Consider the following 57,177-nt stretch of genomic DNA (forward strand, 5'->3'; position numbering starts at 1 on the left):
CCCGGGTGACAAGCACCCGGGGCCGGGCCCACCGACGTAGGAACCCCGAGGCTTACGCCTCGAAGACCTCGCGCAGAAGCTGTTCCTGCTCCTGCTCGTGACGCTTCTTCGAGCCGACCGCCGGGGACGAGCCGTGCGGCCGCGAGATGCGGCGCAGGCGTTCGCCGTGCGGGATGTCCGCGCCGACCGCCAGGTCCAGGTGGTCGATGAGGTTGAGGGCGATGAAGGGCCATGCGCCCTGGTTCGCCGGCTCCTCCTGCGCCCACAGGTACTTCTCGGCGTTCGGGTACTTGGCGATCTCGGCCTGGAGCTCGGCACCCGGCAGCGGGTACAGGCGCTCGATGCGGATGATCGCGGTGTCCGTGACCTCGCGCTTCTTCCGCTCGGCCTCGAGGTCGTAGTACAGCTTGCCGGAGCAGAAGACGACCTTGCGGACCGCCGACGCCTCGACCGAGTCGTCGCCGATGACCGGGCGGAAGCCACCCGTCGTGAACTCCTCCGTCTTCGAGGCAGCCGCCTTGAGGCGCAGCATCGACTTCGGGGTGAAGACCACCAGCGGCTTGTGGTGCGGGTTGTGCACCTGCCACCGCAGGAGGTGGAAGTAGTTCGACGGAAGGGTCGGCATCGCGACCGTCATGTTGTTCTGCGCGCACAGCTGGAGGAAGCGCTCGATGCGGGCGGACGAGTGGTCCGGGCCCTGGCCCTCGTAGCCGTGGGGCAGCAGCAGCGTGACGCCGGAGTGCTGGTTCCACTTCTGCTCGGCGGCCGAGATGTACTCGTCCACCACCGTCTGCGCGCCGTTGACGAAGTCACCGAACTGCGCTTCCCACATCACGAGGGACTCGGGACGGGCCAGCGAGTAGCCGTACTCGAAGCCCATGACCGCGTACTCGGAGAGGAGCGAGTCGTAGACGTTGTAGCGGGCCTGGTCCTCGGAGAGGTACAGGAGCGGGGTGAAGTCCTCGCCCGTCTCGCGGTCGATGAGGACCGCGTGACGCTGGCCGAACGTGCCACGACGCGAGTCCTGGCCCGAGAGGCGGACCGGCGTGCCCTCCAGGAGCAGCGAACCGATGGCGAGGGTCTCGCCCATGCCCCAGTCGATCGTGCCTTCCTCGACCATCGACGCGCGGCGCTGCAGCTGCGGCAGCAGACGCGGGTGGACGGTGACCCGGTCGGGGATGTTGACCTGGGACTCGGCGATCCGCTTGACGACCTCCTGGGTGATGGAGGTGTCGACGTTCACCGGGAACTCGGCCTCGGGGGCCGGGACCTCGGCCTCGGCGGGCTGCGAGATGGCCTCGCGGACCTCCGTGAAGACCTTCTCCAGCTGTCCCTGGAAGTCCTGGAGAGCCTGCTCGGCCTCTTCCAGGGTGATGTCGCCGCGACCGATGAGGGACTCGGTGTAGAGCTTGCGCACCGAGCGCTTCTTGTCGATCAGGTCGTACATCAGCGGCTGCGTGAACGCCGGGTTGTCCGACTCGTTGTGACCGCGGCGGCGGTAGCAGATGAGGTCGATGACCACGTCCTTGTTGAACGCCTGGCGGAACTCGAAGGCGAGGCGCGCGATGCGGACGACGGCCTCGGGGTCGTCGCCGTTCACGTGGAAGATCGGCGCCTCGATCATGCGGGCCACGTCGGTGGCGTACATGGAGGAGCGCGACGACTCCGGGGCGGCGGTGAAGCCGACCTGGTTGTTGATGACGATGTGGACCGTGCCGCCCGTGCGGTAACCGCGCAGCTGCGACATGTTGAGCGTCTCGGCGACCACACCCTGGCCCGCGAAGGCCGCGTCACCGTGCAGGGCGACGGGCAGGACCGTGAAGTCCGTGCCGCCCTTGTTGATGACGTCCTGCTTGGCGCGGGTGATGCCCTCGATGATCGGGTCGACCGTCTCCAGGTGGGACGGGTTCGCCGCGAGCGAGACCTTGATCTGCTCGCCGTCCAGGCCGGTGAAGGTGCCCTCGGCGCCCAGGTGGTACTTCACGTCGCCGGAGCCGTGCATGGACTTGGGGTCCATGTTGCCCTCGAACTCGCGGAAGATCTGGGCGTACGACTTGCCCACGATGTTCGCGAGGACGTTCAGGCGGCCGCGGTGGGCCATGCCGATGACGACCTCGTCCAGGCGCGACTCGGCGGCGCTGTCGATGACGGCGTCGAGCAGCGGGATGACGGACTCGCCGCCCTCCAGGGAGAAGCGCTTCTGGCCGACGTACTTCGTCTGCAGGAACGTCTCGAAGGCCTCGGCGGCGTTCAGCCTGCGCAGGATGCGCAGCTGCTCCTCGCGCTCGGGCTTCGTGGCGTGCGTGCGCTCGATGCGGTCCTGGAGCCACTTGCGCTGCTTCGGGTCCTGGATGTGCATGAACTCGATGCCGGTGGTGCGGCAGTACGAGTCGCGCAGCACGCCGAGGACGTCGCGCAGCTTCATCATCGACTTGCCGGCGAAGCCGCCGACCGCGAACTCCCGCTCCAGGTCCCACAGGGTGAGGCCGTGCTCGGTGATGTCCAGGTCGGGGTGCTTGCGCTGCTTGTACTCCAGCGGGTCCGTGTCGGCCATGACGTGGCCGCGGACGCGGTAGGAGTGGATCAGCTCGAAGACGCGGGCGGCCTTCGTGACGTCGTCGTCGTGCGAGGCGTCGATGTCCTTGAGCCAGCGGACCGGCTCGTAGGGGATGCGCAGCGCCTTGAAGATCTCGTCGTAGAACTCGGACTCGCCGAGCAGCAGGTTCGCGACGATCCGCAGGAACTCGCCGGAGGCGGCGCCCTGGATGACCCGGTGGTCGTAGGTCGACGTGAGCGTCATGACCTTCGAGATGCCGAGCTTGTTCAGGGTGTCCTGGGAGGTGCCCTGGAACTCCGCGGGGTAGTCCATCGAGCCGACGCCCATGATGACCGACTGTCCGGGCATCAGGCGGGGGACCGAGTGGACGGTGCCGAGGCCGCCGGGGTTGGTCAGCGAGACCGTCACACCCGTGAAGTCGTCCATGCCGAGCTTGCCGTCGCGAGCGCGGCGGACGATGTCCTCGTAGGCCTGCCAGAACTCGAAGAAGTTCAGCGTCTCGGCCTTCTTGATGCCCGCGACGACCAGCTGGCGGTCGCCGTTGGGCTTCACGAGGTCGATGGCGAGGCCGAAGTTGATGTGCTCCGGCTTGACCAGCGTCGGCTTGCCGTCCTTCTGCACGAAGGAGTAGTTCATCGACGGCATGGCCTTGATGGCCTGCACCATCGCGTACCCGATGAGGTGCGTGAAGGAGATCTTCCCGCCGCGGGCGCGCTTGAGGTGGTTGTTGATGACGATGCGGTTGTCGAAGAGCAGCTTCACCGGGACCGCGCGGACCGACGTTGCCGTCGGGACCTCCACGGAGGCGTTCATGTTCTTCGCGACCGCGGCGGCGGGGCCGCGCAGCGTCACGTACTCGGGGCCTGCCGGGGCCTCCGTCGCGGGCTCCGCCTTGGCGGCGGGCTTTGCGGCGGCAGGCTTGGCGGCGGCGGGCGCCGGAGCGGCGGCCGCGGGCTTCGCAGCAGGGGCTGCGGGCGCGGCGGACGCGGCGGGCTTCGCGGGGGCCGCCGGAGCGGCCGCGGGTGCGGCAGGAGCTGCGGGGGACGTGGTGGCCGCAGCCCCCGCGGCTGCGTCACCCGCCGGCTTGGCCGGGGTCGCGGCAGGCGACGCGCCCGCTGCTCCTGGCTTGTAGTCGGCGAAGAAGTCCCACCAGGCTCGGTCGACCGAATTCGGGTCCTGGAGGTACTGCTGATAGATCTCGTCGACGAGCCACTCATTGGGACCGAAGGCAGCAGCAGGGTCCTTGCCCTGACCGTCTTGGTCGGTCGAGATGCTCGAGCTACTGGGGGACTGTGACGACACGGCGGTAACCGCCCTCTTCCGCTTCACAAGGTGATGGACAGCGGGAATTAAGGCTACGCCTCCATTGCCGCCAGGTGCAGACCGGCCCCGTGATCCGTCGCGTAAGTCACACTGGAGGGAAGGTTTCGGCGGCATTATTGGCGGGAAACAAGCGAGGTTCCGCAACGCCAGATGGCCGCGCGGGCCTTGCCCTGCGCGGCGGCTTCACCCGAGCGCGCTTCCGATGCGCCCGCGAATCGCTTCCGATTCGAACCCTACGTCAACCTCGCACTTCGGGCAGGCCCGGAAGAGTGACCTGGATGCGGCAGCCGCGAGGGGATTCGGCCACGCCGATGTGCCCGCCGTGCAGATCGACCGCCCAGCGCGCGATGGCGAGCCCGAGCCCGGTTCCGCCGTCGCTGCCTGGTCCCTGCGGAGGGCTGTTCGTGTGGCTGCCGCGGTTGAAGCGCTCGAAGACCCGGTGCCACTCGGACTCCGGGATGCCGGGGCCCTCGTCCAGGACCTCCAGGTCCAGGGACTCGGGATAGAGGCCGCGCCGGGCGCGCACGGTGACGCGGCCGTGCGGCGGGCTGTGCTTGACCGCGTTGTCGATGAGGTTGGCCACGACCTGGTGGAGCCGCTCGGCGTCCGCGTGCGCGGTCAGCTCGGGCGGGGTGACGTCCAGGTGCAGGTGTACGTCGGTGCGCGTGTGGCTGCCGGAGCCCGACGCGATGCCCGCGCGGGCGGAGGCCACCATGTTGGCCTCCTTCAGGACGCCCGACAGGTAGGGCCACACCTCGAAGCGGCGGGCCCGCAGCGGTACGACGCCGTTGTCCAGGCGGGAGAGGTCGAGCAGGGTCTCCACGAGCCGCCCGAGCCGTTCCGTCTGCTTCAGGGCCGTACGCATGGTCTCCGGGTCGGCGGCGGACACACCGTCGACGACGTTCTCCAGGACGGCGCGCAGGCCCGCGATGGGGGTGCGCAGCTCGTGCGAGACGTTGGCGACCAGCTCCTTGCGCTGCTGGTCCTGGGCCTCCAGGTCGTCCGCCATGCGGTTGATCGTGGTGGCCACGTCGCCCAGCTCGTCGCGCCGGTCGGCGCCGCGCACCCGGCGCGTGTAGTCGCCGTGCGAGACGGCGCGCGCGACGGAGTTCATCTCGTCGAGCGGCGCGGTGAGGCTGTGCGCCACGAACTGCGTGATCAGCAGTGTGGCGATCACCGAGAAGACCGTGATGAACCGCAGCTCGGTCTGCGTCTTCATGGCCACCATCAGCAGACCGGTGGTGATGAAGACCGAGACGACGACCAGCATGCCGAGCTTGGTCTTGATGGAGAACGGCCGGAGCCCGCCGAAGGGACCACTCATCGGACGGCCCGCCTCACGGGGTCGGGGTCTCCAGGGCGTAACCGACGCCGTGCACCGTGCGGATCCGCTCGGCGCCGATCTTCCGGCGCAGTGCCTTGATGTGGCTGTCGACGGTCCGGGTGCCCGACGCGTCCGCCCAGTCCCACACCTCGGCGAGCAGCTGCTCGCGGGAAAGGACCGCACGCGGAGTGTTGGCCAGGCAGACCAGGAGGTCGAACTCCGTCGGCGTCAGGTGGACGTCCTCGCTGCGGACCCTGACCCGGCGCTGGGCGTGGTCGATCTCCAGCTCGCCGAGCCGCAGGATCCCGCTGCGCGGCGTGGTCGCGGCGAGCGCGGCCCGCTCGACCCTGCGCAGCAGGACGTGCACGCGGGCCGCCAGCTCCCGCATGGAGAACGGCTTGGTCATGTAGTCGTCGGCGCCGACGCCGAGTCCGACCAGCATGTCCGTCTCGTCGTCGCGGGCCGTCAGCATGAGGACGGGAACCGGACGCTGGGCCTGTACCCGACGGCACACTTCGAGACCGTCGAAGCCCGGCAGCATGATGTCCAGGATCAGCAGATCGGGCTGCCAAGCCTGCGCGGTGTCGACCGCCGAAGGACCGTCCATCGCCGTTTGCACTACGAAACCCTCGGCACGTAGCCGGGCGGCGATGGCGTCGACGATCGTCGGGTCGTCCTCGACCACCAGAACCCGGCGCTGGGCGCCTGGCATCGCCGCCGTCGCACCGTTGTGGGAGGTGTGTGTCTGCTCCATCGCCCGCCCCTGACACTGATCGCTTGTGTTCGGTCAGCAGAGTACGGGTCGCGAAGGCACCTCGGCTACGCAGCCCTTACGCCGAGATGAACCACGTCCGGTACGCCTCGGGCAACGGCGATCTCTTCCGTCCGTACCGCCTGGAATCCGGCATTCCGTAGAGCGTCGTCGAAAGCGGACGAGGGTTTCGCGGACCATACGGCGAGCACTCCGCCGGGATTGAGGCGGACCTGACATGCCGCCAGACCGGCAGCAGAATAGAGGGAGTTGTTGTCCTCCGTCACCGTCCAGTCCGGGCCGTTGTCGATGTCCAGACAGAGTGCGTCGTACGTCTGCGTGGTGCCGGACGCGGAGTCGGCGCCGGACAGATGCGCCAGAAGGTCTGTGTGCAGGATCTCCGTACGCGGATCGGCGAGCGCGGCGCCGGAGAGCCCGGCGAGCGGGGCGTCCGGGCCCGCGCGGTGCCAGTCGATGATGGCCTGCTCCCGCTCCACCACGGAGATGCGGCCCCAGCGCGGGTCGGCGGCCGCGTGGGCCAGCGAGAAGCCGACGCCCAGGCCGCCGATGAGCAGGGCGGGCTCGGGGCGGTCGTCCAGGGCGTCGTACGCCGCGTCGACGAGCAGCCGCTCCGAGCGGCCGTCCGAGGTGTCCATGAGGAAACAGCCGTTGGCGATGATCTGCAGCAGCGCACCGTGGCGCCGCAGTACGACTTCGCCGTACGGCCCCTCGCGCCGGTCGATGACGACGGGGGCGGTGGTCTGGGTGTGCATGGTCGCCAGCGTATGAGTGCGCGGCAGGGGGCGGGGGGAGACTCGGGATATGCGTTCCGCGACCCGTGACGCGTATGTGACCTGTGAGGTTGATGTGATTCGTGTCTCACGTGACTCCGGTCATGGACAGCGCCCGAAAAGTCGGCCGAGGGTGGAGCGAACAGAAGGAGCGCCTCAGCGTGAACCGGAGTGCGTCGGCTGCCCCCGCGGCGCCCGAGGAAACCGCCAGGACCGGCCTCGACGGCATCCCGCGTCAGCGGGAGCGCGGGGAGCCGGCTGCCGCCGGTGCCCGTGAGGCCTGCGCGGCGACCGACGCGGCCGCCGCAAGCCCGGCGAGCCCGAGCCGCCTGCGCCCCTGGCGCCTGCTGCCGACCCCCACGGGCACGCCCTTCACATTCGGCTATGCCGCCGTCCTCGCCCTGACCTCGCTCCTGGCGCAGTACGCGGACCCGGCCCTTGTCTCGGCCCTGCACCGGCACTCCAGCACGGACGTGGCGCACCTGACGCAGGAGCCGTTCCTCGTCCTGGTGGCCAGCGCGCTGTGGATCGCGGGCGGCATCGCGTCGCCGTACGCGATCGGCTTCCTGCTGGTCCTCACGGCCCTGGAGCGCCGCATCGGCCCGCTGCGCACGGCCGGCGTCTTCCTCCTCGGCCATGTCGTGGCCACCCTCGCGACCGAGGTGCCCGTCGGCCTCTCGGTGCTCGCGGGCCATCTGCCCGACAGCTCCCTGCACCGCCTCGACTACGGAATCAGCTTCGGCGTCGCGGCGAGCGTCGGCGCGCTCGCCGGGCTCTTCAGGCCGTGGCTGCGGTGGCTGGTGCTCGCCGGGTTCGGCGGCATGCTGATCGACGACCTCATCGCGTTCACGGACCCGATGACGAACTGGGGCCATCTGCTCGCCCTGACGATCGGTGTCGCCACGTGGCCGCTGCTGCGGCGGCGTCCGTACGCGTTCAAGTGATCCGCCCGGTCTCCGCGTAGCCCCTCATCCAAGCGATCGCTCACAGCGAACATCCCCTGGGGAACATTCATGGACTCACGAGCATTGAGTCCACATAGCTCAACTTGAATGCCGAAGGGGAGATCATGGCTTCTGAGTCCACAGCGTCCACACCACTCACGCTGCCCGTGCTGCCGCTCGACGACGAGGTTGTCCTGCCCGGCATGGTGGTTCCGTTCGACCTGTCCGACACCGACGTACGCGCCGCTGTGGAGGCAGCCCAGGCGGCGGCCCGCTCCCATGGGGGCAGCAAGCCGCAGGTCCTTCTTGTTCCGCGCATCGACGGGACGTACGCCGCGACCGGCGTGCTCGGCACCGTCGAGCAGGTCGGGCGCCTCTCCGACGGAGACCCCGGCGCTCTCATCCGCGGCCGTTCCCGGGTGCGGATCGGTGCCGGGACGACCGGCCCGGGTGCCGCGCTCTGGGTGGAGGGCACCAAGGTCGACGAGACCGTGCCCGACCCTCTGCCCGGTGCCGTCACCGAGCTGGTCAAGGAGTACAAGGCGCTCGCCACCAGCTGGCTGAAGAAGCGCGGCGCCTGGCAGGTCGTCGACCGCGTCACGCAGATCGACGACGTCTCGGCCCTCGCCGACAATTCCGGATACTCGCCCTTCCTCTCCACCGAGCAGAAGATCCAGCTCCTGGAGACCGACGACCCGGCCGCCCGCCTCAAGCTCGCCACCGAGCAGCTGCGCGAGCACCTCGCCGAGCAGGACGTCGCCGAGTCCATCGCCAAGGACGTACAGGAAGGCGTCGACAAGCAGCAGCGCGAGTTCCTGTTGCGGCGCCAGCTCGACGCTGTCCGCAAGGAACTGCGCGAGATCAACGGCGAGCAGGACGGCGAGGAGTCCGACGACTACCGCACCCGCGTCGAGGCCGCCGACCTCCCCGAGAACGTCCGCGAGGCCGCCCTCAAGGAAGTCGACAAGCTGGAGCGTTCCAGTGACCAGTCGCCCGAGGGCTCCTGGATCAGGACCTGGCTGGACACCGTCCTCGAACTGCCCTGGAACGAGCGGACCGAGGACGAGTACGACATCAAGGGCGCCCAGAACATCCTCGACGCCGAGCACGCGGGCCTGGAGGACGTGAAGGAGCGCATCACCGAGTACCTCGCGGTGCGCAAGCGGCGCGCCGACCGCGGCCTCGGGGTCGTCGGCGGCCGTCGCGGTGGCGCAGTGCTGGCCCTGGTCGGCCCTCCTGGCGTCGGCAAGACCTCGCTGGGCGAATCCGTCGCGCACGCCATGGGCCGCAAGTTCGTGCGGGTCGCGCTCGGCGGCGTACGCGACGAGGCGGAGATCCGCGGACACCGTCGTACGTACGTCGGCGCGCTGCCAGGACGCATCGTGCGGGCCATCAAGGAGGCAGGGTCCATGAACCCGGTCGTGCTCCTCGACGAGATCGACAAGGTGGGTTCCGACTTCCGCGGCGACCCGGCCGCGGCCCTGCTCGAAGTCCTCGACCCGGCGCAGAACCACACCTTCCGCGACCACTACCTGGAGGTCGAGCTCGACCTGAGCGACGTGGTGTTCCTGGCCACGGCGAACGTCATCGAGGCCATCCCCGAGGCACTGCTCGACCGCATGGAGCTCGTGCGCCTCGACGGATACACCGAGGACGAGAAGGTCGTCATCGCCCGCGACCACCTGCTCCCGCGCCAGCTGGAGCGGGCGGGTCTCCAGACGGACGAGGTGACCCTGGACGAGAGCGCGCTGCGCAAGCTCGCGGGGGAGTACACCCGGGAAGCGGGCGTACGGAACCTGGAGCGGTCCGTGGCGCGGCTGCTCCGCAAGGTCGCGGCGAAGCACGAACTGGGCGAGCAGGAGTTGCCGTTCACCGTCGGCGAGGACGATCTGCGCGGCCTGATCGGGCGACCGCACCACGTGCCCGAGTCGGCGCAGGACCCGGCCGAGCGGCGCACGGCGGTGCCGGGCGTGGCCACCGGGCTCGCGGTCACCGGCGCGGGAGGCGACGTCCTCTTCGTGGAGGCGTCGCTCGCCGACCCGGAGACGGGAGCCTCCGGGCTCACCCTCACCGGCCAGCTCGGCGACGTCATGAAGGAGTCGGCGCAGATCGCGCTGAGCTTCCTGCGCTCGCACGGCGCGGAACTGGAACTGCCCGTCGCCGATCTCAAGGAGCGCGGCGTGCACGTCCACTTCCCGGCGGGCGCCGTCCCGAAGGACGGGCCGAGCGCGGGCGTCACGCTGACGACCGCCCTCGCGTCGCTGCTCAGCGGCCGTCTCGTCCGTACGGATGTGGCCATGACCGGTGAGGTCTCGCTGACCGGGCGCGTCCTGCCGATCGGCGGCGTCAAGCAGAAGCTGCTCGCCGCGCACCGCGCCGGGATCACCACGGTGATCATCCCGAAGCGGAACGAGGCCGACCTGGACGACGTCCCGGCGGAGATCCTTCAGAAGCTGGACGTGCACCCGGTGACGGACGTCCGCCAGGTGCTCGACCTCGCCCTGACCGAGGCCGAGGTACGGATTCCGGCCGCCGCGTGACGGGGGCGGCCGGGTGAGTGAGGGCCCGGGACCCCGGAGGGGGTTCCGGGCCCTCGTGCGCGGAGGGTGTGCCGCGGGTGCCGCTCAGCCGTTGGCGAGTGCCTTGACCCTGTCGAGTGCGCCGTTGAACTTGTTGTGGTCCCCGACCGTCGGGCCCGTGGAGGTGTACTGCCACATCGTCTGGACGCCCCAGCCGGCCGGCAGCTCGCCCGGAGAGGTGTTGTAACGGGCGATCCAGAGCGGGTTGTTGGCGGCGAAGCCCCCGTAGTTGCCGGTGCACTGCTTCCACCAGCTGGTGGCCGTGTAGATCACCGCGTCGCGTCCGGTGCGCGCCTTGTACTGGTTCAGGAAGTCACGGATCCAGGTGACCATCGCGGACTGGGACTTGCCGAAGCAGGCCGCCCCGTACGGGTTCCACTCGATGTCGAGCGCGCCCGGCAGCGTCTTGCCGTCGCGCGACCAGCCGCCGCCGTTGTCCACGAAGTAGTTGGCCTGGGCGGCGCCGCTCGTCGTGTCGGGCGTCGCGAAGTGGTAGGCGCCGCGGATCATGCCCACGTTGTACGAACCGTTGTACTGCTGGGCGAAGTAGGGGTTCTTGTAGTACGTGCCCTCGGTGGCCTTCACGTAGGACCACTTCACGCCGCTGTTCCAGAGCGTGGCCCAGGCGACGTTGCCCTGGTGGCTGCTGACGTCGACGCCTTCGGTCTGTACGGCTTCACCTCCGGGCGGCAGACTGCCCTGCCCGTCGTGCTCGATGACGCCCTGGCCCATGCGGGCCGTGCCGCGGGCCGGTACGTCGTCACCGCCGGCGGCCTGTGCGGCGCCCGGCAGGGTGAGGAGGAGGGAGAGGGCGGAGAGGACTGAGAGCAGGACTGCGGCCGCTGACCAGCGGGAGCGGCGGGGCGTTCCGGGTCTGTGCACGGGCATGTACGTGCCTCCGTAGGCCTCGGGTGAGCTCGATGGAGCTCGTGGGGGGACCTGTCGACAGGTTCGTGGTGTGAACATGTCACGAACGACGCTACGCACGTAGACCCGTGCCCGGGAAGAGGGTCCGGTGCCTGCCGTTGGTCTACTCCTGCGGCAGCGTCCGCGGAGTGGAGCCACAGGGCGTTACGAAATACTGGTCCAGCTGCGGCGATGGGCCGACGCGGGCCTCTGCCGCCGTGCGGGGCGGGAAAAATTGCCTGATCCGGAAAGAAAGCGTGCCATGGGTGCTGAAGTGCACGAGGGCGAGAACGACGGTGGACCCGACGTGAACAGGGAGGGCGTGCGCGGTGAGGGCGTGGAGCGGCTTGTCGACCGTGAGTTCCTCTCCCTGGAGCGTGAGTTGACGCTGCTCCTGCGCCGGGCGCGGGCCTCGTCCGGGGAGATGGCGCGCCAGGTCCACCCCGAGCTGGAGCCCGCCGCGTACGGACTGCTGGTCTGCCTCGACGACTCGGGTCCGCAGCGGGCCACGGATCTCGCCGCGTTCATCGGCGTCGGCAAGGCGACGATGAGTCGTCAGCTGCGGGCCCTGGAGGAGCTCGGCCTCGTTGCCCGCGAGCCCGATCCCGCGGACGGGCGCGCGTGGCTGGTCCACCTCACGGAGGTGGGCAGGACGCGGTTCCGTACGGTGCGGACGGCTCGGCGGGAGCAGTATGTGCGGAAGCTGGCGGGGTGGGATCGGGCTGAGGTGGCTGAACTCGCCCGCTTGCTGCGGCAGCTGAATGAGTCGCCGGAGTCTTGAGGGGGCTGCTTTGTCTGGGGCGCGTTTCTGGCTGCGGGTGCGCTGTGGTTGCTCGCGCCGTTCCCCGCGCCCCTTGCGGGGCTGACCGCCGTCCGTCGGGTGCGGGTGCGTTGGGGTTGCTCGCGCAGTTCCCCGCGCCCCTTGGGAGGCGTCTGTCGTTCGTCGGGCGCGGGTTGGGTGTGGTTGCTCGCGCCGTTCCTCGCGCCCCCAACGGGCGCCCCGTCAGGGGCGCGGGGAACTGCGCGACCAGCCACAACGCACCCGCAGACAAAGCCCCGTCAAAGCTCGCCGCCGCGCCCCTCACAACTCCGCGTAAACGACAGCCGCGTCGTCATGGCGCTTCCCGCGGGGGTGTGCCGTGCCCTCCGGGTCGGCGCGCTCCAGCTCCCTCACCCGGTCCACCATGCGCTGCGGCCCCTCCTTGCGCAGGAGCGCGAAGCACTCCGTCCAGTCGCCCGCGCGGAAGGTTTCGACCCAGCGGCCGACCCCGTCCGTCAGGGCGGCCAGCGCCAACACCTCGGTACGCGGGGACGTACCGGTTACCGCCCGTGCCGCCGCCGACGGATCCGCCGCCGCCGTGAAGAAGCCGTCCTCCGCGTTCCGGAGGGCCTCGACCGCGGCGCCGTACGCGCGGCCCGCGACCTCGCGTTCGGCGGAGCCCCGGGGCAGCGCCCGCACCGCGTCGCGCATCTCGCCGATCCTCGGCGGCAGCTCCACGAGGCGCTCGTCGAGCACCGGCGTGACCTTGCCGTCCGGGCCCGCGAGGAGAAGCGCGGAGTCGGACAGGACCAGGTGTTCGACCTGTTCGTCGTCCCAACGCACCAGAACCACGGTTGCCTGAGGGGTGCGCGGGTGAGAAAGGTCACAGGACTGGCGGTGGGCGCCGGCGGTGCGTGCGATCGCCGCGGCGAGGACCTCGGAGAGCGTCATATCCCGCCGTGAAACGGACAGTTCCCCCAGTGCGCCCCCGAGTCGCGCGGTGAACCACGGGACGGAATGCGAACAGCCGTCGTCGCCGACGGGCGGAGTCACTCCGTCCAGGAGGACGAGCGATCCGCCCTGTCCGGATGCGGGAAGCATGACCGCCGCGTAGTCCTCGTTGGGGCGAGCGGGGTCTCCGGGCTCGGTGGCGAGTTCGATACGCATGCCGCCAGTCTGCACGAGGCCTTCACAAGGTCGTCCGGAGGCCGCAAAACAGGCGGGGGTTGGCCCGGACCAGCAGGTCAGACGCCGGATTTCAGTCGGAATGATCGCTTCCGGCGGCGTGTGGCGGCGCATCCTGCCAAAGCCTGCGGTCGACGTCCAACCGGCGCCCCGCGGGCGGGACTTTCGGGCCGGGCCGGGACTTGCTCGCCAACTCCCCGCCGATGTTCACTCCTTCGGGTGGCCAGGCATGTGATGCACGACTGCCACCCATCGGCACTGGAAGGGTCTGGAGCCGTACCGGGGGGCTCGTGCGTTGACGGATCGTCACCCGGGCCCATGGGCAGACGAAAAACAAGAATGCGAGCACCGGTGCAGAAGATGCGGCCTGGGCGCAAGGGCAAGCAGACGGCTCCCGAAGGAGCCACGCCGGGCGCGACCACTCCAACAGAGCGCTCGCCCGAGCATGCGGCGACGGCGGCAGAGAGCGCGGCGACAGCGAGCGCGGAGACCGGGAACCCGGCGTCCGGTAGCGCGGCGGGAGAGCACAACGCCCCCGGTGTAACGGCTTCTGACGGTCCGAAGCCTCCGGAGAGCCCCGCCGACGCGGGCCCCACGAAGCCCTCGGCTCCCGCTAAGTCCGTCAACGCCAAGCCCACCGCGCGCGTACGCAATCGGCTGATCGTCGCCGTCGCCGTCGTGGCCGCGGCGATCGCCGGGGCCGGAGCGCCCGCCATCGTGGCCGCCTCCGGGCAGCTGAGCGACGCGCAGCGCCTGGTGACCCTCGCCGAGCGCACCCGGGACGCCGTGTCACTCGGCCACTCGCTGGCCGACGAGCGCGACGAGGTCACCTCCTTCATCGCGGCGGGCCGCCCGCAGGGCCAGGGGCTCTCCGAGAGCCGCAGTGCCCGCGTGGACCGTCAGATCGAGGAGCTGCGCACGGCCGACGCCCCGGCCGGGCTCCGCAAGGACCTCGCCGACATCGGTGCCGTACGCAGAGCGGCGCTCACCGGCAAGAGCAGTGCTCTGGAAGCCCACACGGCGTACTCGGACGTCATCACCGAACTGCACGGCCTCACCCGCGAGCTCGCCGAGAAGACCCCGCCCCGCGCGGGCTCCGGCGCCTACGCACTCTCCGACCTCGACCACGCCGTCGAACAGGCGGCGAGCGCCCGCGGTCTGCTCCTGGCCGCCCTCGCCGTCCCGCGCTCCACGGAGACGAGCACCACCCTCGACCCCGTCACCGGCCTGCCCACCACGGTCGTCGACGAGTCTCCCGCCGCGGGCCGGGCCCGCGACGGCCTCACCGCCGCGGGCCAGCAGGCCCACGTCCGTGGACAGTCCGCCCTCGCCGACTTCCGGGACGCGGCCACGGACGGCGCCCGCAGCGCGTACGACTCGACGGTCACGGGCAGCGAGGTGACGACGGCGGAGAAGTACCTCACCCGTCTCACCGACCAGCCCACGCTCTCCACTGCCGAGCGCGGCTACGACCGCAAGAAGCTCGACACCGCGCTCTCCGCCCGCATCGAGATGATGCGCGGCGCCGAGTCCGCGCTCACCGTGCAGCGCACCAAGGACCTCGCCCAGCTGCGCGACGACGACGTGACGGCCCTCGAGATCCGCGTCGCGCTCATCGGCGTCACGCTGCTCGTGGCGGTCGGCGTCTCGATGGCGATGGCCCGCAGCCTGACCCGTCCGCTCGCCGTCCTGCGCATCGGCTCGGCGCGCCTCGCCACCGAGCCCGCGCCCCAGGAGCCGATCCGCTTCACCGGCCGCGACGACGAGTTCGCCCAGGTCGTACGGTCCGTCAACGCGCTGCACGAGCACGCGGCGGCCCTCACCGAGCGCCTGACCACGCTCGAAGCCGACCGCAAGCACCTCATCGGCAAGCGCCAGGCCATGGCCGACGAACGCGAGAAGCTGCGCGCCGAACTCGCCGAGGCGGCCACCCACCTGGAGCGGGTGCGCCAGTCCATCCACGGCACGTTCGTGAACCTCGCCCTGCGCACCCTCGGCCTGGTGGAGCGGCAGCTCGCCGTCATCGAGAACCTGGAGGAGCGCGAGCAGGACCCCGACCGCCTGGCCACGCTCTTCAAGCTCGACCACTTCGCCACGGTCATGCGCCGCCACAGCGAGAACCTCCTGGTCCTCGCCGGTGCCGAGCACGGCCACCAGCACCCGGGACCGGTTCCGCTGGTCGACGTCGTACGCGCCGCCGTCAGCGAGATCGAGCGGTACGAGCGGGTGCGCATCGCCACGCTGCCGCCGCACGCGCACGTCGCGGGCTTCGCCGCGGACGACATCAGCCACCTGGTCGCCGAGCTCCTGGAGAACGCGACCTCGTTCTCGCCGCCGGACGCCTCCGTCGAGGTCTCCGGCTGGCTCCTGGAGAGCGGCGAGGTCATGCTCTCCGTGCAGGACGAGGGCATAGGTGTCACACCGGACCGCATGGAGGAGCTCAACTCGCGCCTCGCGGAGTTCCGTCCGGACGACGCGTACGACCAGGAGAGCGGGGACGGGCTCGGGCTCGGCCTCTATGTCGTGGCCCGGCTCGCCGCGCGGCACGGGGCGCGGGTTCGGCTGCGCGAGCAGAAGCAGGGTGGCATCGCCGCCGTAGTGGTCCTGCCCAAGTCGATCCTCGCCGCGGCACCCGCGGTGGGGGCGCCGCCGGTCGGTGTCCCGGTCGCCGGCGCGGCGCCCGCGGTGCACCTGCCGGGCTCCGAGGCCGAGGCGAACTCCAATGTGCTGCCGGGCCGGTCGTCGGGCAACGTCGCCGTGACGGCCGGTGGGGACCCGCTGATCGCGGCCGCGGAGCACGCCGTGCGGGAGGCTGACGCGGAGCCGAAGCCTGAGCCGGAGTCGGAGTCGAAGCCGGAGCCGGAGCCGGAGCCGGAGCTTGATCCTGAGCCCGAAGCTTCGCCCGAGACGACCATGGAGCTGACCCCTCCACCGGCCCCGGAGGCCCCGGAGGCCCCGGAGGCCCCGCAGGTCCCCGAGGCCCCGGAAGCGGAAATCCCGGAAGCCGAGCCCGAGCCCGAGCCCGCCCCGGTGTCCGAGCCCGCCCCCAAGTGGGAGCGCGTCACCGACAAGGGCCTGCCCAAGCGCACGCCCAAGATCACCGCGCCCGAGCCCACCGTGCCCAAGGCGCGCGGCGGCTCCGTCGACGCCGAAGCGCTGCGCAAGCGCCTCGGCGGCTTCCACCAGGGAGCCGTCAGCGGTCGCCGAGACGTAGAGGCCGAGCTGAACGAACGCAACGAAAAGACCGCAGAGACCGCAGAGACCGCAGAGACCGCAGTGACCGAAAACAACATGGGGGACACAGTCGAGGAGGCAAGTAGTTGACTGCGCCCATGCGCTCACCCGGTTCTTCCGGCGGAAGCAGTACTTCCACCGCCAATGAGAGAACCGCCGGGTTCGGGCTGAGCAGCGAAGCCCGCAACCTGCACTGGCTGCTCACGAACCTCGTCGAGGAGGTGCCGGGCCTGCTTTCGGTCGCGGTGGTCTCCTCCGACGGACTGCTCCTGCTCTCCTCCGACCCCGCCCGCAACAACGAACAGGCGGTCGACAACAGTTCGGGCCCCAAAGGCTCAAGCGCGGACCTCGCCACCATCGTGTCCGGCCTCGGCTCCCTCTGCATCGGCGCAGGCAAGCTGATGGACGCGGGAGCGGTCAAGCAGACCGTCGTCGCCATGGAGGAGGGCAGCCTCTTCGTGATGTCGATCAGCGACGGCTCGCTGCTCGGCGTGCACGCCACCCCGGACTGCGACATGAGCGTCGTCGCGTACCACATGGCGCTCTTCGTGGGCCGCGCCGGGCATGTCCTCACCCCCGAACTCCGCAGTGAGCTGCGCCAGTCGATGGAGAGCGTCCGATGAGCAGTAAGCCCGGCAAGCTGCCCCAGCGGGGCGGCGACCGCAAACCCGCCCGAGTACGCCCGTACTCGCTCACCGGCGGACGCACCCGCTTCGGCCACGTCCTGCTCGTCGAGACGTTCGTCGCCGCCCTCGAAGCCCCCGAGGAGCGCCGCGAACTGCCGCAGGGCAACGCCACCGCCCGCGTCATGCCGGAGATGCGGGCCATCGTCGAGATCTGCCGCCGTATGCGTACGGTCGCGGAGATCGCCGCGCTTTTGAAGATGCCGCTCGGCGTGGTCCGCGTACTGCTCAGCGACCTCGCAGACCAGGGAAAGATCCGCGTGTACGGAACGGGCCACGGCCCGGGACAGCCGGACCGCGCACTGCTGGAAAGGGTGCTCAGTGGACTCCGCCGTCTCTGACCTCCGTCACCCGGGCCCCGACCCGGACGAGAACCTCCAAGCCTGGCAGACGGACCGTACCCGGGCCCCGATCGCGACGAAGATCGTGGTCGCGGGCGGCTTCGGCGTCGGCAAGACGACCCTGGTCACGGCCGTCTCCGAGATCACGCCCCTCCAGACGGAGGCGCTGATGACGCAGGCGAGCGAGGACACGGACGACCTCACGTCGACCCCGGACAAGACCACGACCACGGTCGCCATGGACTTCGGCCGGATCACGCTCGACGACGACCTCGTGCTCTACCTCTTCGGTACGCCGGGGCAGCAGCGCTTCTGGTTCATGTGGGACGACCTGGTGCGTGGCGCGATCGGCGCCGTCGTCCTCGCCGACACCCGCCGGCTTCCCGACTGCTTCCCCGCGCTCGACTACTTCGAGAGCTGCGGTCTGCCGTACATCGTGGCCGTCAACCACTTCGACGGCACCGAGGAGTTCGATCCCGCCGACGTCCGTGAGGCGCTGACGATCCCGCCGCACATACCGGTGCTGATTATGGACGCGCGGCAGCGGATCTCGGTGATCGAGTCGCTGCTCTCGCTGGTGGGCCACGCCCTCGCAGCAACCCCCGAATAGCCTTTCCCAGTTTTTTCAGTACGTCAGTACGTAGGAGAGTCCGCATGCGGAAGATACTCGTCGTCGGAGCCGGTCAGGCCGGGCTCCAGATAGCTCTCGGACTCCAGTCGCAGGGGTACGAGGTCACCCTGATGTCCAACCGCACGGCGGACGAGGTCCGGTCCGGCCGTGTGATGTCCACGCAGTGCATGTTCCACACGGCGCTGCAGCACGAGCGCGACCTCCAGCTGAACTTCTGGGAGTCGCAGGCCCCCAAGATCGAGGGCGTCGGCGTCTCGGTCGCCGGGCCCGACTCCTCCCGCGTCATCGACTGGGTCGGCAAGCTGGACGGGTTCGCCCAGTCCGTCGACCAGCGCGTGAAGATGGCGGGCTGGATGGAGACGTTCGCGCAGCGGGGCGGCCAGCTGGTCATCCACGGCGCGGCGGTCTCCGACCTCGACTACTTCTCCCGCACGTACGACCTGGTGCTCGTCTCGGCGGGCAAGGGCGAGCTCGTCTCGATGTTCGAGCGGGACGCCTCGCGCTCCCCCTACGACGCGCCCCAGCGTGCGCTCGCCGTCGCGTACGTCCACGGGATGGGAGTGCGGCCCGAGCACCCCGAGTTCGACGCGGTGCGGTGCAACCTGGTGCCGGGTGTGGGCGAGCTCTTCGTCATGCCGACGCTGACGACGTCCGGGCGCGCGGACATCCTGTTCTGGGAGGGCGTGCCGGGCGGTCCGCTCGACGTCTTCCAGGGGGTCAAGGACCCCTCCGAGCACCTGGCGCTGACGCTGGAGCTCATGGAGAAGTACACGCCGTGGGAGTACGCGCGGGCGACCAAGGTCGAGCTGACGGACGCGGGCGGCACGCTGTCCGGCCGTTACGCGCCGACCGTGCGCAATCCGATCGGCCGGCTGCCGGGCGGCGGGGCCGTCCTCGGCGTCGCGGACGTCGTCGTCGCGAACGACCCGATCACGGGGCAGGGCTCCAACTCGGCGTCCAAGTGCGCCGCCGCCTACCTCTCCTCGATCGTCGCGCACGGCGACAAGCCGTTCGACGAGGAGTGGATGCAGTCCACGTTCGACCGGTACTGGGAGACGGCGCAGCACGTCACCAAGTGGACGAACGCGATGCTGTCGCCGCCGCCGGAGCATGTCCTGAACCTGATCGGGGCGGCGGGCCAGCTCCAGCCGGCGGCGGACCGCTTCGCGAACGGCTTCAATGACCCGGCGGACTTCGAGAACTTCTTCTATGAGCCGGAGAAGACTGGGGCGTACCTCACGGGTCTTTCGGGCTAGTTCGTAGCCGGGGCTGGTTCCTGCCGCTTCGCGGCGGGCGCCCCCACCCACCCGCCCGTTCACTCCGCGTTTCCGCCCGCACCGAACAGGCCCTCCCACCCACCCGCCCGTTCACCCCGCGTCTTCACCGCAACGAACGGGCCTTTCCCGCCCACCCACCCATTACCCCGCGGGGCAATCGGGCGGGTGGGCGGGAAATGCCTGTTCAGAGGGCTACTGCTTCGGGGTGAACGGGCGGGCGGGTGGGAGTGCCTGTTCGGTGCGGTGAGGACGCGGGGTAATCGGGTGGTGGGTGGGAAGGCCTGTTCGGTGCGGCTGAGGTTCGGGGTGAACGGGTGGGTGGGTGGGGGAGGTGCCGTTCAGGCCCCGCGCCCAGCGCCCGCTCGGTCGTACCCCGAGTCCTCGCCCTTCCGCGCCCCCCGCGGCAGTTTCGGCGGGACGTAGTTTTTCATCGGCTTGGCTGCCGGGTCCGGGCGTACCGCTCCCAGCAGGGGGTTCGAGGCGATGGGGGAGACCTTCACCCGGGTTCCGGGGCGCGGGGCCTGGATGACCATGCCGTCGCCCAGGTACATCGCCACATGCGTGGCCTTGGGGAAGTAGACGATCAGGTCGCCCGGCCGCAGCTTCCGCAGGGAGACCCGACGCAGCTGCGCCCACTGCTCCTGCGACGTACGGGGGATCTCCTTCCCCGCCTTGGCCCACGCCCGTGACGTGAGCCCCGAGCAGTCGAAGGACTTGGGTCCCTCCGCGCCCCACTTGTACGGCTTCCCGATCTGCTTCACGGCGTAGTCGAGCGCCGAATCGCCCTTCCGGGACGGCGCGCGGGTCGGTGCGGGCCCCGGTGACCCCGCAGCCCCGGCGCCGGCCCCAGCCCCGGCCCCGCTCAGCGAGCCCGAGTCCAGGAACTTTCGCTGCGCGGCGGCCATCCCCTCCTCCTCGGCCCGGGCGAGGTCCGCCAACTGGTCCGTGCTCAGCGAGGCGAGCAGCTCCTCGACCTCCTTCAGCTGCCCCTTGACCGAGTCCCGTGCTTCCTTCTGCTCGGCGGCGAGGCCGACTTGGGTCTCCAGGGCGCTCTTGGCGTCGGCCGCGAGCGTGGCCGCCGTCTGCTCGCCGCCGACGAGACGGTCCAGCGTCGCGGCGCGCTCCGCGGCGACCCGGCCGATCACATGGCCCTGGTCGATGGCCTGCTGCGGGTTGCGTGCGAGGAGGAGGCGTACGTAGGGGGAGATCTCCGTGGTGCCCTGGTACTGCTGGCGTGCGAAGCGGCCCGCCGCGCCCTTGCTGTCGCGCACTGAGGTCCTGGCGCGGGCCAGGCTGCCGTTCAGGCGGGTGACCTCGGCGCGCTGTTCCTTCAGCTTCTCCGCGGTCGCGTTGTACGTCTCCGTGGACTCCTCGGCCTTCCGGTACAGCTCCTGAAGGTCCGTCAGAAGTTCGGCGACCGGGCGCTCGGTGGCGTTGTCGGGCTCCGGGACGGCGTACGCCGGAGACGCCGTCGCAAGCAGCGCACCGACCGCCGTACCCGTACCGACCCACCGCAGCAGCCTGCCTGACATGCCATCACCTCCGGTGCGCGGCGGCACGTCCGCCCCGCACCGCGAGCATCAGCCGCCCCGGTGCGGCCCGCCTCCGGAAGGTGCGCGGGTTGGCGCAATGCGATCACTCGTCCAGGGCCCCACGGCGCGCCGCCCTTGCCCGGAACTGCAGAGGAACCGCAGAGGAACCGCAGAGGAACCGCGGAGGAACCGCAGTGGAACCCGGCCGGACTCAGCCCGCCCCGCCGCCCGGCTTCGACCACGGCCACTTGAGCCCGGACCCGGCCTTGTCGCCCTCGGGGTCGTACTCGTACTTCCAGCCCTGGTGCAGCCCGAGCCGCTTGCCCGCGGCCTTGGCCACCCTGCGGTATACCAGCACGGTCTCCGGACCGCCCGCCTCGTCCGGCACCGGGACCCGGTACACCTTCGGGGGGTGGCCGGTGGGGCCGAGCAGGATGGGCAGTACGCGGCCGTCCAGGGGGCCACCCACGAAGGGGGTGTCTTCGCTCTTCACCGGGCCAGTGTCACAGCAGGCGACTGCCGCACGTCACAGCAGGTGCGCCGCGTCGCTCACCACGGGAAGCACCCGCCGGGCGAGCGAGCCCGCGGGGCCTTCGGCCGTCTCCAGGGCCAGCGCCACCCGTACCGCCTCGGCGGCCTGCGGGTCGCGGCCCGCGGAGGCCACCAGGACCGCCATGAACTGCTCGACCAGCCAGTCCCGCAACTCGTCGAGCGGCGGCTGCTTCTCCTCGTCGAGCCAGATCAGGGACGCCGCCTCGACGGAGGTGATCCACATCCGCACCGTCATCCGCAGCCGCGGGCCCGTGGCGCCGACGACCTCCAGGTGGGCCAGGATGTGATCGGCGGCCGTCCTGCGCACCTCGTCCACGATGGCGGTCGTCCGCGAGGTCTCCACGACGCTGCCGCCCTGCAGGAGCGCGCTGAACCCGGCGTCGTGCTGGTCGACAAAGGCGAGATAGCGGTCGAGGGCGTTCGCGAGGCGCTGGGTGAGCGGCCCCTCGGGCGGCTCGGCGAAGCACTGCTCCAACTCGTCGGCGGCGGAGCGCAGCGCGGCCTCGTACAACTGCTGCTTGCCGCCGGGGAAGTAGCGGTAGACGAGCGGCCGGGAGACACCGGCCGCCTCCGCCACGTCGTCGAGGGAGACCTCGTCGGGTGCGCGCACCGCGAAAAGGGACAGGGCAGCCTCCTTGAGCTGCCGCTGCCGCTCTTCGACACTGAGGCGCCGGTACGCGCGGGTGGGAGCAGGCGAGGTCATGCCTCGAAGCGTATCCGCCCTTTCGAACAAGCGCCCCGGAACCCTGCGTACCCTCTTCGCTACGCCAGAAGTCCCGAGCTCCTCCACAGCCGCCGCCCCGCTCCCCGCAGCACCCCGATGTCGTCCAAGAAGTCAGTCAGGCGCTTGGCTCCCGTCTGCATGATTTCGCGGCGGTGCGCGCTCGCCTTGACCTGGGCCATGGCCTCGCGCTTGTCCAGGCCGACGTTCGTGTAGACCTCGGGGTTGATGAAGGCGACGGAGAAGACGCGGGCGAACTCGCCGGAGGTGAGGCGCGTGAATTCCTGGGACCAGCGGGGTGCCGTCACCATCTGGCGGCGCAGCTCCTCACGGGCGTACCGCACATGGCGCGCCTCCTCCACGACGTGGATGCGCGTGACACCGCGCACCAGGGTCTGGACGCGCTCGTCGGGGAACGTCAGGCGCTGCATCCAGTCGAGGATCTCCTCGCCGAGCAGCGTCGCGGTGAACGAACCGGGCGTCGTCGAGATGGTCTTGAAGAGGCGGCCCAGGTTCCGGTGCACGGTACTGACCGGGTAGTACGGCGTGTCCCCGCGCGTGATCAGGCGCGCGAACATCTTCGAGTGCCGGCACTCGTCCTCGATCTCGGTCAGGGCGTACCGCACGTGCGCGCTCGTGGCGGGCTTGTCGTAGATGTGCCGTACGAGCAGCTGCATCAGGATCAGTTCGAACCAGATGCCGAGCGAGGCGAGCGCCGCGGCCTCGTGCTGGGAGAGGGCGATGCGCTGCTCCTCGCTCATCCGCCGCCACATCGGCGTGCCGTAGAGGGAGAGGAGTTCCGGGGGCCAGAACCATTTGCCCTCCTCGAAGGGGGCCTCCCAGTCCAGCTCCTTGTCGGGGTCGAAGGAGTGCTTGGCGGAGGACTCCAGGAGCCGTTCCGCCACCCGCTCCCGGTCCTTGAGCGCTCCCAGAGCGTCCCGCAGCCCTTCGATCGCCGCGTCCTGCGTGATGGTCGTCATGACTCTGCCCCTGCCTCGTCGTCACAGTTACCGGCGGTCACGAATTATGAGACTGCCTGTCAGCAAGGCCGTCAATCCCTTGCGCACGACTTGTTGACCGGGCGTCTACGAACGTGTGAGCCTGCCAACTATCAACTAGTACAAGGCAGTCGAAAAGCAGCACGAGGCGAGTACGGAGAGTCCGAGGCCACTTCCTAGGAGCCGTCAGTGTCCACTCACGAGCTGTACACACACGCCCCCGACGAGACCACCTGGCAGATACCGGCGACCGGCGCGGCCCGCTTCAGCTGGGAGTACGACGAGGGCCGCGACCGGCTCCTCGCCCTCTACCAGAAGGGCAAGGACAAGCAGTGGGACGGCGCCAAGCGCATCGCTTGGGACCTGGAGGTCGACCCGTACGACCCCCTGGGCACCCCCGACGAGTCCATGTCGCTCTACGGAACCCGCCACTGGGCCAAGATGACCGACCGCGACAAGGGTGAGCTGCGCAAGCACTACGCCTCCTGGCAGTTCAGCCAGTTCCTGCACGGCGAGCAGGGCGCGATGGTGTGCGCGGCCCGCATCGTGGAGTCGGTCCCCGACCTCGACGCGAAGTTCTACTCCGCGACCCAGACCATGGACGAGGCGCGGCACGCGGAGGTCTACGGCCGCTTCCTGCACGACAAGATCGGCATGCTCTACCCGATCAACGACAACCTCAAGTCGCTGCTCGGCGACACCCTGCGCGACTCCCGCTGGGACATGCCCTACCTCGGCATGCAGGTCCTCATCGAGGGCCTCGCGCTCGCCGCCTTCGGCATGATCCGCGACACGACCGACAAGCCGCTGCCCAAGCAGATCCTCGCCTACGTCATGCAGGACGAGGCCCGGCACGTGGCCTTCGGCCGCATGGCCCTGCGCGACTACTACAAACAGCTCACCGACGCGGAACTGCGCGAGCGCGAGGAATTCGTCATCGAGGGCTGCTACTTGATGCGCGACCGGCTGCGCGGCGTCGAGGTCCTGGAGAACTTCGGCATCCCGAAGGCCGAGGCCGAGGAGTGCAGCGAGAACTCCGAGTTCCTCGCCCTCTTCCGGCAGCTGCTCTTCAGCCGCATCGTGCCGTGCGTCAAGGACATCGGCCTGTGGGGCAAGCGGCTCCAGGAGGCCTACGTCGACATGGGCGTCTTCGAGATGGGCAACGCCAACCTCGACCAGCTGATGGCGCAGGACGAGGAGATCGCCGAGAAGCTGGACGCCGAGCGGTTCGCCGCGGAGGAGGGCGAGCGGGTGGCGGAGGTCGAGGACATGATCGCCGCCGGCGAGGGGAAGTAGGGCCGGGGTCAGGAACCCGCGAGCACCGCCTCCATCACCGCCTTCGCGACCGGCGCCGCGCTCCCGCCCCCGCTGATGTCCCCCCGGTCCGCAGCCGCGTCCTCGACCACCACGGCCACCGCCACGGAGGGCTGTGCCTCGCCGGACTTCTGGGCCCAGGAGATGAACCAGGCGTACGGCGTGCCCGAGTTGTCGATGCCGTGCTGGGCCGTGCCCGTCTTGCCGCCGACCGTCGCCCCGGGGATCGCCGCGTTGCCGCCGGTGCCCTCCTCGACCACCCCGGTCATCAGCTCCCGCAGCTGCATCGCCGTGGCCGGGTTCATCGCCCGGTGCAGGGAGCTGGTGCCGGTGTTGCGCACCACGTCGCCGTCGTCGGTCGTGGTCTCGTCCACCAGGTGCGGGGACTCGACCGAGCCGCCGTTGGCCACCGCCGCCGAGACCATCGCCATCTGCAGGGGCGTCGCCCTCGTGTCGTACTGGCCGATCGAGGAGAGCGCCAGCTGAGCGGAGTCCATGGACGTGTCGAAGTTGCTCGCCGCCACCGATGACGGGATCTTCAGGCCGCTGTCGTTGAAGCCGAAGTTCCGCGCCGTGCCCAGCATGTCGCTCAGGCCGGTGTCGGCGCCCAGCTTGGCGAAGACCGTGTTGCAGGACCACTCGAAGGCATAGCGGAGAGAGGCGTTCTTGCAGCCCTCGACCTCGTTCGTCAGCTGCGTGCTGGTGCCGGGCAGGGTGTACGGGGCGGGGGACTTGGTGTCGGCGTCCAGGTCCATGACCGTGCCCGCGTCGAGGGCCGCCGCGGCCGTCACCACCTTGAACGTCGAGCCGGGCGGATAGGTCTGGCGGATCGCCCGGTTCAGCATCGGCTTGTCGGAGCTCCGGTTCAGCGAGGCCCAGGACCGCGCCACCGACGAACTGGTGCCGGAGAGCCGCTCGGGATCGTACGAAGGGGTGCTGACCAGGGCCAGGATCTTCCCGCTCGACGGCTCGATCGCGGCGACCGCCCCCTTCTTGCCGCCGAGCCCCGCGTACGCGGCCTGCTGAGCGGCAGCCCTGATCGTGGTCCGCACCTGCCCGCCCGGGTTCTGGGTGCGGCTGATGTCGTTCCACAGGGGGAGCGGGGCGAGCATCGGGTCGGTGCCGGAGAGGATGTCGTCCTCGGCGTTCTCCAGGAGGGCCGTGCCGTAGACCTGCGAGGCGTAGCCGGTCACCGGGGCGTACAACGGGCCGTTCTTGTACGTGCGTTCATAGCGGAGCTGCTCCCCGGTGTCCTTGGACCCGGTGACCGGGCGGCCGTCGACCATGATGTCGCCGCGCGGCTGGCCGAAGCGGGTGATGGCCTGGCGGCGGTTGGCGGAGTTGTCGTCGAAGCGCCCGGCCTGGACGACCTGCACGCGGGTCGCGTTCACGAGCAGGGCGATGAGCAGCAGGGCGCAGGACGCGGCGGCGTGCCGGATGTACCTGGTCACGTGGCCCCCTCCGCCGGCTCGGCGGGCCCCACCGGCTGGCTGCGCGCCGAGTCGCTGACCCGGATGAGCAGCGCCACGATGATCCAGTTGGTGACGACGGAGGAGCCGCCCTGCGCGAGGAAGGGCATCGCCATGCCGGTCAGCGGGATGAGCCCGGTCACGCCGCCCGCGATCACGAACACCTGAAGGGCGACGATCGAGGCGAGCCCGACCGCGAGCAGCCGCCCGAAGGAGTCCCGCAGGGCGAGCCCCGCCCGGAAGCCGCGCTCCACCAGAAGCGCGTAGAGCAGGAAGATCGCCGCGAGCCCCGCGAGGCCGAGCTCCTCGCCCGCCGTCGCCAGGATGAAGTCGGACTTGGCGGCGAAGCCGATGAGGATGGAGTGCCCGAGGCCGAGCCCGGTGCCGAGCATCCCGCCGGCCGCGAACGCGAACAGCGACTGCGCCAGTTGGTTGGGCCCCTCGCCCGCGTCGATGGAGGCGAAGGGGTGCAGCCAGTCCTCGACCCGGCCGTGCACATGGGGTTCGAGCGAGCCCACCGTGTACGCGCCGACCCCGGCGAGCACCAGGCCGACCGCGATCCAGCCGATGCGGCCGGTGGCGACGTACAGCAGGATCACGAAGAGCCCGAAGAAGAGCAGCGAGGTGCCGAGGTCCCGCTCCAGGACGAGCACGCCGACGCTGAGCAGCCAGATCGCGACGATCGGCCCGAGCACGCGCCCGGTCGGCAGCTGGAGCTTCGTCAGCTTCCAGACCGTACGGCCGGTGTACGCGAGCGCGTTGCGATTGGCGGAGAGATAGCTGGCGAAGAAGATCGCGAGCAGGATCTTCGCGAACTCGCCCGGCTGGATGGAGAATCCGCCGATCCTGATCCAGATCCGGGCGCCGTTCACGGCCGGGAAGAAGATCGGCACGATCATCAGGACCAGGGCGGCGACGACGCAGATGTACGCGTACCGCTGGAGGACCCGGTGGTCGCGCAGGATGAGCACGACGCCGATGAAGAGCGCCACGCCGACGGTGGACCAGACGAGTTGCGTGGGCGCCGCCTCGTCGCCGGGGGTCTCCAGGTCGAGCCGGTAGATCAGGACGAGACCGAGGCCGTTGAGGAGCACGGCGATCGGCAGGAGCAGCGGATCGGCGTACGGCGCGCGGAAGCGGACCGCGAGATGCGCGAGGAGCGCGAGAACGCCGAGCCCGGCGCCGTAACCGGCGGCGCCGGGCGGGACGGTGCCGTTCTTGGCGAGACCGACGTCGCAGTAGCCGTACACCGACAGCAGTACGGCCACGACGATCAGCGCGAGTTCGGTGCCACGGCGCCGGGGTACACGGACAGCGGGTACGGAGGGGGGCGCCGTCGCTGTTCCGGTCATGCTCCGGAACGTAGCAAGCGATAGGCCCTGATGTCCGCTTATGTCACGGTGCGCTGGTGAGACGTCAGCACCAGCGGGGCGCGGGCCCGATGTTGGAGATGTAGTGCGCGGCGCCCCATGCCCAGGTGCCGTTGGTAAGCAGGTACCAGCGGTTGTTGCCGCTCACGTTGCTGCCGGTCGTCTTGCAGTAGATGGAGACGATCCTGCCGTGCGGCACGCTGCGGACGACGCGGCTGCCACGGGTGGGGGCGGTGCGCAGGAGCAGTCCGCCCTTGGCGGTGACGCGGCCCTTGTAGATGCGCGGGTTGTTGTTGGCGTCGTCGGCGGCGACGGCGGAGGGGCTGGTGAGGGTGAGGGCGGCGAGTGCGCCGCCGGCGACGAGTATGCCGAGGCGGGTGCTGGTCGCGGTGGGCCGAAGGGACATGAGGGCCTCCTCTGGGGAAGGGCGGATGCGATGCGGCGCCGGGCCTTGGGATTCAGGTCATAAGCCGCAATTCGCACACTAAAATCGGCGCGCTGAGCGCGCAAAAGGTCACGCGGCGTCAAACCGCCCCTCAGGCAGCTCCGTCGGAGCCCCTGCCGCCGTCCCCGGCCGCCTCCTCGTACGGCAGCGTCAGCGTCGCCACCGCTCCGCCGTCCGGCGCGTTCGTGAACGTGAGCCGCGCGCCGAGCACCGCCGTCTGGCCCAGCGCGATCGTCAGACCGAGCCCGTGCCCGCGCGACGTCCCCTCCGTGCGGAACCGCTGCGGCCCGTGTTCCACCAGGTAATCGGGGTATCCGTCGCCGTGATCGCGCACCGAGACCACGGGCCCGTCGACGGTGAGGACGATGGGCAGCCGCCCGTGCTTGTCCGCGTTGGCGATGAGATTGCCGAGCACCCGCTCCAGGCGCCGCCGGTCGGTGAGAACGCAGGCATCGCGTACGACGACCAGCTCGGCACCGACTCCCGAACCCCGCGCCGCACGCTCGGCCAGTGGGGCGAGATGGTGGTCGTCCAGGTCCACGTGCTCGCTCTTCGCGTCGAGCCGGGAGATCTCCAGAAGGTCCTCGGTCAGGGTGCGCAGAGCGGCGACCCGGTCGCGCACCAGCTCCGTGGGACGCCCCGGCGGAAGGAGCTCGGCCGCCGCGTGCAGGCCGGTCAGCGGCGTGCGCAGCTCGTGCGCCACGTCCGCCGTGAACCGCTGCTCGCTCTGGAGCTTGCCCTGCAGCGAGGACGCCATCGTGTCGAGGGCGCCGGAGACCGCCGCCACCTCGTCCTGGCTGCGGGACGGCTCGCGGGTGCGCGGATCGTTCACGCGGGCGTCGAGGTCGCCCGCGCTGATCCGGCGCGCCACCCGGGCCGTCTGGTGCAGGCGCCGCGTCACGCGCGTCACGGCGAACGCCCCGACCAGGAGCGTCGCCCCGATCGCGAGGACCGAAGAGCCGAGGATCGCCCGGTCGAGTCCGTCGATGGTGCGGGCGCCCTGCGCGTAGTCGACCTGGACGGCGATGGCGCGCCGGTCCGTGGTGGGACCCGCGGCCCACATCGTCGGCCGGGAGTCCTGTGTGTCGACCATCGTGCCGCGCTCCCCGCCGACCGCGAGTTCCCGCAGTCGCGAGGGAAGCCCCGCCGGGTCGATCCCGGCCCCGTGGCCGAGGTCGTCGCCCGCCTCGTACGCCTCGGTGGCGTCGTCGAGCCGGGTGAGTGCGTGGTCGCGGGCCTGGCCCACGGTCTGGTTGGTCACCGAGACATGGACGAGGGCGCCGAGCAGCGCGGCGAGCGCGCAGCACATGACGGTGATGAAGAGCGCTGCCTTCCAGGTCAGCGTCGCCGTCCAGGCGGGGAGCCGCGGCCCGCGCGGCAGCCGGTGGCTCACGGGCTCTCGCTCACGGAGGGGGCGGGGCGGACGCTGCCCGCGGGTTCGGGCTTGCGGGACGGCTTGCGCGAGGGCTTGCCGGACGGCGCGTCCGGGGACCGTACGATCTCGTCGGTCGTCGGCAGCATCGTCTTCTGGTGGGAGTCCCAGGACCAGACGGTGCGGTACTCGTACCCCTGCATGCCGGACACGGCGCGGACTATCACCTCGTGCCCGGCGAGCTCGACGCCGAGCACCGCGTCCCCCATCTCCATGATCTGCGTGAGCTGCCCCTTCTCCAGGGCGTAGGCGCGGATGTCGAGGTTCTCGGCGTGCCCCTTCGCAAGCCGGATGCCGACGATCAGGTCGTCCTTGCCGTCGCCGGTGAGATCGCGGTAGTAGGCGTTGAGCACCGGGCACTCGTCGTCGCCGGTGCGGTCGCTGTCGCACGCGTCCAGTTGCCGGGCGGTCGCCTTGTAGACGGCGTCGGAGCGGCTGTACATCCCCGGATTCTTGTCGAAATCGGCCTTGGCGACGGCGACGGGGTTCACCTTGTGCAGATCCCCGTCCGGCACGCTCACGCCCTTGACCGGCACGCTCTCTATCGTTCCGTAGTCCTCGGCGGGCGCGGACGGGGGCGGCAGCTTCGGCCACAGGCGGGTGGGTGCCTCGGCGGTGGGTGTCGTGCCCGCGCCGCGCAGGTCGCCCGGGTCGCCGCAGCCGCCGGCCAGCAGGGCTGCGGACAGGACGAGGCCCGCTGCGAGCGCGGGACGGCTGCGGTGCACTGCACTCCTGCCTGCCGGCGGAGCGGCCACGGGGGTGGCGGCTCGGCTGCGGCGCTTGGTTCGGTTGCGCCGCTGCGGGTTCCGGCTTTCCGGCTTTCCGGCTTTCCGGCTTACGGCGCGAGGTCGGCGTAGAGAATGATGTTGTCGGTGCGGTGGCCGTCCTTGATCGGCCCGCCACAGGTCAGCAGGCGCAGCTCGGGGCGGCCGGTCGCCCCATACACCTTATGGGTGGGGAAGTTCTTTTTGTCCACCTGTTCAATCTCGCGCACCTTGAACGTCGCGGTACTCCCGTCCGCTCGCGGCACCTCGATCTCGTCCCCCATTCTCACCTCCGCCACGTTCTTCATCAGCGCGGGCCCCTTCGCGGTGTCGTAGTGCGCGACCAGAACGGCCGCCCCCTTCTCGCCCGGAGTGACGCCTCCGGTCCACCAGCCCGGCTCGTCCGCCTTGTCCACGGGGGGTACGCCGAGGGCGCCGTCCGCGCCCACGCCGAGGTCGAGCATCGACTCGGCGTCGACACCGGCCGCCGGTATCCGCAGGCCGGTCGGGCGGGACTTCTCCAGCGGGGCGCGGGGGTCGGCGGCCGGTGCGGCGGAGGCGTGGTCGACCCTGACGTCGGCCGCGGGGTCCGAGGAGCCCTGGCCGCACGCGATCAGGCCGAAGCCGAGGGCGGCCGTGAGGGTGGCGGCGGCCGCTATGCGGGCGGGGTGGCGGCGCTTTGCGGGGGTGGGGGCGGGTGTAGGGGCCGGGGCTTCTTCGGTGGGGGTGCTCACGGGGGCTCCTGGGGTCCAGGGTGGGGGTGCCGTGCGGCGGGTCGCTGCGGGGGCGGCGAAAAGGGGCATCCCTGACGCTATATGTCCGTGATTGCGGCAATTCATCGGCTATGTAACAGCGGGCCGTAACTGCGGGGGCGGTGCTGTCACGGATGGCACGCGGGCGCGGTCGCGTACGGGTCGCAGGCGGTATCGCGTACGGCTCGCGGGCGCTGTCACGCACGGTTCGCAGGCGCGGTCGCGCACGGTTCGCAGCCGCCGTCCCCTGCGGCTCGGCGGTCCCGCCGCCGATGGCTCAACTTCTCTCCGTGACGCCCGGCTTCTTGCCCCGGGCATGTCCTTGCTGCTCCCATGGGCGGTGGGGTGATGGTGCATGAGCGGATTGCGCGTCATACCGGCCCGGCGGCACGGGCAGGAGCGGCTGTACGTCTGCCTCGCGGACGGCAGGAGCCTCGCGTGGTACGAGAGGGAGTCGTCCCGCGTGAACCTGCTCAGCGAGGAGCACAGGGAGGCCGTCCTACGGGCCCTGGCCCCCTTCCTGACCGGCGGCTTCTCGGTCGGCCCACCGCCCGTCCCCACCCCCGCCGAGCTGGCCCGCCTCGCCCTCCACCCGGATGACGACCTGGCCCCGAACCGCCCCGGCGAGGCCCTCCTGATCGCCCTCGACCGCGACCCGGCCCCCGCCCGCCGGTTACGGGCCGATCCGCGGCAGCGCGCGCTCGCCGCCGAGCAGGCCATCGGCGAGGTGCTCGACGGCCTCGAAGGCGCGGGCTGGCACACCCTGCACTCGGTGCCGCTGCCGGGCGGCGCCCGCATGCATCACCTCCTGATCGGCCCCGGCGGTCTGTTCAGCGTCCACACTCTCCCCGCCCGCAAGCAGCGGGTCCGCGTCGCCGACCCGATGATCGCGGTCGGCCGCGCGGACCCGCGTCCACTCCTGAGGGAGATCCGCGCCGCCGCCGACCGGGCGTCCTTCGCGCTGACCGCCGAGATCCGCCCGGTCCTCGCCCTGTCCGGGGCGACGGCCCTCGACGTCACCGCACCGCCGCGCGAGGTGCGGATCGTGCGCGACGGCGAGGTATCGGCCCTCGCGGCCACCGGCGGCGTACTGAAACCGGCCGATGTCGAGGCGCTGCACGCGATGGCACGCGACCGGCACACGTGGCTGCGCGTCTAGGGCAGGGTCACAGGTTGTCGCCCCAGCCGCTCTGGATCATGGTCTGGAACGCCCAGGCACCGCCCCGCTTCAGCAGGATGTCGGCGTAGCGCAACTGCTGGGTCTCGCCGTTCGCGGTCATCACCGAGTCGGTGAAGACGACGGCCATGGCGGGGGAGAGGAAGACGGGCGTGCGCGTGGACTCGAAGGTGATGTCCTCGCTCCCGTCCCCCATCACGTGCGTCATCGTCGCGACGAACTGTTCCCGGCCCCATTGCGCGGAGCGCCCGCCGCCCGCGGAGTCGTCGCTGACCAGGTTGAGCGGGAAGACGGCCAGGTCGGCCATGCGCTCCACGTCGCGCCTCGCGCTGTGGGCGTCGTACTCGGCGAACCAGGCGGCCAGGCTCGCGCGGTCCTCGTCGGTCGGGACGTATCCGGTCTCGGGCAGAACGGTCATACAGACTCCTGATCAAGTTTGACTACTTCGGGTGCGCAGAGAAAGTTATGCTCGATCGCGCCAGTAGTCAAACTTGATTAGACGTGATGTCGGTCACGTTGGTGCCGGAGGGTGTTTCCCGGGCGTTTCCCGGCACCTCAGCGGAACCGCACGACCACCGCGGTCGCATGCCGGGTCGTGTTCTGCCGCACCTCCACCGTGACGGGCGGCTCGGCCGGCAGCGCGGCGTACGTGACCTCGCCGATCCCGATGGCGGTCGCGGTCCCCTCGCCCCTGGCCTCCGGCAGCGCCGCCCCGGCCGCTGTCCGCAGCGCGGGGCCGAGCGGCGATGACACCACGGGCGTGCCGTCCCCCGGCAGGACGAGCACCAGCGCCTGCGGACGGCCCCTGCTCCCGGTGAACCCGACGACCACCGCGTCCCGCGTGTCGCTGTGCCGCAGCTTCTGCCAGGCCCGGACGCCGCCCCGGTAGGTCCCGTCGAGCCGTTTGACCACCAGTCCCTCGATGCCGGTGGCGGGCAGGGTCTCGTACCAGGTCAGGGCCAGTTCGCGGTCGGTCGTCATCGGTACGGCCTGGAGCGGCGGCCCGAGCGGTTCCAGCAGGCGTACGAGGCGTACGCGCCGCTCCTCGTAGGGCAGGGCGCGGCAGTCCTCGCCCCGGTCGGCGAGCAGATCGAAGGCGGCGTACGAAGCGGGGAGCGTACGCGCGAGGTGCGTGGCGTGCGCGCGGGTGCCGGCGGCGCGGCGCTGGACGGCGGCGAAGTCGATGCGGCCGTCGGCCCAGACGACCACCTCGCCGTCGAGGACAGTCCCGTCCGGCAGCTGCTTCGCCGCCTCGGCGAGGTCGGGGAACGCGGTGGTGACCAGCCGCCCGGAACGGGCCTGAAGCCGCACGCGGTGGCCGTCGGCGAAGACGATCAGCCGGTGACCGTCGAACTTCGGCTCGTACGCCCAGCCGTCGCCCTGCGGCAGCGCGGTGACGGATTCGGCGAGGGCGGCCCGGAGGGGCGGGGCGATCATGTAGCGGCCGTGCGGGGGAGGGGACGGGCCCGGTCCGGATCGGTGAGCGGCTCCAGCAGATCCCCGTACTCCTCCAGACGGGCCGCGATGTCGCCGGCCAGGAAGACAAGGTCGGCCGGGTCGCCGCACGCCTCGACCTCTTCCCACGTCACGGGGGTGGAGACGGTCGGCTCCTCGCGGGCGCGGAGGGTGTAGGGGGTGGCGGTCGTCTTCGACGCGGCGTTCTGGCTGAAGTCGACGAAGACCTTGCCGGGGCGCAGGCTGCGCGTCATCCGGTGGACGACCAGGGCGGGCAGCTCGGCCTCGGCCTCCTTGGCGAGCTCCTTCGCGTACGCGGTGACCTCCTCGGACGGCGTCGGCGCCAGCGGGCAGAGCAGATGCAGCCCTTTGGATCCTGAGGTCTTCGCGTACACGTCCAGGCCGTCCGCTTCGAGCCGTTCGCGCAGCCAGAGGCCCGCACAGCAGCACTCGACGACGGTGGCGGGGGCGCCCGGATCGAGGTCCAGGACGAGCCGGTCGGCCATGGCCGGGGCGTCCGCCTGCCACTGCGGGGTGTGGAACTCGGTCACGAAATTGGCCGCCCACATCAGGGAGGCCAGATCGTTCACGACGATCTGCCGTACGTCTCCCTCCGAACGCGGCACCTCGGCGGTGTGCACCCAGGTGGGGGTGCCCGGCGGCACGTTCTTGGCGAAGAAGCGCTGGCCGTCCGGTCCGTCCGGGAAGCGCAGGAAGGAGACGGGCCGGTTGCGCAGATGGGTGAGGAGGGCCTCGGCGGTACTGGCGTAGTAGTGCAGCATCTCGCCCTTGGTGAAGCCCGATGCGGTGTAGAGGACCTTGTCGAGATTGCTGAGGGACAGCCGCCGCCCCTCCACCTCGGTGATCGGCGTCATACGATGAGAATCCCACGAATACGGATGAACCACCGTAAATCCGAGCCCGGCTGCTGGAAGGTGCCCGACGTGCGATCCATATGGAACGGTGCGATCTCCTTCGGCCTGGTCAGCATCCCGATCAAGCTCATGAACGCCACCGAGAACCACTCGGTCTCCTTCCGGCAGATCCATGTGGAGGACGGCGGCCGGATCCGCTATCGCAAGGTGTGCGAGCTGGAGGAGCGGGAGGTCACGTCCGCCGAGATAGGCAAGGGGTACGAGGACGCGGACGGGGCGATCATCCCGATCACGGACGAGGATCTGGCCGCGCTGCCGATTCCGACGGCCAAGACGATCGAGATCGTCGCCTTCGTGCCGGCGGACCGGATCGACCCGATGCAGATGGACACGGCGTACTACTTGTCGGCCAACGGAGTGCCCGCGACGAAGCCGTACACGCTGCTGCGGGAGGCGCTGAAGCGAAGCGGCAAGGTGGCGGTCGCCAGGTTCGCGCTGCGGGGGCGGGAGCGCCTGGGGATGCTGCGCGTGGTGGACGACGTGATCGCGATGCACGGGCTGCTGTGGCCGGACGAGATCCGTACGTCGGAGGGTGTGGCCCCGGATTCCCAGGTCAGGGTGCGGGACGCGGAGCTGGATCTGGCGGACGCGCTGATGGACACGCTGGGGGAGGTCGACATGGCCTCCCTGCACGACGACTACCGCACGGCGGTGGAGGAACTGGTCACCGCGAAGGCCGAGGGCGCGGGCCCCACGGAACCGGCGCCGGACGCCTCGGACGCCGCCGGCGGCAAGGTGATCGACCTGATGGCCGCACTGGAGAGCAGCGTCCGCGCGGCGAAGACGGGCAGGCCGGGCGGAGGGGTGGCGAAGGTGACGCCGTTGGAGGGCAGGGCGAAGAAGGCACCGGCCAAGAAGTCCCCGGCCAAGAAGACGACCGCGAAGAAGGCAGCCGCGAAGAAGGCGACGCCCGCGAAGAAGACAACGCCTGCGAAGAAGAGAACCTCTTCGGCTTGAGGCACCGGAGTTACCCCGCGTGGAGCCCCAGGGCTCGCCACACCCCCCGTACGCGGCCACCCTGAAGGAATGACTAAGGACGAGAAGGACACCAACTACCGCCCGGTGGTCTTCAGGGACCGCTCGGCGGGCTACGCCTTCCTCACCCGCTCCACCGCGGAGAGCAACGAGACCATCGAGTGGGACGACGGCGAGACGTACCCCCTGGTGGACGTGGAGATCTCCTCCGAGAGCCACCCCTTCTACACGGGCCGGGCCCGAGTGGTGGACTCCGAGGGCCAGGTCGCCAAGTTCGAACGCCGCTACGGAGACCAGACACCCCCGCCCGCCCCCGAGTGACGCAGCCACGCCGAGCCACGCCACGCCGCGCAGGCGGCAAGAGTGGCGGGAGCACCCCGGTGGGCCGACGATGTCCGTAAATCCTTGATCACGAGAAGGCGGCGCGCATGACCGACGGCACGACCGATCTCCAGGCGCTGGCGGCCGAGGCGTACATCTACGGCTACCCGATGGTGCGCAACCTCGACGAAGTCGACCGCTTCTCGCGCAAGGGCATGGGCTCGGTACCCCCCGCGCCGTTCAACGAATTCAGTCACGGCGGCAAGCTCCCGGGCCCCGACGACACTCTCGTGGACGCGAACCGCGACACCGTCTACTCGATCGCGCACCTGGACCTGTCGGGCGGAGCCCTGCTCCTGACCGTGCCGGAGACCGGCGGCCGCTACTACGTCCTGCAGTTCGTGGACGCGTGGACCAACAACTTCGCGTACGTGGGACGCCGCGCCACCGGCACCGGCGAGGCCAGCTTCCTGCTCACGCCGCCCGGCTGGGACGAGGAGGTCCCGCCGGGCGCCACCCGGATCGCCGTGCCGACCGAGGTGGCGACGATCGTGGGGCGGTGGGCCTGTACGGGACCGGACGACGTGGCGGCGGTGCACGCACTCCAGGAGGACACCCACCTGGAGCCGTTCTGGACGGCCTCCGAAGAGCCCCGCGGCCTGCCGACCCACACGTACATCTCCGACGACGAACCGGAACTGCTCTTCTACGAGAAGCTGCGGATCAGGATGGCGGCCTTCCCGCCGGCACCGGCGGAGACGGCGTACCAGCAACGCTTCGCCCCGCTGGGCCTGTTGGACGCACAGAGTCCGTACGCGCACCCGGAACCGGAGCTCGCCGAAGCGCTGCGCGCGGGATTCACCGCGGCGAGGGCGAAGGTCGAGCACGCATCGACCGACGGGGACCACGAACAGCAGAACACCTGGCAGCTCAGCTACCACGCCTACGACTACAACGCGGACCACTTCGAGGTGGGCACGCTCAAAGACCCTCATTGGATCTGCACGGACCGCGATGCGGCCCACCTGCTGCGCGCCACGTCGGCCCACACCGCCCTCTGGGGCAAACACGGCTACGAGGCGGCGTACGCGATGACATCGACCGACGCCGACGGGAACCCCCTGGAGGGCGAGCAGCCCTACACCCTGCGCTTCGAGAAGCCCCCGCCGGTGGACGCGTTCTGGTCACTCACGATGTACGACGCGCCGGACCACCACCTGGTCCCCAACCCCGCCGACCGCTACTCCATCGGCGACCGCACCCCGGGCCTTGCCTACGCCGACGACGGCTCCCTGACCGTCCACCTCCAGCAGCAACGCCCCGCGGACGACAAGACGGCCGCCAACTGGCTCCCCACCCCGACCGGCCGCTTCCGCCCGGTCCTGCGGATGTACACACCGCAAGCAGCGATCTTCAACGGAACGTACGAGCTCCCGCGGATCGACCGCGGCTAGGCACGCGCCGCCCGCACCCGTCCCGTCACCCCGCGATCACCGGTCCCGAGTAGTCACCTTCGAGTTTCCAGGTCCCGTGCACAATGCAGCGCTGCTTGGGGATCTTCTGGATGGTGACCTTCGAGTCGCTGCGATCGAGGACAAGCTGCAACGTCAGTCCGGCTTCGTCGTGCACGTCTATGCGAGGCGAGTCGGACGAAAAATCCTGGACACCGAGATCTTTGACGGCGGCGACGAGTGACATCGGAACTTCGACCAGCTCGTAGACCAGGGTGCCCGGGTCGCTCCTGAGCTTGAATGCGCGCAGCACGATCCAGCGCTGAACCGCCGCCAGGAACTCGTCGAAGAGCTTCATCGTGCCGTCGTACCGCATCCGCGCCGACCGGCAATCCTGAATCCAGGCACCTTCGCTCAGCTTCGAGGTGTGCAGCTCATGCAGCTTGATGCCTTTGGCGCTCGTGCTCTTGGCGGAGAACTGATCGCCGTCCACCCGAAGATCCCAGAACCGAGTGGTCTTGCTGGGTGCCAATTCGACGACCATGCCTTCGACGCCACAGGAGGCCGCGAGTGCGTTCTCGAACGCCAGCCGGTCGAGCGGCGTGGTGTGCGTCCCGTGATGAGCCTGCAGGCGGGCCTTGAACTCGGCAGAGAACAAATGGGAGACCAGATTGCTCTCCGGATTTATCGACTCAGTGACGGGCCGAAGCATCGCATCGACGATATTCCGAATCTGCCGAAGCTGGGGTTCATTGCACTTCACCAGCAATGCATAGGTGTCTCCGGCATCAGCGGACCCCTGAACCTGGGCCACCACACCTTGCACGACGTGCGCTTGACGGTCGTCGAGCTGCGCCATTCCCGCAAGCAGCTCATTCGGTGCGGCACTATTCATCGCGGTCCTTATAGGAAGATCGACAAACGTGAAACGTGAAACGTGCGGGAAGGTCCGCAATTCAGGCGGCGACGCATTCCTGCACCTGCGGGGCCGGGGAATCGGCGGTGTCGGTCTCTTGAATGTCAGCGGGGCTCAGATGCGTCCCCGGCAGGATGAGATCGCTGACGCTCGGTCGTTCCCCGGTCAGGATCCAGCGGCATACGGAGGCGAGCTGGTAGCTGACCAGGGGCGGAACGGCGTCGCCGATGTGCCGGTACTTGTTGCTGAGGCTGGTTCCCTCGAACTTGTAGGTCCGCGGGAACCCGTTGAGGATCCCGAGCTCCCGGACCGAGCACAGCCGGTTCTCCGTGGGGTGGGAGTAGCGCCCGTTCCCCACGTGCGCGCACTCCCGCTTGATGGTGGGCGCGGGCCGGTCCCAGGCCATGCGTCCGTACACGTCGGGAAAGCTCCCGAAGTCTCCCTTGTTCACGGACTTGACCATGGCGGGCGTCAGGAAGTCATTGCCGCCCTGTACGTCCAGAAGGTCTCGCCAGGACCCTCCGTCGTGCGGGATCTTCTGGAGACGCCCGAGCGTCGCCGGCGAGTGGAAGCTGGGGGAGGCGTGCGCTTCGTCCCCGGGATGCGCTTCACCGGCATTGATCGCGGGCACTCCGTCAAGAGCGCGCCGTACGGTGGTGGCTTCCTGCGTCAGGGAACGACCGGCCCAAGCGTCTTCGAGCGTACGGAGGTCATATCCCGGGGCAACGGCGATGACGAGCGCCCGCTCACGGACCTGCGGAAGCCCGAACTTGTTCAGAACGTGATTCTGCGCATGAACGGTATAACCACGCGCCTCAAGATCCGCCCGGAGAATATCGAAATGATGGGCCCACCGCCCCTGAAGAAGCTCTCTGGCATTCTCCATGACAAGAACCTTGGGCCGGAAAGCATCGACGAAGACGATGGTACGGCCGACCAGGCTGTTCCTTTTGTCATCCTCGAGATGATTCTTGGCGTTGGTGCGAGAGAACCCCGTGCACGGCGGGCAGGCCGACAGGATATCGATCGGCGAGGTCACACCCATGGATTTCCGCAGCGCTTCGGGATCGACTGCGCCCAGATCGGTTTCAACCGGAGTGATCCCGATATTCGATTCATAGGTGGAGTTGCAGGCCAGAGAACCCCTGGGGCTGCTCGGCTTTCCCAGCTGCGCGTCGGCGGCGCCGATCACCTCGAAGTGCGGATGAGCGTGGAATCCAAAACTCATCCCGCCGCCACCGGAGAAGAGGTCGACCACCTTGAAGGTCGTCGGTTCTGGGATAGTTGGTACGGCATCGTCCTTGATGATGTCGGTTTGACTACCCACAGCGAGCCTCCTGATGATCAGGCGAAAACCCTAGCACCACCGGCATCTTGGCGACTGTGCAGCCCGGTTCCACCGGCCGGCCCTGCTGTCTCCTGATGACCGTCTCCTGATGGCGCGTTAGCCTCGGATCATGATTACTTGCGTGGTCGAGTACGTGATCGATCCGGCCAAAACCGAGTCGTTCGAGCGATTCGGTCGCCGCTGGATGGAATTGGTGGACAAACACGGCGGCACGCACCACGGATACTTCCTGCCGGCCGAGGGGGCCAGCGACAAGGCTCTCGCCCTGTTCAGCTTCCCCAGCCTCGCGGCCTACGAGGAGTACAGGACCTTGTTCGGCAAGGACGCCGAGTTCATCGAGGCGGACCGGATCAGGGACGAGAGCGGCTGCGTACTGCGCTACGACCGCACCTTCATGCGCCCGCTGCTGCCGGACAACGAAAAGAGCGGGAGCCAGTAAGACTGACTCCCGCTCTCTCTGATCGGCATCCGCCCTGCTCAGCACATGATCTGTACTGGCTTTAGGCGAGTGCCCCCGGCAGGATTCGAACCTGCGCACACGGCTCCGGAGGCCGTTGCTCTATCCCCTGAGCTACGGGGGCGTGTCAGCGCTGTTTGCGCGTCGACGGGTAGAACCCTACCAGCTCCTAACGGCTCCCCATGAACAGGTATTTCCGCACTCCATGGCCGTGGGGGCCGTCGCATCCGCACCCCCCGTCCCAGAGGTCACCCCCGGCTGCCCGCACGTTCCCCGCGCGCGCCCCCGCACGGGGCGGAAGTGGGGAAAACCCGGACGCGGCGGCGGGCGCGGACCTACTCTCGAGTTGTGTCAGGCATGTCCGGCCGCGTGCTTGTTGTGGACGACAACAAGGTCATCCGGCAACTGATCAGGGTCAACCTCGAGCTGGAGGGCTTCGAGGTCGTGACCGCGGCTGATGGTGCCGAATGCCTGGACGTGGTGAACCAGGTCAGACCCGATGTCGTCACCCTCGACGTGGTGATGCCCCGCCTCGACGGGCTGCGGGCCGCCGCTCGGCTGCGCTCCGATCCGCGGACCCGGCATCTGCCCATCGTCATCGTCAGTGCCTGCACTCAGTACGAGGTGGAGAGCGGTCTCGAGGTGGGGGTGGACGCGTTTCTGGCCAAGCCCTTCGAACCCTCCGAACTGGTCGGGATAGTACGGCAGTTGATGGAACGCGGGGATGGCGGCGGCGAGAGCGGGCGTGGTGCCCTCGGCAGTGAACGCGGGGCCGCCGGAGAGGCCGAACGCGCCGGCCGCCCCGGCGGCTGACCGGAACAAGCCGACCCCGGAGCCGGGTAAGCCGACGACGGAGCGCGCAGACCGGCCGCGGCAACCGACGGCCACCGGCCCGTCCACATCCCGGACCATCCGGGAAACCAGGTCGCGTCCCCACCCCCCTCCTCCCATACGCTTGACCCGTGACCCCCGTCGAGCTCTCCCGCACCGTGCTGCGCGCCATGCGCGGTGCCGTTGATGACGGGGAGCTCAGTGGCCTTGGTGACCTGGGGGAGCCGGGGGGCGAAGGCCTGGCCCGGAGGGTTGTCGTCGAGCGGTCCCGGCCCGGTGGGTGCGGGGACTACGCCACCAACGTCGCCCTGCAGGTCGCCCGCGCCGCCGGGCGTTCGCCCCGGCAGGTCGCCGAAGTGCTGTCCCCGCGGCTCGCCGGGGAGCCCGGCATCGCGGCCATCGACATCACCGGGCCCGGTTTCCTCAACATCACACTCGACCGGGGCGGCGAGGGCAGCGAAGCCGGCCACGGGAACAGCGGCGGCAGCGCCGGACTCGTACGAGAGATCCTCACCCGCGGTGCCTCCTACGGACACGCCCGCCCCGGCTCCAGCGAGCCCCACCAGCTCCACTTCCCCCGCGAAGTCCGCGCCGCCGTCCTCGCCGACTCCCTCCGCCGCATCCTCGTCTCCCAAGGCGCCCTCGTCAGGAGCACCTGTGAAGAGGCCCCCGACGCCGGTTGGGCCGCCGCCCTCGGCGTGCGGGTCGACGCGTACGGGACGCCCCCCACCCCCCTCAAGACCCTCCGGCCCGTCCCCGCCCCGGCCGACCCCACCTTCCTCGGCCGTGACGCCGCCCGCTGGGCCCTCCTCAGCGCTGCCGCTCACGACCGGCCCCGCATCAGCGAAGAGCACCTGGTCCAGCGCGCGAGCAACCCTCTCTTCCGCGTGCGGTACGCCTACTCCCGCAGCCGGGCCCTCACCCGCAACGCCGCCGCCCTCGGCTTCACCGGTGAGCCCGGCGACACGGCCGACGGCATAGCCGTGGAAACCCGCGACCTCCTCGACGCACTGTCCGCCCACCCCCGCGTCCTGGCCGCCGCAGGCAAGGACCACGCGCCCGACCGCCTTGCCCGGCATCTCGTCGACACCGCCGATGCCCTCCTCGGCTTCCAGGCCGCCGTCCTGCCGCTCGGCGACGAGAAACCCTTGGCCGCCCACCGCGCCCGGCTCGCGCTCGCCGAAGCCGCCGGGACGGTGCTCGCAGGCGGCCTGTCCCTGCTCGGCATCAGCGCCCCCGAGTACTTGTGACACGTGAAGACAGACGTGAATGAAGTGAGAGAGACGACTGCGACATGAGCCGTTCCGCACACCCCGCCGGGCCCCGCCACGCCGACGTACTGCCCGAAGGGCACTACACCGCCCCGGCCGATGACCTGAACACCCTCGACCCCAAGGTGTGGGCGCAGACCGTCGGCCGTAACGCCGACGGTGTCGTCACCGTCGGCGGGATCGAGGTCACGCGACTCGCCGAGGAGTTCGGCACCCCCGCCTACTTCCTCGACGAGGCCGACTTCCGCGCCCGCTGCCACGCCTGGCGCGGCGCCTTCGGGTCCGACGCCGATGTCTTCTACGCGGGCAAGGCGTTCCTCTCGCGGGCGGTCGTGAAGTGGCTGCACGAAGAGGGGCTCAACCTCGACGTGTGCAGCGGCGGCGAGCTCGCCACCGCGCTCGCCGCCGGCATGCCCGCCGACCGCATCGCCTTCCACGGAAACAACAAGACCGAGGACGAGATCGAGCGGGCCGTTACCGCCGGTGTCGGGCGCATCGTCCTCGACTCCTTCCAGGAGATCGTGCGTGTCGCGCACATCGCCGACCGGCTCGGTGTCCGCCAGCGCGTGCAGATCCGCGTGACCGTCGGCGTCGAGGCCCACACCCACGAGTTCATCGCCACCGCCCACGAGGACCAGAAGTTCGGCATCGCGCTCGCCGGGGGACAGGCCGCCGAGGCCGTGCGGCGGGCGTTGAAGCTCGACGGTCTCGAGCTCATCGGCGTGCACTCGCACATCGGGTCGCAGATCTTCGACATGGCCGGGTTCGAGGTCTCCGCGCGGCGCGTCGTCCAGCTGCTCGCCGAGGTGCGGGACGAGCACGGCGTCGAGCTGCCCGAGATCGACCTCGGCGGCGGGCTCGGCATCGCCTACACCTCGGAGGACGACCCCCGCGAGCCGCACGAGATCGCCAAGGCGCTCGGCGAGATCGTGACGCGTGAGTGCGAGGCCGCGAACCTGCGGACCCCCCGTATCTCCGTCGAGCCGGGCCGCGCCATCGTCGGCCCCACCGCCTTCACCCTCTACGAGGTCGGCACCGTCAAGCCGCTCGAAGGACTGCGTACCTACGTCTCCGTCGACGGCGGCATGTCCGACAACATCCGTACCGCGCTCTACGACGCCGAGTACAGCGTCGCGCTCGTCTCGCGTGAGTCGGACGCCGAGCCCATGCTCGTGCGCGTCGTCGGCAAGCACTGCGAGAGCGGGGACATCGTGGTGAAGGACGCGTTCCTTCCGGCGGACCTCGCTCCCGGCGATCTGATCGCCGTGCCCGCGACCGGCGCGTACTGCCGTTCCATGGCGAGCAACTACAACCACGCCCTGCGTCCGCCGGTCGTCGCCGTGCGCGACGGACAGGCGCGGGTCATCGTCCGGCGCGAGACGGAGGAAGATCTCCTGCGTCTCGACGTCGGCTGAGGAAAAATCGGCCGGGAAGCGGCCGCTGGCAGAGTATCGGCCAGTGAAATAGTTGTCTCACCATCCGGACCGTGGATAGAAACCGCGATCCGGTGGGTGAGACTGGTCCCAACGTAGATGTATGAGAAGTGAGGTCGGATGATGCGTACGCGTCCGCTGAAGGTGGCGCTGCTGGGCTGTGGGGTTGTCGGCTCAGAGGTGGCGCGCATCATGACGACGCACGCCGACGACCTCACGGCCCGGATCGGTGCCCCGGTGGAGCTCGCCGGGGTCGCCGTCCGCCGTCCGTCGAAGGTGCGGGACGGAATCGATCCTTCACTGGTCACGACGGACGCGACCGCGCTGGTCAAACGCGGTGACATTGATGTCGTGGTGGAAGTCATCGGGGGGATCGAGCCTGCCAGGACCCTCATCACCACCGCCTTCGAGCACGGTGCCTCCGTCGTCTCCGCCAACAAGGCGCTCATCGCGCAGGACGGCGCCGCCCTGCACGCCGCCGCCGAGGAGCACGGCCGCGACCTCTATTACGAGGCTGCCGTCGCCGGTGCGATCCCGCTGATCCGGCCGCTGCGCGAGTCCCTCGTCGGCGACAAGGTCAACCGCGTCCTCGGCATCGTGAACGGCACGACCAACTTCATCCTCGACGCCATGGACACCACCGGCGCCGGCTATCAGGAAGCGCTCGACGAGGCGACCGCCCTCGGGTATGCCGAGGCCGACCCGACCGCCGACGTCGAAGGCTTCGACGCCGCGGCCAAGGCCGCGATCCTCGCCGGTATCGCCTTCCACACGCGCGTGCGTCTCGACGACGTCTACCGCGAGGGCATGACCGAGGTGACCGGCGCCGACTTCGCGTCAGCGAAGCGCATGGGCTGCACCATCAAGCTGCTCGCCATCTGCGAGCGGGCCGCCGACGGCGGTTCCGTCACCGCGCGCGTGCACCCCGCGATGATTCCGCTCAGCCATCCGCTGGCGTCCGTGCGCGAGGCGTACAACGCCGTGTTCGTCGAGGCCGAGGCCGCCGGACAGCTCATGTTCTACGGTCCCGGCGCGGGCGGCGCTCCCACCGCGTCCGCCGTTCTCGGCGACCTGGTGGCCGTCTGCCGCAACAAGCTCGCCGAGGCCACCGGGCCCGGCGAATCCGCGTACACCCAGCTGCCCGTGAGCTCCATGGGCGCGGTCGTCACGCGCTACCACATCAGCCTCGACGTAGCCGACAAGCCGGGTGTCCTCGCCCAGGTCGCGACGGTCTTCGCCGAGCACGGCGTATCGATCGATACGGTCCGTCAGACGGGCAAAGACGGCGAGGCATCCCTCGTCGTCGTCACCCACCGCGCGCCCGACGCCGCCCTCACCGGCACCGTCGAGGCGCTGCGGAATCTCGACACCGTGCGTGGTGTCGCCAGCATCATGCGGGTTGAAGGGGAGTAGTCAGCAATGACCCACCAATGGCGCGGAATCATCGAGGAGTACCGGGACCGTCTTCCCGTCTCCGGCACGACCCCCGTCGTGACGCTCCGCGAGGGCGGCACGCCGCTCGTGCCCGCGCAGGTGCTCTCCGAGCGCACGGGCTGCGAGGTTCATCTCAAGGTCGAGGGTGCCAACCCGACCGGGTCCTTCAAGGACCGCGGCATGACGATGGCGATCACGAAGGCCAAGGAGGAGGGCGCCAAGGCCGTCATCTGCGCCTCCACCGGCAACACGTCGGCCTCCGCCGCCGCCTACGCCGTACGCGCGGGAATGGTCTGCGCGGTCCTCGTGCCGCAGGGCAAGATCGCGCTCGGCAAGATGGGCCAAGCGCTCGTCTACGGCTCGAAGATCCTCCAGGTCGACGGCAACTTCGACGACTGCCTGAACCTCGCCCGCGCCCTCTCCGAGAACTACCCGGTGGCGCTGGTCAATTCGGTGAACCCGTTCCGCATCGAGGGCCAGAAGACGGCCTCGTTCGAGATCGTGGACGCGCTCGGCGACGCCCCTGACATCCACGTCCTGCCGGTGGGCAACGCGGGCAACATCACGGCCTACTGGAAGGGCTACAAGGAGTACGCCGCCGACTCGATCTCGTCGCGCACTCCTCGTATGTGGGGCTTCCAGGCTTCCGGTTCCGCGCCCATCGTGCGCGGCGAGATCGTCAAGGACCCGTCGACCATCGCCACCGCGATTCGCATCGGCAACCCCGCGTCGTGGCAGTACGCCCTCGACGCGCGCGACGAGTCGGACGGCTTCATCGACGAGGTGACGGACCGTGAGATCCTGCGCGCCTACAAGCTGTTGGCATCCCAGGAGGGTGTCTTCGTCGAGCCGGCGTCGGCCGCTTCCGTCGCCGGTCTGCTGAAGGCGGCCGAGCAGGGCAAGGTCGACAAGGGGCAGCGCATCGTCTGCACCGTCACCGGAAACGGCCTCAAGGACCCGGACTGGGCGGTCGCGGGCGCACCGCAGCCGGTCACCGTCCCGGTCGACTCGGCCGCCGCGGCCGAGCGTCTCGGTCTGGCATAACCCTTCAGGTCGGGGATAACCGCAGTAGTACGGCGGGCATAACCGCAGCACTACCGCGGGCATAACCGTCTGGAAAACCCGCAACTCCGCACAGGGGGTGCACAGGGGGCTTACGACACGCATCGTGCGCCTCCTGTGCGCCCTATGTCGCCACAGAACCTTCCTTCGATAGGCTGTACCGAACCCGCCCCGCCGCATATGCCGCGGTGCTGCCGCAGAGCGGCCTTCGGGTAGTGCCTCATCACGTGGCAAGTCCTCAAAAGATCGCAGCTCAAGGAGAGTCATCGAGCGATGGCCGGTCCCGCGTTCCGCGCCGCCGCCGTCCGGGTGCGCGTCCCCGCCACCAGCGCCAACCTCGGCCCGGGCTTCGACGCCCTCGGCCTGTCGCTGGGTCTGTACGACGATGTCGTCGTGCGGGTGGCCGATTCCGGACTGAACATCGACATCGCAGGTGAGGGCAGCGAAACGCTCCCGCGCGACGAGTCGCATCTGCTGGTACGTTCCCTGCGCACCGCCTTCGACCTGCTCGGCGGACAGCCGCGCGGGCTCGAAATCGTCTGCGCCAACCGCATTCCGCACGGCCGGGGCCTCGGCTCCTCGTCCGCCGCCATCTGCGCGGGCATCGTCGCCGCGCGCGCCGTGACCATAGGCGGCGACGCCCGTCTCGACGACAACGCCCTGCTCGAACTCGCCACCGAGATCGAGGGCCACCCCGACAACGTCGCCGCCTGTCTGCTCGGCGGTTTCACGCTCTCCTGGATGGACGGGGGAGCGGCGCGGGCGATCAGGATGGACCCCGCCGAATCCATCGTTCCGGTGGTCTTCGTACCCGGAAAGCCCGTGCTCACCGAGACGGCGCGCGGACTGCTCCCGCGCACCGTCCCGCACGTCGACGCTGCCACCAACGCGGGCCGTGCCGCGCTGCTCGTAGAGGCCCTGACCAGGCGCCCCGAGCTGCTGCTTCCCGCGACCGAGGACCGGCTCCACCAGGAGTACCGCGCGCCCGCCATGCCGGAGAGCGCCGCCCTGGTGGAACGCCTGCGCGCGGACGGTGTCCCGGCGATGATCTCCGGTGCGGGGCCCACGGTCCTCGCGCTGGCCGATGAGAGTGCGGCGGACAAGGTCGCACGCCTCGCGGGCGAGGGCTGGGCGGCCAACCGTCTGGCGCTCGACGCGACCGGTGCGAGCGTGCTGCCGCTTGCGCCTTGACACCTGATAGCCGGATTTGGAGAGGGGGAATGTTTGTTGGATCCGGTAGTGTTAACCTCAAGTCTGCACCCGACCCCACCATGGCGAGGTGCTTCGTGTCCCCGTCCGGGACATCCATCCTTCCGGGAGCCTCCCAAACTGCTCTGTGCCCCGCACTGAGCGGTGCCGAGCACGCTCCGGAACCGGCGTGACCGAGCCGAGTGACACCGCACATCAGTGGCACCTCACCGGGACTCGCCATCACCAGTGAATTCTTCCGCCGCGCGTTGGCGGACCACCGCCCCGGCACGGTCCACACACCAAAGGACCTCCGGACAGCACAACCGGTCGCCGAGCCAGACAGGCCGACGTCCGCTCCAGGGAAGGACCCTTCGTGAGCGACACCACCGATCTGATGGGCGTGACTGCCGACACGCCCGCCACGGACGCCTCTGCGGCGCCTGCCACCGGTGCTTCGGCCGGGTCCCGGCGGCGCCGCGGCACCGGCCTCGATGGCATGGTGCTGGCGGAACTGCAGCAGGTCGCATCCGGCCTCGGTATCAAGGGCACCGCGCGGATGCGCAAGAGCCAGCTGATCGAGGTCATCAAGGAGGCGCAGGCCGGAGGGGGTGCCTCCGCCAAGAGCGCCGCGCCCGCTTCGTCCGGCGAGACGGAGACGAAGCCCAAGCGCCGCGCCACCTCGAAGGCCCGGACGGGCGAGGACACCGCAGCGAGCACGGAGAAGGCCGCCAAGGCGAGCAAGGCCGACAAGGCCGAGCCGGCCGCCGGGGCCAAGGCCGAAGAGGCCGCCCAGCAGCAGATCGACATCCCGGGCCAGCCCGCGGGTGCCGACAAGGGCGAGCGTCGCGGCCGTCGCCGTGCCACCGCCGACGCGGGCAGCCCCGAGACGGTCACCGCCGAGGCGAAGAACGAGTCGAAGAACGACGCCAAGGGCGACGCCAAGAACGAGGCCAGGACGGACGCGCCGTCCGAGGCCAAGGGCGACGGCTCCGGCGACAACAGCGCCGACGGACGCCGTGACCGCGGCCAGGGCCGTGACCGCCAGGGCCGTGGCCGTGACCGCGACCGCCGTGGCAACAAGGGCGACGACCAGCAGGGCGGCAACCGCCAGCAGGGCGGCGGCCGTCAGGACCGCCAGGACCGCGGTGACCGTCAGGACCGCGGCGACCGCCAGCAGCGGGACCAGCGGGACAACGGACCGCAGGACGACTTCGACGACGAGGCGGGTGGCCGCCGCGGCCGCCGTGGCCGTTACCGCGACCGCCGTGGCCGTCGTGGCCGCGACGAGTTCGGCGGAGCGAACGAGCCGCAGGTCGCCGACGACGACGTCCTGATCCCCGTCGCGGGCATCCTGGACATCCTCGACAACTACGCGTTCATCCGTACGTCGGGCTACCTCCCGGGTCCGAACGACGTGTACGTCTCGCTCGCCCAGGTCCGCAAGAACGGTCTGCGCAAGGGTGACCACGTCACCGGCGCCGTCCGCCAGCCCAAGGACGGCGAGCGCCGCGAGAAGTTCAACGCGCTCGTGCGCCTCGACTCGGCGAACGGCATGGCGGCCGAATCCGGGCGCGGGCGACCGGAGTTCAACAAGCTGACGCCCCTTTACCCGCAGGACCGGCTCCGCCTGGAGACCGACCCGGGCGTGCTCACCACCCGCATCATCGACCTCGTGTCGCCGATCGGTAAGGGCCAGCGCGGTCTGATCGTGGCCCCGCCGAAGACCGGCAAGACCATGATCATGCAGGCGGTCGCCAACGCGATCACCACGAACAGCCCCGAGTGCCACCTGATGGTCGTCCTGGTCGACGAGCGTCCGGAAGAGGTCACCGACATGCAGCGGTCGGTGAAGGGCGAGGTCATCTCCTCGACCTTCGACCGTCCGGCCGAGGACCACACCACGGTCGCCGAGCTGGCCATCGAGCGCGCCAAGCGTCTCGTCGAGCTGGGTCACGACGTGGTCGTGCTTCTCGACTCCATCACCCGTCTGGGCCGTGCGTACAACCTGGCGGCCCCGGCCTCCGGCCGCATCCTGTCCGGTGGTGTCGACTCGACCGCGCTCTACCCGCCGAAGCGCTTCTTCGGTGCGGCGCGCAACATCGAGGACGGCGGCTCGCTGACCATCCTGGCGACCGCGCTCGTCGACACCGGTTCGCGCATGGACGAGGTGATCTTCGAGGAGTTCAAGGGCACCGGCAACATGGAGCTCAAGCTCGACCGGAAGCTCTCCGACAAGCGCATCTTCCCGGCGGTGGACGTCGACGCGTCCTCCACCCGCAAGGAAGAGATCCTGCTCAACAGCGAAGAGCTTGCGATCGTCTGGAAGCTGCGCCGGGTGCTGCACGCGCTCGACTCGCAGCAGGCCATCGAGCTGCTCCTCGACAAGATGAAGCAGACGAAGTCGAACGCCGAGTTCCTCATGCAGATCGCGAAGACGACCCCGACGCCGGGCAACGGCAACGACTAGTCCTCGCTACAGCTCGCGGCAACAGGGCCGCTCCCGTCATCCGACGGGGGCGGCCCTTTGTGCTTGACCCTGCGTGACCGCCGCTGAATGACCTTGGCCACACGCCTAAGAACTTCTTACGGTCACGGGCAGTAGCCCCGTGAAGGTGAAAACCGCAGGTGAGAAGCCGGGAAAGCGGGGCAGGAGTACACGATGCGTCACGAGCGCGCGCCGGGGCGCTCACAAAGCGCTGTGCAACCCTTCTTTCGGTTTCCACGTCTGACCAAGTGAGTCTGACAAGTGACGCCACACCACGCCTGACCCTGAAAGCAGGGGGTACCCGACCCGGACGAGGACTGAGGAGCACATGACCGACGAGAGCGCACCCGCGGCGGATGCGGCATCGAAACGCTCCCGAGGCGGTGGCGGTCGGCGTCGTAAGCCGCGCGAGAAGCGCAGCAAGGTCCTCGTCGTCACCGCGTGGACCGCGGCATCGGTGATCGTCCTCGGCGGTACGGGCCTCGGCTTCGTGTACTTCAAGCTCAACGGCAACATCAAGGGCGTCGACATCAACCAGGCGCTCGGCACCGACCGCCCCGAGAACGTCGACAACGGCTCGCAGGACATCCTCGTCCTCGGCTCCGACTCCCGCTCCGGCGACAACGCCAAGTACGGCAAGGACGAGGGCGCCGCCCGCTCGGACACGGCGATGATCGTGCACGTGAACAAGGGCCACAAGACGGCCAGCGTCGTCTCGATACCCCGCGACACCCTCATATCCCGCCCCGAGTGCGAGACGGACGAGGGCGAGACGGACCCGGGCGGCCGGCGGCAGATGTTCAACACGGCGTACGAGGTCGGCGGCCCCGCCTGCGCCGTCAAGACCGTGGAGAAGATGTCCGGCATCCGGATGGACCACTACCTGGAAGTGGACTTCACGGGCTTCAAGAAGCTCATCAACACCCTCGGCGGCGTCGAGATCACCACCAAGAAGGCGATCAACGACAAGGACAGCCACCTCAACCTCAAGGCAGGCACGCACCAGCTCACCGGCGAGCAGGCCCTGGGCCTGGTCCGCACCCGGCACGGCGTCGGCGACGGCAGCGACCTCGGCCGCATCCAGCTGCAGCAGGCCTTCATCAAGGCCCTGATCAACCAGGTCAAGGACGTCGGGGTCTTCAGCAACCCGAAGAAGCTCTACGACCTCGCGAACGACGCCACCAGCGCCATCACCACCGACTCCGACCTGAACGACGTGAAGAGCCTGGCGGGCTTCGCGAGCGGCCTCAAGGGCATCGGCGCCGGCGACATGAAGATGGTCACGCTGCCCATCCAGTACGACCCCAACGACCCCAACCGCGTACTTCCCCTGGAGAAGGCCGACCAGCAGGTCTGGGACGCCCTCAAGGCCGACAAGCCGATCCCCAAGTCCGCCACCGACAAGTCGGCAGGCGACAAGGGCGACGCGAGCGACGTCGTGAGCAGCCACTAGCCGCTTCAGGAGCCCGCCGGGAATAGAACAGAAGCCACCCCGGTTTGGGCAGATGCGACCGGTCCTGGCAGACTGGTACGTCGGCCCCGGTTCACGTATGAGCAATCCGCACGTACGACCCGGCGCCCTCCCGAAACTAGGAGACACCTTGAAGCGCGAGATCCACCCCGAGTACGTCGAGACCCAGGTCAGCTGCACCTGTGGCGCCGAATTCACCACCCGCAGCACGATCTCCAGCGGCACCGTCCGCGCCGAGGTCTGCTCCGAGTGCCACCCGTTCTACACGGGCAAGCAGAAGATCCTCGACACCGGTGGCCGCGTGGCCCGCTTCGAGGCCCGCTTCGGCAAGGCTGCTGCCGCCAACAAGTAGCGAGCCACTGCGCCGGTCTTCGGCCGCCCCCGGGAGGGGGCGGTTGGGACCGGCGCTTTGCCGTCTGACGCAGCAGCCATATTTCGCGTAGAACCTTCGCGTAGAAAGCTCAGGAGACCCCGATGTTCGAGGCGGTCGAGGAACTGATCGGCGAGCACGCCGATCTGGAGACAAAGCTCGCGGACCCCTCGGTCCACGCCGACCAGGCCAACGCGCGCAAGCTCAACAAGCGCTACGCCGAGCTGACCCCGATCGTCTCGACGTACCGCGCCTGGAAGCAGACCGGCGAGGACATCGCGACGGCCCGTGAACTGGCCGCGGAGGACCCGGAGTTCGCCGCAGAGGTCAAGGACATGGAGAAGCAGCGCGAGGAGGTCACCGAGAAGCTGCGCCTCCTCCTGGTGCCGCGTGACCCCAACGACGACAAGGACGTCATCCTCGAGGTGAAGGCGGGCGCGGGCGGCGACGAGTCGGCGCTCTTCGCCGGCGACCTCCTTCGCATGTACCTGCGGTACGCGGAGCGCGTCGGCTGGAAGACCGAGATCATCGACGCCACCGAGTCCGAGCTCGGCGGCTACAAGGACGTCCAGGTCGCCGTGAAGACCAAGGGCGGCAACGGCGCGACCGAGCCCGGCCAGGGCGTCTGGGCGCGGCTGAAGTACGAGGGCGGCGTGCACCGCGTGCAGCGCGTGCCCTCGACCGAGTCGCAGGGCCGCATCCACACCTCCGCGGCCGGTGTCCTGGTGACGCCCGAGGCCGAGGAGGTCGACGTGGAGATCCACGCGAACGACCTGCGCATCGACGTCTACCGCTCCTCGGGCCCCGGCGGCCAGTCGGTCAACACCACCGACTCCGCGGTGCGCATCACGCACCTGCCCACCGGAGTCGTGGCCTCCTGCCAGAACGAGAAGAGCCAGCTGCAGAACAAGGAGCAGGCGATGCGTATCCTGCGCTCCAGGCTCCTCGCCGCGGCTCAGGAGGAAGCGGAGAAGGAGGCGGCGGACGCCCGTCGCAGCCAGGTCCGCACCGTCGACCGCTCCGAGAAGATCCGCACGTACAACTTCCCGGAAAACCGGATCTCGGACCACCGTGTCGGCTTCAAGGCGTACAACTTGGACCAGGTGCTCGACGGAGACCTCGACGCGGTCATCCAGGCCTGCGTCGACGCGGACTCCGCGGCCAAGCTCGCGGCAGCCTGAGTCCCGACCGCACCCGCCCATCGCTCAGCACAGCCCCGGAGGACCAGCGTGAACCTGCTGCTCGCGGAAGTGGCCCAGGCCACCCAGCGGCTGGCCGACGCCGGCGTGCCCTCGCCGCGCAACGACGCGGAGGAGCTTGCCGCCTTCGTGCACGGCGTGAAGCGGGGCGAGCTGCACTCCGTCAAGGACCCGGACTTCGACGCCCGCTACTGGGAGACGATCGCGCGCCGTGAGGCGCGCGAACCGCTTCAGCACATCACCGGGCGCGCCTTCTTCCGCTACCTCGAACTGCAGGTCGGGCCAGGCGTCTTCGTGCCGCGGCCCGAGACCGAGTCGGTCGTCGGGTGGGCCATAGACGCCGTGCGCGCGATGGATGTCGTCGAGCCGCTCATCGTCGATCTCTGTACGGGTTCCGGGGCCATCGCCCTTGCCATGGCCCAGGAGGTCCCGCGCTCGCGCGTACACGCCGTGGAGCTCTCCGAGGACGCCCTGAAGTGGACGCGCAAGAACGTCGAGGGATCCAGGGTCAAGCTCTCGCAGGGCGACGCGCGTGACGCGCTGCCGGAGCTCGAGGGCCAGGTCGACCTCCTCATCTCCAACCCGCCGTACATCCCGCTCACCGAGTGGGAGTACGTGGCTCCGGAAGCCCGGGACTACGACCCGGAACTGTCGCTCTTCTCCGGCGAGGACGGCCTCGACCTGATCCGCGGCATCGAGCGCACCGCACACCGCCTCCTGCGGCCCGGAGGTGTCGTCGTCATCGAGCACGCCGACACCCAGGGCGGCCAGGTGCCGTGGATCTTCACCGAGGAGCGGGGCTGGGCCGACGCGGCCGACCACCCCGACCTCAACAACAGGCCGAGGTTCGCGACCGCCCGCAAGGCGATGCCGTGAGCACACCCACTTCAAGTCAGCAGTACGTGTACGAGGAGGCCCGCTGATGGCACGGCGATACGACACCAACGACGCGACCGACCGGACGACCGGTCTGCGCGAGGCCGCGTCGGCCGTCCGCCGTGGCGAGCTGGTCGTGCTGCCCACCGACACCGTCTACGGCATCGGTGCCGACGCCTTCTCGCCGGAGGCGTGTGCCGATCTGCTCGACGCCAAGGGCCGCGGCCGCAACATGCCCACGCCCGTCCTCATCGGCTCCCCGAACACCCTGCACGGCCTGGTCACCGACTTCTCCGAGTCGGCCTGGGAGCTCGTCGACGCCTTCTGGCCCGGCGCGCTGACCCTGGTCGCCAAGCAGCAGCCCTCGCTCCAGTGGGACCTCGGGGACACCCGTGGAACCGTCGCGATCCGGATGCCGCTGCACCCCGTCGCCATCGAACTGCTCACCGAGGTCGGCCCCATGGCTGTCTCGTCGGCGAACCTCACGGGACACCCGGCTCCGGAGGACTGTGACGCCGCGCAGGAGATGCTGGGCGACTCCGTCTCGGTGTACCTGGACGGCGGCAGGACGCCCGGCATCGTTCCCTCCTCGATCGTGGACGTCACCGGCAAGGTGCCGGTACTGCTGCGCGCGGGTGCCCTCGACGCGGAGGAGCTCCGCAAGGTGGTACCCGACCTCGAGGTGGCGAATTGACAGCCCCTGAGACGGGGCGTGGCATAGCGGCTTATCCCGATTCGTTCCGCATCCTCCACGTCAGCACCGGCAATGTCTGCCGCTCGCCGATCACTGAGCGGCTGACCAGGCATGCCCTGGCCGACCGCCTGGGTGATCCCTTCACCGGCGGCCTGATCGTGGAGAGCGCGGGCACGTGGGGGCACGAAGGCGCCCCCATGGAGACCAACGCGGAGGCGGTGCTCGCGGACTTCGGCGCGGACGCCTCCGGCTTCAAAGGACGCGAGCTTCTCGACGAGCACGTCATCCGCGCTGACCTGGTCCTGACGGCGACCAGGGACCACCGGGCGCAGGTCATCTCGATGGGCCACTCGGCGGGACTTCGCACCTTCACGCTCAAGGAGTTCACGCGCCTTGTGCGGGCCATAGACCCGGCGACGCTGCCGGATGTCGACGGAGGCGTGGTGGCGCGCGCCAGGGCCCTGGTACGGGCCGCAGCGGCACTGCGTGGCTGGCTCCTGGCGCCCACCGCGGAGGCGGACGAGGTGTACGACCCCTATGGCGCGCCGCTGCCCTTCTTCCGCTCGGTGGGCGACGAGATCAACGAGGCGCTCGATCCCGTGGTGACGGCGCTGACCGGCGTACGGGCCAAGGCGTAAAACCTTTCTCTGCACGGCGGGCGGATCATCCGCCCGCGACGCCGCGCGGGCGCCGTGCGGCGGGCCTACATTGGAGGGACCCTCACCCCTCGCGAGGCCCGGAGCCCAACATGCCGGTCGGCACCGCACCCACCGCCGCCTCGACGGCGCCAGCTGACTTCGACGCGCTCCGCCGCGCGGACCCCCAGCTGGCGGAGGTCCTGCTGGCCGAGCAGGACCGCCAGGCCTTCTGTCTCCAGCTCATCGCGGCCGAGAACTTCTCCTCGCCCGCGGTGCTCGCGGCCCTGGGCTCCCCGCTCGCCAACAAGTACGCCGAGGGCTACCCCGGCGCCCGCCACCACGGCGGCTGCGAGCTGGTGGACGTCGCCGAGCGCATCGCCATCGACCGCGCCAAGGCCCTCTTCGGCGCCGAGCACGCCAATGTGCAGCCCCACTCAGGCTCCTCCGCGGTCCTCGCCGCGTACGCCGCCCTGCTGCGCCCCGGCGACACTGTCCTGGCCATGGGCCTGCCCTACGGCGGCCACCTCACGCACGGCTCGCCCGCGAACTTCTCGGGGCGCTGGTTCGACTTCGTGGGCTACGGCGTCGACGCGGAGAGCGGCCTCATCGACTACGACCAGGTCCGGGCCCTGGCCCGCGCGCACCGGCCGAAGGCGATCGTCTGCGGCTCCATCGCCTACCCCCGGCACATCGACTACGCGGCCTTCCGCGACATCGCCGACGACGTGGGCGCGTACCTCATCGCCGACGCGGCCCACCCGATCGGCCTCATCGCCGGGGGAGCGGCCCCCAACCCCGTGCCGTACGCCGACGTCGTGTGCGCCACGACCCACAAGGTGCTCCGCGGCCCGCGCGGCGGCCTGATCCTGTGCGGGGCCGATCTCGCCTCCCGCATCGACCGTGCGGTGTTCCCCTTCACGCAGGGCGGTGCGCAGATGCACACGATCGCGGCGAAGGCCGTCGCGTTCGGCGAGGCGGAGACACCGGCCTTCACCGCGTACGCCCATCAGGTCGTCGCCAACGCCCGCATCCTGGCCCAGTCCCTGGCCGCTGCGGGCTGCGAGATCACCACCGGCGGCACCGACACACACCTGATCCTCGCCGACCCAGCGCCGCTGGGCACCGACGCGCACACGGCCCGCGGCAGACTCGCCGCATGCGGCCTGGTCCTGGACACCTGCGCCCTGCCCTACGCGGACGGACGCGGCCTGCGCCTGGGCACGGCGGCCGTGTCCACGCAGGGCATGGGGGAGCCGGAGATGGTCCGGATCGCCGGCCTCTTCGCCGATGCGGTGCGTGACCAATCCGACGGCGCGACGGACTCGAAAGTACGAGAGGAAGTGCGGGAACTGGTGGGCAGATTTCCGCCGTATCCGGCCTAGGCCGGGGTAGACGCGTCGGGGGAAGGTGCGTACTCGTGCAACCATCGTCGCTACCCGGAAGTCCCCAACCGTATGCGCGCAGAGCTAGGGTGTGGGGCTGAGATGGCCAGCGATACCTGTGGGGAAGCCCGTGCGTGAATACCTGCTGACGCTCTGCATCACGGCCGCGGTGACTTACTTGCTGACCGGCCCGGTGCGGAAGTTCGCGATCGTGGCCGGCGCGATGCCGGAGATCCGCGCGCGCGACGTGCACCGGGAGCCCACGCCCCGGCTCGGCGGTATCGCGATGTTCTTCGGTCTGTGCGCCGGTCTGCTGGTCGCCGACCACCTGCCGAACCTGAGTGACCTCTTCGAGCGCTCCAACGAGCCGCGCGCGCTGCTCTCCGGTGCCGCGCTGATCTGGCTGATCGGCGTCCTTGACGACAAGTTCGAGATCGACGCCCTGATCAAGCTGGGCGGCCAGATGATCGCGGCGGGCGTCATGGTCCTGCAGGGCCTGACGATCCTGTGGATCCCGGTCCCCGGCTACGGCATGGTCCTCCTGGACCAGGGCCAGGGCACGCTCCTGACGGTCGCGCTCGTCGTCATCACCATCAACGCGGTGAACTTCGTGGACGGCCTCGACGGTCTCGCCGCGGGCATGGTGTGCATCGCGGCGGCGGCGTTCTTCCTGTACGCCTACCGCCTCTGGTACGGCTACGGCATCGAGGCCGCGGCCCCCGCGACGCTCTTCGCCGCGATCCTGATCGGCATGTGCCTGGGCTTCCTGCCGCACAACATCCATCCCGCCCGGATCTTCATGGGCGACTCGGGCTCGATGCTGATCGGCCTGGTCCTGGCGGCGGGCGCCATCTCCGCCACGGGGCAGATCGACGGCGACGCCCTGAAGCTGAACTTCGGCGGCACCCGCGATGCCACGCACGCGATGCTCCCGGTCTTCATCCCGCTCCTGATGCCGCTGACGATCATCGCCATCCCGTTCGCCGACCTGGTCCTCGCGATCGTCCGGCGTACGTGGAACGGCAAGTCGCCGTTCGCCGCCGACCGCGGCCACCTCCACCACCGCCTCCTGGAGATCGGCCACTCCCACAGCCGCGCGGTGCTGATCATGTACTTCTGGTCGGCCCTCATCGGCTTCGGCACGGTCGCCTACTCGGTGCACTCGGCCAG

At 69.9% G+C, this 57,177-nt stretch carries 50 protein-coding genes and 1 tRNA gene (1 of these 51 only partly in view); 29 read left to right on the forward strand and 22 right to left on the reverse strand.

Annotation, left to right across the window (positions count from 1 at the left end):
* Positions 1 to 52 precede the first annotated feature (52 nt).
* From ACWFR3_RS25785 to ACWFR3_RS25800, 4 genes are all read right to left on the reverse strand, one after another.
* Positions 53 to 3,859 carry a multifunctional oxoglutarate decarboxylase/oxoglutarate dehydrogenase thiamine pyrophosphate-binding subunit/dihydrolipoyllysine-residue succinyltransferase subunit gene (locus ACWFR3_RS25785; protein ID WP_453736996.1) on the reverse strand — a complete coding sequence of 1,269 codons (3,807 nt, stop codon included), beginning with the start codon at positions 3,857 to 3,859 and terminating at the stop codon, positions 53 to 55.
* A 259-nt stretch (positions 3,860 to 4,118) separates the two neighbouring features.
* Complete coding sequence (locus ACWFR3_RS25790; protein WP_453736997.1) at positions 4,119 to 5,204, reverse strand: HAMP domain-containing sensor histidine kinase; 1,086 nt, start codon at positions 5,202 to 5,204, stop codon at positions 4,119 to 4,121.
* A gap of 13 nt (positions 5,205 to 5,217) precedes the next feature.
* Complete coding sequence (locus ACWFR3_RS25795; protein ID WP_190081978.1) at positions 5,218 to 5,958, reverse strand: response regulator transcription factor; 741 nt, start codon at positions 5,956 to 5,958, stop codon at positions 5,218 to 5,220.
* A 65-nt stretch (positions 5,959 to 6,023) separates the two neighbouring features.
* Complete coding sequence (locus ACWFR3_RS25800; RefSeq protein WP_453736998.1) at positions 6,024 to 6,728, reverse strand: spermidine synthase; 705 nt, start codon at positions 6,726 to 6,728, stop codon at positions 6,024 to 6,026.
* A gap of 179 nt (positions 6,729 to 6,907) precedes the next feature.
* On the opposite strand from ACWFR3_RS25800, the gene ACWFR3_RS25805 reads away from it, so the two are divergent.
* A complete protein-coding gene (locus tag ACWFR3_RS25805) occupies positions 6,908 to 7,690 on the forward strand; it encodes a rhomboid-like protein (protein ID WP_453736999.1) in 783 nt (260 codons plus the stop codon).
* Positions 7,691 to 7,815: 125 nt separating this feature from the next.
* Positions 7,816 to 10,230 (forward strand): endopeptidase La, encoded by a 2,415-nt coding sequence (lon, locus tag ACWFR3_RS25810; protein WP_453737000.1) that lies wholly within the window; start codon positions 7,816 to 7,818, stop codon positions 10,228 to 10,230.
* A gap of 84 nt (positions 10,231 to 10,314) precedes the next feature.
* Here lon and ACWFR3_RS25815 read toward each other — a convergent pair whose 3' ends face one another.
* Positions 10,315 to 11,157: a lysozyme gene (locus ACWFR3_RS25815; protein WP_453737001.1), complete on the reverse strand. Its 843-nt coding sequence runs from the start codon at positions 11,155 to 11,157 to the stop codon at positions 10,315 to 10,317.
* Between the two features lie 292 nt (positions 11,158 to 11,449).
* On the opposite strand from ACWFR3_RS25815, the gene ACWFR3_RS25820 reads away from it, so the two are divergent.
* On the forward strand, positions 11,450 to 11,956 hold the full coding sequence (locus ACWFR3_RS25820; protein WP_453737051.1) for a MarR family winged helix-turn-helix transcriptional regulator: 507 nt from the start codon (positions 11,450 to 11,452) through the stop codon (positions 11,954 to 11,956).
* A gap of 300 nt (positions 11,957 to 12,256) precedes the next feature.
* Here ACWFR3_RS25820 and ACWFR3_RS25825 read toward each other — a convergent pair whose 3' ends face one another.
* Complete coding sequence (locus ACWFR3_RS25825) at positions 12,257 to 13,102, reverse strand: protein phosphatase 2C domain-containing protein (RefSeq protein WP_453737002.1); 846 nt, start codon at positions 13,100 to 13,102, stop codon at positions 12,257 to 12,259.
* 378 nt (positions 13,103 to 13,480) lie between these two features.
* Here ACWFR3_RS25825 and ACWFR3_RS25830 point away from each other — a divergent pair, with 378 nt between their 5' ends.
* From ACWFR3_RS25830 to ACWFR3_RS25850, 5 genes are read left to right on the forward strand one after another with little or no spacing between them, the layout of a single operon-like run.
* On the forward strand, positions 13,481 to 16,444 hold the full coding sequence (locus ACWFR3_RS25830; protein ID WP_453737003.1) for a nitrate- and nitrite sensing domain-containing protein: 2,964 nt from the start codon (positions 13,481 to 13,483) through the stop codon (positions 16,442 to 16,444).
* Positions 16,445 to 16,452: 8 nt separating this feature from the next.
* The gene (locus tag ACWFR3_RS25835; RefSeq protein WP_453737004.1) at positions 16,453 to 16,977 is read left to right on the forward strand and encodes a roadblock/LC7 domain-containing protein; all 525 of its coding nucleotides are present in this window, start codon (positions 16,453 to 16,455) and stop codon (positions 16,975 to 16,977) included.
* A complete protein-coding gene (locus ACWFR3_RS25840) occupies positions 16,974 to 17,378 on the forward strand; it encodes a DUF742 domain-containing protein (protein WP_453737005.1) in 405 nt (134 codons plus the stop codon). Before ACWFR3_RS25835 ends, ACWFR3_RS25840 begins: the two co-directional genes overlap by 4 nt.
* Positions 17,359 to 17,988: a GTP-binding protein gene (locus tag ACWFR3_RS25845; protein WP_453737006.1), complete on the forward strand. Its 630-nt coding sequence runs from the start codon at positions 17,359 to 17,361 to the stop codon at positions 17,986 to 17,988. Before ACWFR3_RS25840 ends, ACWFR3_RS25845 begins: the two co-directional genes overlap by 20 nt.
* Before the next feature lie 44 nt (positions 17,989 to 18,032).
* Entirely contained in the window at positions 18,033 to 19,265 is a 1,233-nt protein-coding gene (locus ACWFR3_RS25850; protein ID WP_453737007.1) for a styrene monooxygenase/indole monooxygenase family protein, read from the forward strand.
* A 359-nt stretch (positions 19,266 to 19,624) separates the two neighbouring features.
* Here ACWFR3_RS25850 and ACWFR3_RS25855 read toward each other — a convergent pair whose 3' ends face one another.
* From ACWFR3_RS25855 to ACWFR3_RS25870, 4 genes are all read right to left on the reverse strand, one after another.
* Positions 19,625 to 20,818 carry an NlpC/P60 family protein gene (locus ACWFR3_RS25855; RefSeq protein ID WP_453737008.1) on the reverse strand — a complete coding sequence of 398 codons (1,194 nt, stop codon included), beginning with the start codon at positions 20,816 to 20,818 and terminating at the stop codon, positions 19,625 to 19,627.
* A gap of 211 nt (positions 20,819 to 21,029) precedes the next feature.
* A complete protein-coding gene (locus ACWFR3_RS25860; protein WP_453737009.1) occupies positions 21,030 to 21,311 on the reverse strand; it encodes a hypothetical protein in 282 nt (93 codons plus the stop codon).
* A gap of 33 nt (positions 21,312 to 21,344) precedes the next feature.
* Positions 21,345 to 22,073 carry a TetR/AcrR family transcriptional regulator gene (locus ACWFR3_RS25865; protein ID WP_453737010.1) on the reverse strand — a complete coding sequence of 243 codons (729 nt, stop codon included), beginning with the start codon at positions 22,071 to 22,073 and terminating at the stop codon, positions 21,345 to 21,347.
* 59 nt (positions 22,074 to 22,132) lie between these two features.
* Entirely contained in the window at positions 22,133 to 23,071 is a 939-nt protein-coding gene (locus ACWFR3_RS25870; protein WP_453737011.1) for an AurF N-oxygenase family protein, read from the reverse strand.
* A gap of 207 nt (positions 23,072 to 23,278) precedes the next feature.
* On the opposite strand from ACWFR3_RS25870, the gene ACWFR3_RS25875 reads away from it, so the two are divergent.
* Positions 23,279 to 24,385, forward strand: a complete 1,107-nt coding sequence (locus ACWFR3_RS25875; RefSeq protein ID WP_453737012.1) for a ferritin-like domain-containing protein — start codon at positions 23,279 to 23,281, stop codon at positions 24,383 to 24,385.
* A gap of 8 nt (positions 24,386 to 24,393) precedes the next feature.
* On the opposite strand, the gene ACWFR3_RS25880 is transcribed toward ACWFR3_RS25875, so the two are convergent.
* The 6 genes from ACWFR3_RS25880 to ACWFR3_RS25905 form a co-directional block, all read right to left on the reverse strand.
* On the reverse strand, positions 24,394 to 25,854 hold the full coding sequence (locus ACWFR3_RS25880; RefSeq protein ID WP_453737013.1) for a penicillin-binding transpeptidase domain-containing protein: 1,461 nt from the start codon (positions 25,852 to 25,854) through the stop codon (positions 24,394 to 24,396).
* Positions 25,851 to 27,224, reverse strand: a complete 1,374-nt coding sequence (locus ACWFR3_RS25885; protein WP_453737014.1) for an FtsW/RodA/SpoVE family cell cycle protein — start codon at positions 27,222 to 27,224, stop codon at positions 25,851 to 25,853. The genes ACWFR3_RS25880 and ACWFR3_RS25885 overlap by 4 nt, the downstream gene beginning before the upstream one ends.
* A gap of 64 nt (positions 27,225 to 27,288) precedes the next feature.
* Complete coding sequence (locus tag ACWFR3_RS25890) at positions 27,289 to 27,648, reverse strand: SH3 domain-containing protein (RefSeq protein WP_453737015.1); 360 nt, start codon at positions 27,646 to 27,648, stop codon at positions 27,289 to 27,291.
* Between the two features lie 130 nt (positions 27,649 to 27,778).
* Positions 27,779 to 28,996 (reverse strand): ATP-binding protein, encoded by a 1,218-nt coding sequence (locus ACWFR3_RS25895; protein WP_453737052.1) that lies wholly within the window; start codon positions 28,994 to 28,996, stop codon positions 27,779 to 27,781.
* An 80-nt stretch (positions 28,997 to 29,076) separates the two neighbouring features.
* Entirely contained in the window at positions 29,077 to 29,844 is a 768-nt protein-coding gene (locus ACWFR3_RS25900) for a hypothetical protein (protein ID WP_453737016.1), read from the reverse strand.
* A gap of 110 nt (positions 29,845 to 29,954) precedes the next feature.
* Complete coding sequence (locus ACWFR3_RS25905) at positions 29,955 to 30,542, reverse strand: class F sortase (RefSeq protein ID WP_453737053.1); 588 nt, start codon at positions 30,540 to 30,542, stop codon at positions 29,955 to 29,957.
* A gap of 448 nt (positions 30,543 to 30,990) precedes the next feature.
* Here ACWFR3_RS25905 and ACWFR3_RS25910 point away from each other — a divergent pair, with 448 nt between their 5' ends.
* On the forward strand, positions 30,991 to 31,794 hold the full coding sequence (locus ACWFR3_RS25910) for an NERD domain-containing protein (protein ID WP_453737017.1): 804 nt from the start codon (positions 30,991 to 30,993) through the stop codon (positions 31,792 to 31,794).
* Between the two features lie 7 nt (positions 31,795 to 31,801).
* Here the strand turns inward: ACWFR3_RS25910 and ACWFR3_RS25915 are convergent, their stop codons facing one another.
* The 3 genes from ACWFR3_RS25915 to ligD all read right to left on the reverse strand — a co-directional run bounded on the left by ACWFR3_RS25915 (position 31,802) and on the right by ligD (position 34,142).
* The gene (locus ACWFR3_RS25915; RefSeq protein ID WP_453737018.1) at positions 31,802 to 32,230 is read right to left on the reverse strand and encodes a nuclear transport factor 2 family protein; all 429 of its coding nucleotides are present in this window, start codon (positions 32,228 to 32,230) and stop codon (positions 31,802 to 31,804) included.
* Positions 32,231 to 32,367: 137 nt separating this feature from the next.
* Positions 32,368 to 33,249 (reverse strand): ATP-dependent DNA ligase, encoded by an 882-nt coding sequence (locus ACWFR3_RS25920; protein ID WP_453737019.1) that lies wholly within the window; start codon positions 33,247 to 33,249, stop codon positions 32,368 to 32,370.
* Positions 33,246 to 34,142 carry a non-homologous end-joining DNA ligase gene (gene ligD / locus ACWFR3_RS25925; protein WP_453737020.1) on the reverse strand — a complete coding sequence of 299 codons (897 nt, stop codon included), beginning with the start codon at positions 34,140 to 34,142 and terminating at the stop codon, positions 33,246 to 33,248. Before ligD ends, ACWFR3_RS25920 begins: the two co-directional genes overlap by 4 nt.
* A 69-nt stretch (positions 34,143 to 34,211) precedes the next feature.
* On the opposite strand from ligD, the gene ku reads away from it, so the two are divergent.
* From ku to ACWFR3_RS25940, 3 genes are all read left to right on the forward strand, one after another.
* Positions 34,212 to 35,159 carry a non-homologous end joining protein Ku gene (gene ku / locus ACWFR3_RS25930; protein ID WP_453737021.1) on the forward strand — a complete coding sequence of 316 codons (948 nt, stop codon included), beginning with the start codon at positions 34,212 to 34,214 and terminating at the stop codon, positions 35,157 to 35,159.
* Between the two features lie 69 nt (positions 35,160 to 35,228).
* On the forward strand, positions 35,229 to 35,498 hold the full coding sequence (locus ACWFR3_RS25935; RefSeq protein WP_453737022.1) for a type B 50S ribosomal protein L31: 270 nt from the start codon (positions 35,229 to 35,231) through the stop codon (positions 35,496 to 35,498).
* 107 nt (positions 35,499 to 35,605) lie between these two features.
* Complete coding sequence (locus ACWFR3_RS25940; protein ID WP_453737023.1) at positions 35,606 to 36,952, forward strand: DUF1254 domain-containing protein; 1,347 nt, start codon at positions 35,606 to 35,608, stop codon at positions 36,950 to 36,952.
* Between the two features lie 25 nt (positions 36,953 to 36,977).
* On the opposite strand, the gene ACWFR3_RS25945 is transcribed toward ACWFR3_RS25940, so the two are convergent.
* Positions 36,978 to 37,844 (reverse strand): hypothetical protein, encoded by an 867-nt coding sequence (locus tag ACWFR3_RS25945; protein ID WP_453737024.1) that lies wholly within the window; start codon positions 37,842 to 37,844, stop codon positions 36,978 to 36,980.
* 61 nt (positions 37,845 to 37,905) lie between these two features.
* On the reverse strand, positions 37,906 to 39,192 hold the full coding sequence (locus tag ACWFR3_RS25950; RefSeq protein ID WP_453737025.1) for a DNA cytosine methyltransferase: 1,287 nt from the start codon (positions 39,190 to 39,192) through the stop codon (positions 37,906 to 37,908).
* A 130-nt stretch (positions 39,193 to 39,322) separates the two neighbouring features.
* Between ACWFR3_RS25950 and ACWFR3_RS25955 the strand changes: the two genes are divergently transcribed.
* Positions 39,323 to 39,652, forward strand: a complete 330-nt coding sequence (locus ACWFR3_RS25955; RefSeq protein ID WP_453737026.1) for an NIPSNAP family protein — start codon at positions 39,323 to 39,325, stop codon at positions 39,650 to 39,652.
* 70 nt (positions 39,653 to 39,722) lie between these two features.
* On the opposite strand, the gene ACWFR3_RS25960 is transcribed toward ACWFR3_RS25955, so the two are convergent.
* Positions 39,723 to 39,794: transfer RNA gene (locus ACWFR3_RS25960), tRNA-Arg, on the reverse strand.
* 233 nt (positions 39,795 to 40,027) lie between these two features.
* On the opposite strand from ACWFR3_RS25960, the gene ACWFR3_RS25965 reads away from it, so the two are divergent.
* The 15 genes from ACWFR3_RS25965 to ACWFR3_RS26035 all read left to right on the forward strand — a co-directional run.
* Positions 40,028 to 40,483 (forward strand): response regulator, encoded by a 456-nt coding sequence (locus ACWFR3_RS25965; RefSeq protein ID WP_453737054.1) that lies wholly within the window; start codon positions 40,028 to 40,030, stop codon positions 40,481 to 40,483.
* A gap of 149 nt (positions 40,484 to 40,632) precedes the next feature.
* Positions 40,633 to 41,751 (forward strand): ArgS-related anticodon-binding protein NrtL, encoded by a 1,119-nt coding sequence (gene nrtL / locus ACWFR3_RS25970; protein ID WP_453737027.1) that lies wholly within the window; start codon positions 40,633 to 40,635, stop codon positions 41,749 to 41,751.
* 44 nt (positions 41,752 to 41,795) lie between these two features.
* Positions 41,796 to 43,187: a diaminopimelate decarboxylase gene (gene lysA / locus ACWFR3_RS25975; RefSeq protein WP_453737028.1), complete on the forward strand. Its 1,392-nt coding sequence runs from the start codon at positions 41,796 to 41,798 to the stop codon at positions 43,185 to 43,187.
* A gap of 138 nt (positions 43,188 to 43,325) precedes the next feature.
* Entirely contained in the window at positions 43,326 to 44,618 is a 1,293-nt protein-coding gene (locus tag ACWFR3_RS25980; protein ID WP_383333552.1) for a homoserine dehydrogenase, read from the forward strand.
* A 6-nt stretch (positions 44,619 to 44,624) separates the two neighbouring features.
* On the forward strand, positions 44,625 to 45,683 hold the full coding sequence (gene thrC, locus ACWFR3_RS25985) for a threonine synthase (protein ID WP_453737029.1): 1,059 nt from the start codon (positions 44,625 to 44,627) through the stop codon (positions 45,681 to 45,683).
* A 291-nt stretch (positions 45,684 to 45,974) separates the two neighbouring features.
* The gene (thrB, locus tag ACWFR3_RS25990) at positions 45,975 to 46,892 is read left to right on the forward strand and encodes a homoserine kinase (RefSeq protein WP_361181442.1); all 918 of its coding nucleotides are present in this window, start codon (positions 45,975 to 45,977) and stop codon (positions 46,890 to 46,892) included.
* Positions 46,893 to 47,265: 373 nt separating this feature from the next.
* Entirely contained in the window at positions 47,266 to 49,359 is a 2,094-nt protein-coding gene (gene rho / locus ACWFR3_RS25995) for a transcription termination factor Rho (RefSeq protein WP_453737030.1), read from the forward strand.
* Positions 49,360 to 49,705: 346 nt separating this feature from the next.
* Positions 49,706 to 50,830: an LCP family protein gene (locus tag ACWFR3_RS26000; protein WP_453737031.1), complete on the forward strand. Its 1,125-nt coding sequence runs from the start codon at positions 49,706 to 49,708 to the stop codon at positions 50,828 to 50,830.
* A gap of 148 nt (positions 50,831 to 50,978) precedes the next feature.
* Positions 50,979 to 51,200, forward strand: a complete 222-nt coding sequence (gene rpmE, locus ACWFR3_RS26005; RefSeq protein WP_249587748.1) for a 50S ribosomal protein L31 — start codon at positions 50,979 to 50,981, stop codon at positions 51,198 to 51,200.
* A gap of 122 nt (positions 51,201 to 51,322) precedes the next feature.
* Complete coding sequence (gene prfA / locus ACWFR3_RS26010; protein ID WP_453737032.1) at positions 51,323 to 52,399, forward strand: peptide chain release factor 1; 1,077 nt, start codon at positions 51,323 to 51,325, stop codon at positions 52,397 to 52,399.
* A gap of 48 nt (positions 52,400 to 52,447) precedes the next feature.
* The gene (gene prmC / locus ACWFR3_RS26015; RefSeq protein ID WP_453737033.1) at positions 52,448 to 53,293 is read left to right on the forward strand and encodes a peptide chain release factor N(5)-glutamine methyltransferase; all 846 of its coding nucleotides are present in this window, start codon (positions 52,448 to 52,450) and stop codon (positions 53,291 to 53,293) included.
* Between the two features lie 46 nt (positions 53,294 to 53,339).
* Entirely contained in the window at positions 53,340 to 53,987 is a 648-nt protein-coding gene (locus tag ACWFR3_RS26020; RefSeq protein ID WP_453737034.1) for an L-threonylcarbamoyladenylate synthase, read from the forward strand.
* A complete protein-coding gene (locus ACWFR3_RS26025; RefSeq protein WP_383326142.1) occupies positions 53,984 to 54,625 on the forward strand; it encodes an arsenate reductase/protein-tyrosine-phosphatase family protein in 642 nt (213 codons plus the stop codon). Before ACWFR3_RS26020 ends, ACWFR3_RS26025 begins: the two co-directional genes overlap by 4 nt.
* Before the next feature lie 110 nt (positions 54,626 to 54,735).
* Complete coding sequence (locus ACWFR3_RS26030; protein WP_453737035.1) at positions 54,736 to 56,007, forward strand: serine hydroxymethyltransferase; 1,272 nt, start codon at positions 54,736 to 54,738, stop codon at positions 56,005 to 56,007.
* Between the two features lie 130 nt (positions 56,008 to 56,137).
* A protein-coding gene (locus tag ACWFR3_RS26035; protein ID WP_453737036.1) for an MraY family glycosyltransferase crosses the window boundary here: on the forward strand, positions 56,138 to 57,177 show its 5' portion. 304 nt of this gene lie beyond the right edge of the window; only the first 1,040 of its 1,344 coding nucleotides appear in the window; the start codon lies at positions 56,138 to 56,140; its stop codon lies off the right edge, out of view.

Source organism: Streptomyces sp. NPDC055189, assembly GCF_053606765.1.

Excerpts from the sequence above, each read along its gene's own strand:
- lon (WP_453737000.1), top strand. The coding sequence starts at position 7,816 with ATGGCTTCTGAGTCCACAGCGTCCACACCACTCACGCTGCCCGTGCTG.
- ACWFR3_RS25895 (WP_453737052.1), bottom strand. The coding sequence starts at position 28,996 with ATGTGCTGCGCGCTCGCCGCGCTGCTCGGCGCCCTCGTCCATGTCTCG.
- ACWFR3_RS25955 (WP_453737026.1), top strand. The coding sequence starts at position 39,323 with ATGATTACTTGCGTGGTCGAGTACGTGATCGATCCGGCCAAAACCGAG.
- ACWFR3_RS25790 (WP_453736997.1), bottom strand. The coding sequence starts at position 5,204 with ATGAGTGGTCCCTTCGGCGGGCTCCGGCCGTTCTCCATCAAGACCAAG.
- ACWFR3_RS25885 (WP_453737014.1), bottom strand. The coding sequence starts at position 27,224 with ATGACCGGAACAGCGACGGCGCCCCCCTCCGTACCCGCTGTCCGTGTA.
- ACWFR3_RS25795 (WP_190081978.1), bottom strand. The coding sequence starts at position 5,958 with ATGGAGCAGACACACACCTCCCACAACGGTGCGACGGCGGCGATGCCA.
- prfA (WP_453737032.1), top strand. The coding sequence starts at position 51,323 with ATGTTCGAGGCGGTCGAGGAACTGATCGGCGAGCACGCCGATCTGGAG.
- thrC (WP_453737029.1), top strand. The coding sequence starts at position 44,625 with ATGACCCACCAATGGCGCGGAATCATCGAGGAGTACCGGGACCGTCTT.
- ACWFR3_RS25920 (WP_453737019.1), bottom strand. The coding sequence starts at position 33,249 with ATGATCGCCCCGCCCCTCCGGGCCGCCCTCGCCGAATCCGTCACCGCG.
- ACWFR3_RS25855 (WP_453737008.1), bottom strand. The coding sequence starts at position 20,818 with ATGTCAGGCAGGCTGCTGCGGTGGGTCGGTACGGGTACGGCGGTCGGT.
- ACWFR3_RS26020 (WP_453737034.1), top strand. The coding sequence starts at position 53,340 with ATGGCACGGCGATACGACACCAACGACGCGACCGACCGGACGACCGGT.
- ACWFR3_RS25840 (WP_453737005.1), top strand. The coding sequence starts at position 16,974 with ATGAGCAGTAAGCCCGGCAAGCTGCCCCAGCGGGGCGGCGACCGCAAA.
- ACWFR3_RS25980 (WP_383333552.1), top strand. The coding sequence starts at position 43,326 with ATGATGCGTACGCGTCCGCTGAAGGTGGCGCTGCTGGGCTGTGGGGTT.
- ACWFR3_RS25965 (WP_453737054.1), top strand. The coding sequence starts at position 40,028 with ATGTCCGGCCGCGTGCTTGTTGTGGACGACAACAAGGTCATCCGGCAA.
- ACWFR3_RS25850 (WP_453737007.1), top strand. The coding sequence starts at position 18,033 with ATGCGGAAGATACTCGTCGTCGGAGCCGGTCAGGCCGGGCTCCAGATA.
- thrB (WP_361181442.1), top strand. The coding sequence starts at position 45,975 with ATGGCCGGTCCCGCGTTCCGCGCCGCCGCCGTCCGGGTGCGCGTCCCC.
- ACWFR3_RS25800 (WP_453736998.1), bottom strand. The coding sequence starts at position 6,728 with ATGCACACCCAGACCACCGCCCCCGTCGTCATCGACCGGCGCGAGGGG.
- ACWFR3_RS25830 (WP_453737003.1), top strand. The coding sequence starts at position 13,481 with ATGCGGCCTGGGCGCAAGGGCAAGCAGACGGCTCCCGAAGGAGCCACG.
- ACWFR3_RS26000 (WP_453737031.1), top strand. The coding sequence starts at position 49,706 with ATGACCGACGAGAGCGCACCCGCGGCGGATGCGGCATCGAAACGCTCC.
- ACWFR3_RS25940 (WP_453737023.1), top strand. The coding sequence starts at position 35,606 with ATGACCGACGGCACGACCGATCTCCAGGCGCTGGCGGCCGAGGCGTAC.
- ACWFR3_RS25865 (WP_453737010.1), bottom strand. The coding sequence starts at position 22,073 with ATGACCTCGCCTGCTCCCACCCGCGCGTACCGGCGCCTCAGTGTCGAA.
- ACWFR3_RS25835 (WP_453737004.1), top strand. The coding sequence starts at position 16,453 with ATGCGCTCACCCGGTTCTTCCGGCGGAAGCAGTACTTCCACCGCCAAT.
- ACWFR3_RS25890 (WP_453737015.1), bottom strand. The coding sequence starts at position 27,648 with ATGTCCCTTCGGCCCACCGCGACCAGCACCCGCCTCGGCATACTCGTC.
- ACWFR3_RS26030 (WP_453737035.1), top strand. The coding sequence starts at position 54,736 with ATGCCGGTCGGCACCGCACCCACCGCCGCCTCGACGGCGCCAGCTGAC.
- ACWFR3_RS25915 (WP_453737018.1), bottom strand. The coding sequence starts at position 32,230 with ATGACCGTTCTGCCCGAGACCGGATACGTCCCGACCGACGAGGACCGC.
- ligD (WP_453737020.1), bottom strand. The coding sequence starts at position 34,142 with ATGACGCCGATCACCGAGGTGGAGGGGCGGCGGCTGTCCCTCAGCAAT.
- ACWFR3_RS25935 (WP_453737022.1), top strand. The coding sequence starts at position 35,229 with ATGACTAAGGACGAGAAGGACACCAACTACCGCCCGGTGGTCTTCAGG.
- ACWFR3_RS25825 (WP_453737002.1), bottom strand. The coding sequence starts at position 13,102 with ATGCGTATCGAACTCGCCACCGAGCCCGGAGACCCCGCTCGCCCCAAC.
- ACWFR3_RS25815 (WP_453737001.1), bottom strand. The coding sequence starts at position 11,157 with ATGCCCGTGCACAGACCCGGAACGCCCCGCCGCTCCCGCTGGTCAGCG.
- ACWFR3_RS25910 (WP_453737017.1), top strand. The coding sequence starts at position 30,991 with ATGAGCGGATTGCGCGTCATACCGGCCCGGCGGCACGGGCAGGAGCGG.
- lysA (WP_453737028.1), top strand. The coding sequence starts at position 41,796 with ATGAGCCGTTCCGCACACCCCGCCGGGCCCCGCCACGCCGACGTACTG.
- ACWFR3_RS25870 (WP_453737011.1), bottom strand. The coding sequence starts at position 23,071 with ATGACGACCATCACGCAGGACGCGGCGATCGAAGGGCTGCGGGACGCT.
- ACWFR3_RS25945 (WP_453737024.1), bottom strand. The coding sequence starts at position 37,844 with ATGAATAGTGCCGCACCGAATGAGCTGCTTGCGGGAATGGCGCAGCTC.